Source organism: Psychrobacter sp. Arc9, assembly GCF_041431295.1.
Lineage (GTDB): Bacteria > Pseudomonadota > Gammaproteobacteria > Pseudomonadales > Moraxellaceae > Psychrobacter.
In genome coordinates, this window is the sequence record NZ_JASMRK010000021.1 from 1 (window position 1) to 50895 (window position 50895).

Here is a 50895-nt window from a genome sequence, read left to right on the forward strand (position 1 = left end):
ACTCTGCTAATTAGCCTGAAAAATGTCCATTAGAGATTAACCGCTAGTTTTTAGCCTGAATTTTGTCTATTACACCTCAAAACATGAATACGCTATATTGATAGAACCTCTAAGTCAGTGTTCACAATGCGTCCCCTACAAATTGATAATAATGAGATTTGCCAGGTGGCTCTGTGAAAATTGGGGTTTGATAAATTTAAAATACCCTGCATGCTAAGATAGTATGCAGGGCTTTGTGTGAAGTTAATTTTGTGGATTTCTTAACACTAGCTTTAAGCGAGATCAGCGAAACGACTGTATTCTCCCTCAAACTTAGCTTTAACAGTACCAATCGAGCCGTTACGCTGCTTGCCAATAATCAACTCAGCAATGCCTTTTTGAACTGACTTTTCGTTATAAACCTCGTCACGATAGACAAAGATGATATGATCAGCATCTTGCTCAATAGAGCCTGAATCTCGTAAATCGCTCATAATCGGACGTTTGTTATCTCGATTTTCTAAACTACGATTAAGCTGCGATAGCGCAAGCATTGGACAATCAAATTCTTTAGCGAATCCTTTTAAAGCTGACGATATGTCTCTAATCTGCCCTTCTCGATTGTCTTTTAGATTATTAGCCCGGATCAACTGAATGTAATCTACTAGGATTGCCGATATTCTGCCGTGTTTTTGGCGTATGCGGTTTAATGTGGCTCGCATCTGTCCTGTAGTGATGCCACTACGGTCATCAATAATCATCGGTAACGCCTCGATGCGCTTTTTGTTACTCATGATACCTTCCCAATCCTGTGTATTTAGATTTTGTCCGCTAAACACTTTGCTCATATGTATGTTAGCCATACTGCTTACTAAACGCTTAACAATACTAGCTTTTGGCATCTCAAGGCTGAAGAATACAACAACACCGTCTTCATTTTGAGAAATGTTTATAGCGATGGTCTGCCCTAAGGTGGTTTTACCCATTGAGGGACGAGCTGCAATAACAACCATCTCACCATTCATAATCATTGTTTTATTATCGAGCTCTACTAACCCTGTTTTAATGTTTGGTGCAACGCCTACAGTGGCATTGTGTTTTAGATCCTCTACAAAGTTTTCTATAAGTTGGTCAATGCTTGAGTAACCCTCACTGACTGTTCCCTGCATTACTGTATTAACATCTTCAGCCGTTAAGCTCCAAGAATCGATAGGCGCTAAATCAAAGTTAGCAATTTTAAGTTTTGCTCTCTCATAACATTCACTGATTTTTCTACGTTGCGATAAATCAATTAAGCGCTCTATGTAGCTTTCAATATTAAAAATTGATGATGCAGCTATTAGCAGTTCATTCATATATTCGATGACAGATTTGTTTCTCTTATCAGCTAATAATTTATCGATAATCATTACTGTGTCGTACGGCTTTCCAGATGCAACCAATGACTCGACAGACTCAAATATTAGTTGATGCGCTTCTGAATAAAAGTCGTTTGCTTTTATTTTGCCCGCAACTTTCTGATATGAATTATCAGTTGAGATAAGCGTAGAGATTATAGATTGCTCGAGACTATGGTTGTATAAATTACTCATTATTTCTTCTCAGTTTTCGCTTCAGCGGCAGTAATCATGGCGGCTATTCTTTCAGGGTCATGCTGTTTTTTGGCTGTTGCGATTGTTTCAATAGGTATATGGCTAGGGTGTAACTGAGCATCATCAAGGTCGGTTTTAAACTTTTTGATTCGCTCTTTACCCATTTTCTGAAATAAGCTGATTAGCTTAGCAATGCGCATCGAGTCACTAAGATTTTTTTCAAACCAGTATGAATGGAACTCGTAAAGAGTTGGCCTTAACTCTTGCTCATTGATGAATCCAGATATGGGTAATAGACCTGCCACCTGTAAATGGTATTTATATACTTCATATCGACTATCAAAATCATCAAAAGAGGCGACAACGCTTTCTTCTGTATTTTCTTTATTAGTCTCTTCTTTATTCTCTTTAACATCACGACAGTCTGTCGTCATGATGGATGATGCCAAGCTGACGTTATCCGCATCGTCAATCTGTCGCGATCCATCATGACAATCTGTCGTATTGGATTTAGACAATTTGTCGTTATGCTTATTTTCTGTACTTTCAAGCGGTTTTTTACCTAAGTCTGCGCTAATCCTATTCAATTCTTCATAATTAATCGTATAGAAATTAACTCGGTTTTGTTTGTTGTCCGCCAGTTTTTCTACTAATAATAAACCCATGTCAGTTAATTTTTTAAATATACGCTCAATTGTTCTTTTGCTCCAAAACTTAAAATCCTGCTCATACCATCGTTCAAATGTTTTATAAATCCACATTTTCCCATCATATTTTGTCTTGGCGTGAGCAAGCCAGTAATGTACTTGTTGCAAAACGATCGCTTCATTAAGCCCTATCTTATTGGCAAGTGAGGGCAATACTTGTAATGGCGGTTCGTTTATCAGTAGATTACTCATATTTCCACCCAGCCTGATCTAAAGATTTTAAATATAAGCTATTGAAAGTTATTGGATATTTTCTAAAACGTTCCATTTTTAACCTCTTAAACTTATATTTTTTATAAATCGATTGCATATCTAATAACTGCTTGTAGATGATTTTTCACAGTTATCAAGATACTCATCTAAATGTTTTTTACGATACAAAACATGCCGGCCTACCTTACTGTATATGATGGTGTTTGATTGGTGACAACGCATATGCTGCAGTGTGTGCAATGATTTGCCAATGTAAGCGGCTGCAAATTCAGGCGAAAAAGGGGTATTCTCATCAGCTTCACTAACTTTTTGCTTTAAAAGCTCTTTTTCATCATCTGTGTATTCAGCCCAAGTTTTTTTGCGATACATAAAGTTTATCCCGATAAATGTAGTTAGTTATTTCTAAATACTCATACTTATAGTTTACACAAGAAACTTTTAAATGCAACGAAAAGTTTCTCTGAAATTCATAAACTAGTATTAATTTAAGAAATATCTCTGAATAACGGGTTATGATAGTTATCAAAACTTATTTTATTCCCTCTAAAAGTTTCTTATGCTAAAATATACTTAGGAAACTTTTTATAATTTGGGAAGAATAACGTGAGTAATGATTTAAGCCAGATTGCTAATAGAATTAGAGAATCTATGAGAGAGAAGAAACTCAAGCAGGTTGATATTGTAAAAACTACAGGAGTTTCGAAAAGTAGCGTGTCGAAATGGTTAGCCGGTAAAGCTAAACCAAGTGGTGAATATCTGCTGCGTCTCTCTCAGGTTTTAGATGAGTCAGAGTATTGGTTACTAAATGGTGAGCATCCTTATAGTTCATATGCAGATATTGATGACGCCATGGACTATATTGATTCTATTCAAGAAGGCGAAAGAGACTATTACATTGCAAAGCTAGGTTTAGATCCTGAGCTCCCCTATAGTATTAGATTTTTACAGGAAGAGTTTGAGTCTAAAATGTTTAGTGAATACGAAAAAATTGAACAGCAATATCAGCTTTCTGCTGAACAAGAGCGTGAGATAGAAGAGTATGAAGATTGGCTGGAATGGGAGGAAAGAGCGGATGACTTTATTGAAAACAAGTTAGTTTTAGAATATATAGATGAATATCCTAACTTAATCAAATTTATAGAAGACTATAAATATGTAGAACAGTCATTAAAACCGCAGTCTGAAATTTCTGAACGGACGAATACCAACTTAGGTAAGACCCTATTCTATAATCAGGAAGATCGTAGCATGGAGCCAATAATTACCATTAGTGCACAATGTTCAATAGATTTAACTAAACGCACCATAAAAAACGGCAAGTTTTACCTAATAAGAAGGGATGGCTTTTACGGGGTAAGAGCACTATTTAGTCAGTCTGATGGTGGTTTGCTACTACAATGTAAGAACAAGGAATATCCAGATGAGAAAATTTCTAAATCCAAAATAAATAGCTTAGAGGTTCTCGGTTACGTTTATGCTTGGACTAATATGGATCCTTGGTAAAGGTGAACTTTCCTAGAGCTTGAAACGTCATGGGGTTGACCCTTATATCATGATAGACTTTATCCCATACATGAAGATAAAAGTATTCACAATATATGGATAAGTAAAACCGAACTTCACACAGTCATAGAGACCAATAACTTAAGCGAGATTGAACTTAGCGAATGTTTCCCTAGCAAATTTTTCTACGTGGAAAATTAAAACTCTGTATAAGGGCACGTTACGAAATGTCAATCGCAGCAGACAATAAAGCTTTGAAGAGAGGCGTCAGCACTAGACAAAGTGAGTATTCTAATAAATCTCTAATAGCTATCTATACCTGCGAGTAATATTTTTTGGTTGATTACTCCCTATCAACAACCTCCAGCTCCACCTCATGCGCCATCAAAGCCTCTTGAGTGACCGCCAAAAATCTAGCTTTCATATCATTCATATATGGCTGTAATACTGAGTCTTTGATAGTAGTAGCAGACTGTTTTTCACGCTCTGCTATTTTATTTAGCTTTAACAGTCTCTGATTGTGCATAGCGCCTTTGGGTAAGATATAGCCTGCGGCTTTGATACGTTCAGCAATAACTTCGGCCAATTGCAAGCCTGCTAAATCATAATCCGCAAAGATATATTTAGGACAGCTCAAGCGTGATATCTCTGTTGCGACACTATAGATGTTTTTATCATCGTGTCCTCTGTAGATAAGCAATACCATTCCATTGTTACTTACACCCTCTATTGAGCTTAAATGAGATTCAGTGAACTCAGTAAAAGATGCAAAGTTTTCAATCACTACAATTGTACCTATGTCCCAATTTGAAATATGGTTTATATGCACACCTAAATAAGACCGTAATGGTGTTGATTGACTAGCGAAGTGGTCTGTTGTCTGACTTAGCGTCTCTGCACTACCTAATAAACGACATAGAACAAACCCTTGCGTTGGCAATCTACTCAATATTTTCTCGTCAGCCATTATGGTGCTATTTTCTAATCGTCCCTTTTGGGATAAAACGTCAATATCATCTGAAATAAGGTTAACGCCCGTTACAGCTTTTACTAAATTAATAATGCTTTGCCAACCCATATCAGACAGGTATATTTTTTTGCCTGCTGAATATCCAATCGTCTTATCATGCTGACACAACATATAAAAAATATTGTCTTCATTACGATAAGCGAATACCTTCGTGCGTTTGAGCAAACCATCACGTAAGGTTTTCAATGTTCGTTTTTGAGCTAACTTATTAGCAAGTCTTGGCTCCATATCATCTCCATACCTTATCCAAACTAGGTTCGTTATCTACTACTTTATATCTTATATAGCGCGCATCGAAAATACGTATGGTATTACAAAGCTCTGATGGTGTCTTGGTCTTAAGGTACAGTTTCCATTGATAACCCTCTTTGGTGTGCACGATGGCATCGTCCCTAAAATTGCTTTTACAAATATGCATAACTAAGGCTAAAAACGATTTGAATTTGATAATACGATTGACTTCAAACTGCTCCCAAAATTGTCTGACAGACAGATTCTTATTTATATCATCCGTATTGTTGTATTTCATGAAGTCATACGCCCAGCGTTGTTCTTCACTCAGTAGTGGCTTACTCGTATTATCATTATCGACGTGTAATAAGGGATAATCATAATGATTACTCACACTATCTTTGAGTGCGCGTTTAGGTGGTGACATCTTATCAAGCAAGCCGAGCAGTAGGAACTTACCCTCCTCTACGTCAACATTGGTTAGCTGAGTATAAACTGCCATGCCACCGAAAGCTAAGTTATGAGATACCAAGTCATCAAAACTTAATACCACATCTTTAGGATTATATTGGCCGTTACGGATATGACGATGAAGTCGCCATAACATCTCGTTTTGACGTGTTTGTTCTTTCTTTAACTTATCAATAAGAATGACGGTTTTATCTAGACTAATCGTTAACTCTTTAATACATTGGTCGATAGTACCAAAAAGAAGGTTGTCTAGTATCATAGAAACTTTATAGTTACCGACATGGCATTTATGCAACTCTTCTCGGCTAAGGCTTTGCACCTTTTCTATTTGTGACTTTATTTTTTGTGTGAGTGTATCTAGTATGATGCGTTTTGATTTCAGGTTAAACGTGTTGTTTAATTCTGAATTAATCGTGAACTCTATACTCGCCATCTCTTGAATAAGCGCATCAGCCAATTCATAACTATAATCTTCGATAGTGTCTAAAAAACCTTGCTCATTACTCGCCTCATCCACCTCGTATGATGCATTTAGTGCAAGTTTACTATAATGCTCTATATTGCGTTTCCACTCCTCTATATCAGGCATTACATGCAAACGATGGGATTTTTTTGCCATGATATCGAAGATGCGTCTCATCTCTTTACTAATCGTTATGGTATCTAGACCTTCTTGGATGACACCGCAATCACGTAGCGTTCGATAATGCTTGGTTGATTGACTGTCCTCAATAGATAACTCAGACAGATAAGCTTGTAATAGCAAGTCGGCGCGGCTTTCGGTCGCTCGGCCTAAATCGCGAATTTTGTCCTCGGCTAATTGTCCACCACGGCTCATAGATCAAGTCCCTGTTGAGTGTGTGTTTCACTCTCCTTTTCTAAGTAGTTCTCATTGATAAACTCAATAATACGATTGATATACTCCATCTTTCCCGTTACTCGGTATACCTTTTTCTCAGGATTAACCAGGTAAAGAAGTTCATCTTTTTGTAGTTTGTTAAGTAATGCTCCCACTTGCTCATCGTTGGGTTTATTAACACTATTAGTAAACTCTGCCAATTTTTTTAAGCGTGTTGCAAACTCTTGGTTATCGTTAACGGTGATTACCAACTTATCCTGCTTTATTATTTTTCCCATATATAGGGTATCGCCATCTTCATCAGCACTAGCCAGCGCTGTCAATATATCGATGATAGGATAAATATTGTAATGAATATCTTCGAATTCTTTGACGACTCTTTTTTTATCCGTCTCATCTACGGCAACGTTGATACCAGCAAAGACGTCACCTTCGCTAAAGGTAGTTAACCTCATACCTAGTGGTTCTAAAATAGCTGTCATACGCTCAAAGTTATCAGGCGTTTTTAACCAGTGATAGCCCTCTTCATCCGTAATGAGACAAATAAATTTATTTTGTAAGAGTTTTCTAGCAATCGTCATCTCAATCATAAGTCAAAGACTCCGTGAGCTTCCATAATGGCTTCTTGAGTTAGGGAGGATAAGTCATCGGTTTGAGACAGTCTATAGGTATTACTTTTATCACGACTACAGGCAATGTTATTAGTGAATAAAGGGATAACCGCATCATCAACAACTTGAGGCGCGGCGCACATAGCAGAGACTCTCTGGCTCTTAAGCAGTTCTAATAGTTCTTGAGTATTTTGTGGATCAAGCACACCGATTTCATCAATAAATAGCTTGAGCTCAGTATTAGTAGCCGTTGAAATCATAGATAGTAAAGACAAGTAAATAATAAGTTGAGCTATACGCATGGTACCGTTAGATGACAACGCTTTAAATGAATTGGTTTTCGTTGCAGTTCTTGGCGATTGACCATGTTGCTTGACCATCAGATCCATTGAGAACTGCTGGGCAAATTTAACATTCAATTTATTCTGCCCAATAAAGTGCTGCACTTTATCTAGGCTGGCAAGTAAATACTCACTTGGGAGTTTCCTAAAAACTGTGTAACTGCTTATAATCCATTAACAGGAGAATAAGCAATGACTACTCAATCTGACATTAAAAAACTGGCCGAGCAAATGGCTGGTAGCATGAAAAGCTTTGATGACATCAAAGACTTCCAAAAGCAGCTCATGCAATCCTTTATCGATACTGCCTTAGAGGCTGAGATGGAAGACCATCTCGGCTACCCCAAGCATGAGAAAGCAGATAAACCAAACAAGCGCAACGGACACACTAAAAAGACCGTCCGCAGTGATACAGGCGATCTTGAAATCTCTACCCCAAGAGACCGTGATAGCAGCTTTGAGCCTGTACTCGTTAGTAAGCATCAAACCCGTATCTCAGGTCTCGATGATAAAATCATATTCCTTTACGCCAAGGGTCAAACCACCACTGAGATCGTAGAGAGCATTAAAGAGCTCTACGATGTCGACATCTCAAGCTCTCTTGTCTCAAGAGTCACCGATAACATATTAGAGGACATCACCGCTTGGCAGAACCGGCCGCTGAGCAGTGTTTATCCTATCGTCTATCTAGACTGCATCGTCGTGAAGATACGTCAAGACAAGCAGATCATCAACAAAGCCATTTACTTAGCCCTAGGCGTTAACCTTAACGGTAAAAAAGAGCTGCTTGGTATGTGGCTCTCAGAGAATGAAGGCGCTAAGTTCTGGCTAGGTGTTCTTACCGAGCTTCAAAACCGTGGCGTACAAGACATCTTAATCGCTTGTGTTGACGGTCTAAAGGGCTTCCCTGATGCCATTAACACCGTCTATCCAAAGGCACAGGTTCAGCTGTGTATCGTACACATGGTGCGCTATTCAATGAAGTTTGTGCCGTGGACGGATAAAAAGGCCGTAGCGGCTGATTTAAAGGCCATTTACGGCGCTGATACCCTTGAGATGGCAGAGGCCAATCTTGAGCACTTTGATGAGACTTGGGGCAAAGATTACCCGCACGTGGTCAAGTCTTGGCGCAATAACTGGGAGGGCTTAACGGTGTTCTTTGAGTATCCGAAAGACATCAGAAAAGTCATATACACTACCAATGCTATTGAGTCACTGAACAGTGTGATTCGGACAGCGGTGAATAAGCGTAAGGTGTTCCCATCTGATCACGCAGCTTTCAAGGTAGTCTATCTAGCAACCCAGCAGGCATCCAAAAAGTGGTCGATGCCAATCCGTAACTGGACGTCTGCTCTTAATCGCTTTATGATTATGTTTGATGATCGCATCAGCAGGCATTTAATCTAAATGGCAGTTACACAGAATTCGGGATGGGCTCACTCACTTGGCATAGGTTGATTAATGCGCTCAGAGCCCCGCCAATTATCATATGCTTCAGAAAAATCATCGAGCACTTTATACCACTCATTATCTTTTATGCTTGAACTGATACTCATCTTAAACTCTTCGATTGCTAAGGCATTTAAGTTGTCACAAATATCGGAGCAGTTTTTATTAATATTTCGAGTAAACTTATTTAAATTATTATCGGCGTTATCTAAGTCATATTTGAAATTATTTATTTTTTCAGCTTCTACTATATAATGCCCAACGATCATCTCTTTTTTACTTTCGTGTTCGTTGTTCATATAGTCCATAAAAAATCTGGACTGTAAAAACCAGTTGGTTTCTGTCGTTCTACCTGTGATGTCAGATTGAGACAATAATGCTTGAAACATCGACTCATTATTAAAGAAGGGTTTTTTGATGGTATCAACCAGCTTAACCCCCTGCTTTATCGTAGTGTCTGCCAACTCTATATTATTTTGTATACCGCGTAAGATGCGCTCTGTTTGCAAATGGACATCTTCTTCAAGTAAGCGACTTTCTGCTTCAGATGAATAAGTATTCACGTCGATTAAAGCAGAATTTAACGTTAACTCTAGCTTTTTAAGCTGCGAGGTTAGATTGGTTTTATCCGCCTCTAACACACTCAGTCTTTCGGCAGTCTTAGTTATTTTTGCTTGTAACTCACTTAGTAATTTCCCGGTCTCCGCAGCATATTTCTCATGAGCGTGTTGCTGTGTGATTAGGCTTTTCTCCAACTCATTTTTCTTGCTTTCAAGCCCTACTAGCTCGGCATATTCTTTTTCAATAAATACATGGTAATCATCAATGCGACGCTTTGCTCGTTCAGCAGTTAAAAGCTCCGAGTCTAAAAACTCAATATCAGCATTTATGCTATTTAGAACACTAGGGTCATAGCCTTCGTCTTCGACTGCTTGACTTTTACGTTCTGTCGCTTCAGCTAAGAGAATTTTATACTGTTCTTTAGCTTTATCTGATTGGGTTTTTAAATCCTCTAAACGTTCCTGCTTTTCTTGGTTTAATTTATCACTATCAATCGTATGAGTCTCATCTAATGCACTCAACTGATTTTGCTCTTCTAAGTCTAGAGCTTCCAGTTCTATATTGAGATGGGTTAGCTGATCAGCTAACATTTTTATTTGATTTTGCATCTCTGATATACGCTTTTGCCTCTCGTCTTCTGCTTGAATATGTAGATAACGTGCATGATCCTCTAAAACTTCAATTTCATTTTCTATTTTTTGTTCAGTAAGCTGTAATTGAGTTATCTCTTGACCATTTTGTTTTTTGCGTTTATTCAATTTATTGAGCGTATTCCCTAGTTCAGCCAAATCAGTATTGCTTGATTCTATCTGTTGCTCATGGCTCAGTATTTCTTGGGCAATGTCAGCATGAGTACGGATATCCGGGGTTGGTATAGCATTAGTATTAAGCCTTAGACCGTACAAACCCTCATGATCAGTATCAACTACGCTATACTCTTCACCATCTGCTAGCCAATCAGGGTTTAAATCCGCGCGGCTTAACAGCGTAGGATTAATTGTTTTACGTATTTGATTAACGGTATGATATAGCTTGTCGTTTGCTTCGCTTTGGATCAAAAAGCTAAATAAGGTATCACCTTGTACTAAAGATTCTAGGTGTAGCTTGTCATCTTGATGCTTGTTAATGGTGTCATTAATGAGACGTTGTTGATTTAACTGGTTATCTATCTCATTTTTTATATTGGCTTGATCTGCCTGTGCCTTTTTTAGCTGGAATTGGTCGCCTTTTAGCGTTTTACGCAAGCTGGCTATTTCGCTAATATTGTTATCAATAGCGTTTCGTGAGGACTGACTCAGTGCTAGATTGCCAGCCTTTGCTTGCTTAGTCGCTATCTCTATTTTAGTTTGGCTAATCTCGTTTTTTACGTTTTCGCTTTGTATCCGAAATTGCGACTGCACGCGTTGCTTCTCGTTAGACAATCTATTTTCTATATGTCGTTTTTTTTCACTAAACTCTAAATCAGTCGCACTCTTGGCTTTATCGATTCTATTGACTGCCTCATCGTACGTTTTTTCAAGGTTGCGAACTTCATCTTTAAATATGGCTTGAATTTTCTCTAAGTTTGTTTCTGCTTCTTTTAATTGCTGTTGATAGACTGTCAAGGTCTGTTGTTTGTTGCTCTTTTGCGATTGCAAACTATCTATTTGCGCAACACGCTCTTTTAACTTAAACATAGGCTCATATTTATACTTATCTTGAGTTCCTTTTTCAAACGCCTCTTTTTTATTTTCAAGATTCACTATCTCATTTGCCGCTAGCTTAATATTCGAGTCTAGTTTACCTTTAGCCGAATACCACATGGTTTCTTTATCACGGGCTTCTCTTTCCACATTACTATATTGATTATCAAGCGCTTTATTTTCTTCACTCTTATCAATGACTTCATTACCAATCTTGGATAATAAGATCGAAGCTTTATGTCTTATGTCAGCAAGCTGCTGTTGATGAGCAATATTGTCACTTAAAGATTGGATTAATGTCTCAAATTTTGGTTTAAGCGCTTCTATTTGTTGCCACGTTTCACGCTGACGCACCCATTTGGCGGTATCAATATTTACCGCATCTAACTTCAGCTCATCACTACTTAGCATGTCCTGCGTTTTCATAGCTTCTACTAAAAAAGCACATATATCATCAAATTCCAGCTGAGTTTGAAAAACATTATTAACAATAGGAGAAAAACCAAAAAATGTGGCGTGTGGATCTGACGTAAGCGCATAATCAGGACGATATTTCGCAATGGTTCTACGAGCTTGTGCAGATGTTATTTTTAAGCGCTTCATTGGGCAGTTGCTAATAATCGCTTCATACTCTAGCTGACTGATATTACTTGATACCTGTAGTCCTCGCGACTTAATAGCATGCATGACCTCTGAGCTTGTTTTAAAGTAAAGCTCATCATTTCTTTTACCGATAAACCAATCCTCTTTATAACTACTATTTATAAAGTTAAATATCTGCTTTTTATCCTGACTACTTAAGATGACACAACGTGATTGACCATCTCGTACGTATTCATAAACGATATAGCTATTATCATAAGGTAGATAAAACTCAATAAAGCTTTTGTTCACTTCAGACTTTCTGGCAATAGCACTCAAGGGTACGCCATAAAATGGAGCAATAGCTCCCATTAGAGTCGTTTTACCAGCGGAGTTATGCCCTGTTAAAATACAGTTGTTATCAACATTTAGTAGATGAGCTTGACCTTTTAGATAGCTATTAATCAATGCTACACGGAGTAATCGATTAGGTGATTGCCCTTGTGTACTTGACTGGGTAATAGGTAGATATTCATTAACTTGTGTATTATCTGAGAGTACGTTATGACTAGATGCTGATTGAGAAAAAGTGTTCAAAGGGAGATCCTCTATATCATTCACTTATTAAAGCTTCGATGTTATTTAATTTGTCTTTTTTAGATATAAAATTGGATAAATACTATGTACTTAATAATAGACTTATGACGATTGTTTTGCCATAGGCATAATAATGTTCTTTATAAGCTGGAGGCTAGTATATTTGAAATCTATCAAACTCAAAGTTCTAATACTTCTTACAGTCAATATCTCAAAGCAATAACAGGCTGGCTCGTTACTAAACCATTAAGGGTATAAAGCTGATAGGACTAATTAGTCGAGAATTGAAGAGGCACAATTATATCCTGCTGTCTTGCACTCGAGTAAAGAAGGACTTGGCTAATTCTAGCTTATGACAACCATTTAAAATATAACTTACCAGATGATAGAGCCTTTAATCTTATGGTGATAGGAATACCTATAATATCTATACATCTAATAAATCCACTTTACCTCGATAGGTCAAAAAAGCCCTAAATGCTAATATTTATATAGCATGTAGGGCTTAGGCATGAAGTTTAGTTTTCTTAGGTGATGTTTTTAATATCAGGGTTTGATTCAATCATTCACATATCAAAAATCTTACCTCGATTCATAATATTATTAGGATCAAATACTTTTTTGACTTGTTTCAAATAATCAATCTCAAGCGGACTACGGCTGTATTGTAGATAGGGCTTTTTGGTCATACCCACGCCATGCTCGGCAGATACTGAGCCACCATATTTCTGCACCGTCTCAAACACGTATTTATTAACGATCTGACATTCGCTAAAGAAGTCATCTTTACTCATGTTTTCAGGCTTTAAGATATTTAAATGCAAATTACCATCGCCAATATGACCAAACCAGCAGACTTCAAAGTCAGGGTAATTGCTGCTGACAATCTCATCAATCTCTTCGATAAAGTCAGGGACATAACTGATCAGCACTGAGACGTCGTTTTTATACGGAGTGAATACTGAGATGGTCTCAGAGATGTATTCACGCAGCTTCCAGAGTTCTGTCGCTTGCGTGAGGTTCTGGCTCATGACTCCATCAACCACCCAACCTTGCTGCATACACTCTTCAAAGATGGCCATGGCTTTGTCCATAATCGGCTCGTATGGCGCTTCAAACTCTAGCAAAGTATAGAACTTAGTGCGCGACTCAAATGGCTCTTGTACTTGACCATGAGCCATTAGCTTATCAATCGCCACATCATCAAAAAACTCAAACGCCGTGAGATCAATCTTGGCTTGAAAAGCAGATAGCACATTCATCACATCATTAAAGCTATCCATGCCAAGCACCATGACATTTAAGTCTTGTGGTAAGCGGTCTAGCTTAATCTGAGCGTGAGTGACTAACCCTAAAGTACCTTCACTGCCAATAAATAACTGCCTTAGATCATAACCGGTAGCATTTTTCACCATACCGCGGTTAAGATGCAAGATATCGCCTTTACCAGTAACCACGGTCAAGCCCATAATCCATTGACGGGTCATGCCATAGCGAATAACTTTGATACCACCTGCGTTAGTGCCGATATTGCCACCGATTTGGCTTGAACCTGCTGAGGCAAAATCAACCGGATAGTATAAGTCTTTCGATTCAGCGAACTGCTGTAGTTGTTCGGTGACGACGCCAGCTTCAATCTCAACCATACGATCAGCGGGATAGAAGGTGCCGATTTTATTCATCTTATCCATGCTAACGACAATCTCGCCATTAGCCGCTACGGCGCCAGCAGAGAGGCCGGTTCGCCCGCCACTTGGCGTTAATACTACGTTGTGCTCATTAGCTAACAGTACGATAGCTTGCACTTGCTCAGTAGTTTTTGGAAAGACAATAGCGGAGGCCGCAGGGGCGAAATGCTTGGTCCAGTCTTTACCCCAATGCTCTAAGCTCTCGCTATCGATTTTTATTTGGCTGGGGTCGAACTGATGACTGTCTATTAAAACTTTCAGAAGTTTATTCACTAAAAACACTTCCTAATACAATGAATTAGGTTTATGAAGCTATTACTAGATTAATGAAATTCATCTAGTAATAGTAAATTATATGTACCGAGTATTTAAATAGAAGATTTTAATCTACATAAGCATTCGTGAATGCTTTTAGCTTGTTGATCAGCATACAAAGCTAATTCATCATATACATGTACTCCAAGTGCTTTTTCAAATTCGTTTTGATTTGAATTACCTTCATAACTGCTTTGTTTATCATCGTGCAGATTAGACTGAAAAATTCCTGCAGCGCTTACTGGTAAAAAGTCCTCATAAACGATGGGCTCAAGACGAACAATACCCTGCTCAATCAATTGAGTCATGGTTTGCTTTGAGATAGAGTCATCCAAATAACTTTCTTCTAAAGAATTTAGATTTAACTCAGAGTCCGCATTACTTAGATATGGAGAGTCATTGACCGCTTGATAGTAAAAATAAGCTAATCCTTCATCATGTAGCGTTCGATAGTCATCAGGAAAAGCTTCAAATACACTTTCTAAGATTTGATAATACTCTACTGCATTGTTTTCATTAGGCGTCACGCCCAGTTGTTCACGAGCTTGATTGAGCAATTGGTCATATAGCGATCTACCCTTTGGTGTCAAAGCTACACCGCGCTGTTCAATTTCACCAAAGCGCGCAGTATGATGACCCTTTTCATAGTCACCTTCTGGGTTTTTGAAGCTAACCGTTTCTTCTAGCGCTTTAAAGCTTGTCTGTCTTAATAAAATTGGACAATTTCGCTTTGGCGGCCCTTCGATAATTGCTTTTGGCGGAATGCCTTTTGCCAGCATACCTTGCTGCACAGTATCTATATCTAATGTTCTAGGTGTTAAATGATTGATATGCGGACCTTTAAAACCGATGACATCAGCAATAAGTCCATGCTGCTCTAACAAGCGCTGATAGAGTTTCTTTGAAACAGGCGTTTTGTCATGCCAGCGAAAAGTTTCTAATGCTTCTTTGACAAACTGATTACCTTCTTCTAAGGTTAAACTACCTTGTTCTTCAAAGCTCTCGATAAGACTAATAACATTAGCGGTAAATATTTGACGATTAGCTAATGCATCTATAGCTTCTTTTTTTAATATCTCATCACCAATTAAATCTAGACGCAATAAAGAGGTGAAAACTCTAAATGGGCTTTGATTTAAGTCTTGCGAATCAATGGCCCGAAAAGCCGTAGAGTGAACTGGCACGCCAGCGGGTGCTAAATCATAATAGCCAACAGGATACATACCCATGACAGCAAAGAGACGACGCATCATATGGAGCTCAGCCGCCGTTCCCAATCTAATCGCTCCGTGACGCTCCATGCTAATTCTATCAATCTCTCCAGTATGCTCTAACTGCTCCTTAATCTCTGGATGTTGGCTCAACACCTCCGTATTTACTTCAGCGACTAAATCGAGCAAGTCACCATACAATGGAACTTCAGATTGATACATGGCTGACATGGCCATTGAGAACTCATGGCGAATAGCATTGCTACCCTTTAACTTATTGCTTTCCATAACATTTTTATTATTGTTCATAAGTATTTATCCTTTTTTAAATCTTAAATACAGATATAAACTGCGAAGGCAACAACCATTAGCAGTGCAGACTAGACAGCGGGGTTTTCATCAGGAATAGCGCCGAGTACCTTCTTTAAGATATCAAGGCCGGCTTTTAGCGTTTCAGGCTCTATAGTCAGTGGTGGTAACAGACGAATAACATGTCGATGCTTACCACTAGGCATGAGCAATAGGCCCTGCTCACGCGCTTGGTTTAAAACGCGCGCCATTATACTCGGATGAGTGCCGTATTCAGAATGACGAAGCTCAATACCGCGCATAGCACCAATACCAGTGAGACCATACAACCAAGGCGAAACGCCTTCTTCTTGCCACTGAGCAATGGTATTCTCAATCGTTTGTGTATATTGATTGGCAGATTCCCATATCTCATTCTCTTGCATGATATCTATAGTTGCATTCGCTGCTGCACAAGCAACCGGATTACCTGAATAAGTACCTCCCAAGCTACCTTTAGGTAAGCCATTCATCACACTAGCTTTACCTACTACAGCACCTAAAGGCAATCCTCCTGCGATACTTTTACCTAGTAGTATCATATCCGGTTCAATGCCTAAGTGCGGAAATGCAAATGGTGACCCTGTACGACCATAGCCTGATTGAATTTCATCCATAATCAGCAAAATACCGTGGTCATCACAGAAAGCACGTAGATATTTAGCGAATGATGGCGACATTAATTGGAAACCACCTTCACCTTGTACGGGCTCTGCGATAATGGCGCCAATATTGTTGACATCCGTTTCTACTTCAAATAAGCGGTTTAAGGCATCAATGGCCTGCTGATCACTAACTTCATTATCTGGGCTGGGAAAAGGAATATGGTAGACGCAGCTCGCCAAAGGCCCTAGCCCACGCTTATAGGGAGCAACCTTACCATTCAGATTAACAGCAGCAAGTGTACGTCCATGAAAGCCACCATCAAAAGCGATGACGCCGACACGATTGGTTTTGAGACGAGCAACTTTTATGGCATTCTCGGTAGCTTCTGCACCACAGTTAGTTAGCATACCTGCAAGCTCACCACTAATAGGTATGAGTTCACATAATCGCGGCATAAAAGTTTGATACGGTGTATGAGCGGCCGCATTATAGGCGTAATGAATGAGGGATTGGGTTTGGTTAATAATCGCACTAACAATATGAGGATGACAATGTCCAAAATTTAAGACCCCTATACCACCGACAAAATCGATATAGCACCGGTCATTGGTGTCCCAAACTTCTGCATTAACGCCTCTAGTCAATGTTACTGGGTGTACCATTGTAAAAGCATCAGTAACGCTATACATCTTATCCATGAGCTCTTTTCTCTTCCTTAAGTTAGATACTCATTTCAACAAAATATCAGCTACTCAACAAACGAATAATAGTTGTGCTTGCATTCCTTTTATTCATTGCAGCAATAATTTCATACTGCAGTATTATTAAAAATAGCAGACCCAATTAGCCAACTATATTGACTTTGAGAGATATAAATCAATCAAAACTGTGTTTTTACTAGAACTAAAAAGTAATTGTTTTTGATTTAAATAGATGTTTGATAAGGTATTAATTTAGGATCAACTCCATATACGCAATAATGGTTAGAAAGTTAATTTCTATTCGTTACTAGGCTCAGTATAACTTTCGATATAATTTGAAAGCCACTCCAAAACCGTCCTTACTTTGTAAGAGTTACCTAAGGATAGTGGATATGTAACATAGTATGAGCCTCGACCTTGCATTACATAATCAAATACCTTTACCAGGTTTTTAGACTGCAACTCAGACTTTATAAAATGAGATGGAACTAAAGCTATACCGTAGCCAGCTAAAGCTGCTGAAATACAAGCTTGAAAGGTATCAAAACGTGGCCCATCGATTGTTCCTTCAATATTAAGGTCCTGCTGCTTAAAGTATTCATACCATGCATTAGGCCTTGAGTTAAACTGTATGAAATTATAGTTATCTATGTTTTTGAAACACATATCTAAATTCTGGAAATATGTCGGATTACAGACAGCAATACTATATTCATCGAATAACTTAACAGTCTCCATTCCATCCCAAATTCCCGTACCGTATAAAAAGGCAATATCTACATTTTGATCTTCTGAAAAGAACGGTCCTACCTGCTCTATTATCTCTAAGTTAATTAAAGGGTGCTCTTCACTAAGTCCCTTCAAAGCAGGAATCAACCAACGGGAACATAAGGTAGGATGCGAGACGACTCTAAGTAGTTCGCTATCATCATTGTGTGACAGTAAATTAGTGGTCGCCACCTCAATAAGCTTTAAGATGTTCAACACTTCAACATAATAAACCTTGCCTGCAGGTGTTAAAGAAATCTGCCTTGATGTTCGATAAAACAAGGCCGTATTTAACATCTCTTCTAACTGAGTCACTTGTTTACTAACTGCACTTTGAGTCATGTGCATTTCTTGAGCAGCATAGGTAAAGCTAGAATGCCTAGCAGCAGTCTCAAAGCATTGTAAAGCTTTAGTTGAAGGATAAGCTCTAAAACCCAAAGAACTACTCGTATCAGTTTTCATAATTTATTCTTAATCCAAAACATTAGTTATAATTGTATATATCCATCAGTAAGAAAAAAAGGAATGCTTTCCATAATTTTATTCGCTTGTTCCAACAATTTATGATGTTTAATATCTTTAAATCATATATAGATTCTGCTCTTAGGTATGCAAACAATAATTGTGCAAGCCTATAGCTGAAAAATATGAGCTACACAGAAGTAGGCAATGGAATTGTCTACAGTCACAGTACTCTCCTAGCTACACTAAAATTAATTTACATCAAAAAGGAGTGGACAATGGAATGTCTACAATCACAATATTCTCTTGACCATCTCAATAACATCGCTTTTGCAATATGTATTAAGTATTGTAAATAATCGGAGATAGCAATGAGAAAAATTTGGCGTTGGTACATGAGTATGTCGTTCATGGTCAAAATGACCGGCGGCTTTTTAATCGGAATCTTGCTTGGAATTGTACTTGGTGAACATAGTAGCTTTCTAGCGCCACTTGGTACACTATTTTTAAACTTATTGAAAATGATCGTGATCCCACTTGTAATATTTTCTTTGATGGTAGCGGTTAATCACTCAAATCCTAAAGAATTAGGCCGTATAGGATTAAAAATATTTCCCTTCTACCTTTTTTCAACAGGTATTGCAGTAGTAATCGGCATCATCTTAGCTAAAGTCACAAACCCAGGGGCTGGTTTTTCTTTGCCTACAGAAGTTGTTATGGATGCTCCTGTTCGCCCCTCCTTTATAGATACAATACTGAATATGGTGCCGAGTAATATTTTTAATGCTCTTGCTCAAGGCAATATTCTAGCAGTAGTTTTTGTTTCCGTCATAGCTGGCTTAGCTATTTTGTTTATGCGCCATTCATTGGATAAAAAACAGCAAGAAATGGGAGAGTTCTTATTTAAACTCCTCGAAGCTTGTAACGAAGTAATATCTAAAATCCTTAATGGTATCTTGATATATGCGCCTATTGGAGTGTTAGGTATTACGGCTAATACATTTGGAACTCAAGGACTAGACACTGCTATCGCTCTTGGGAAATTTATCGGCACTTCCTACCTTGGAGTAATTATCCTGGTTGGAGTTGCGTTCCCAATAATGATGAAAGTGTTTGGTATTAAAGTTATCCAATTCTACAAGGATATTAAAGAAGCTGCTTTTACATCATTTGTCACCAGTAGTAGCATCGGTACTTTACCAGTTACTATTAAATGTGCAGAAAAGGCTGGTATTGGTGAACGAGTTGCAAAGCTCACATTGCCTATCGGCGCAACAATAAATATGAATGGTACAGCAATACGATTTGGTGTTGCAGTTATTTTTGCCGCAGAAATTATGGGTATGACGTTATCAACGCCAGAGTTAGCTACTATCGTTATAATAGGTACTATGGCAGCTGTTGGTACTGCTGGCGTGCCAGGAGCTGGATTAATTGGCATGTCTATTGTCTTTACACAAGCAGGCTTACCGATTGAAATCGTTGCACTTACAGCAGGTATTAATATTTTAGTAGATATGATTTTCACTTTTGGCAACGTTGTTGGTGATTTAGTTGGTGCCAAAATAGTTGATCAGACTGAGAAGTGGAAAGGAGATACTGTTGAGGAAAACCAAGTAATTGTCACTTCAGAAGCTGTAATGTAAGGAGCTAATTATAATTTATTAGATTTTGATAACTAAAATCAATTTGGGTTGATTGCTATTAAATATGACTCTCGGTGAAGGAAAAATATTTACTATCATATCAACCTATAAACCAACTTTGATTAGCTTACTTTAGTTATTGAGTTTAGTTGATAATAGAGCCAAAACAAAAAAACCCTTACAGCCAAAGGCTTGTGAACTGACCCCCATAAGTTGGACACAACTTTTGGGGGTCAGTTCACTTGTAAGGGTTTTTTATTCTCTAAACTTTATTAAAATATAACACTATAAAAATTATTTAATACTTTGTTATCTGAACAGCCCGACTCTATCGGAAGCTTCTTTGATGGTTGGATTAAGCTTTACATTTGCACTGAGACAGGAATGGCGTGGTCTATGTATTTTTAATATCATGATCGCAGGGTTTCAGGTGAGGTGCCCATCTTTGACACTATGGCTTGGATGACCATCCAAGTGAAAAACAGTCGTTTGCTACCTCAGTCAGCATGCAAACGGCGCGCTCTTTAATCTCGGAAGTTTAGACTTCGGTTTTCATTGTTCTATTCTTTCAGAATATTTAATCTCCAGCGGTTTAGTCCAATTTTATTATGCTAATTCTGGAAGATGTAGCTTGATTCTTATCGTTAAGATACTTGATTAAAACCTCCCAAATCTATTCCTACATATTTGACAGCATAGCTTAACGGTAATCATCCCAACCATAAGACACCTAATAAATAGAATTAAGCTGCGTGGTTTAGTTTCTGTATAGGCGTAAAGCCGCCGTTGCCCATGTTAGGACGTTCGTTATTGTAGTGGTACAACCAATTCTCTGCTTGCTGACGGACTTGATCTAGGTCAGTAAACAACTCTTGGTTCAACCAATCATACCTCATCGTTCTATTGTAACGTTCAACATAAGCATTTTGCTGTGGGTTGCCAGGTTCAATATAGCTTATCGTAATACCTTGTTCTTCCGCCCAGTCTTTAAGTGCATTGCTGATGTATTCAGGGCCGTTATCACATCTTACTTGAACCGGTTTACCTCGACATTCAATCAGCTGATTCAGACTGCGTATCACTCTTTGAGCCGGTAGTGAGAAGTCAATCTCGACCGTTAAAGCTTCTCGGTTGTAATCATCAATCACGTTAAACAGTCTAAAGGCTCGTCCATCGGTTAGGGCATCGTGCATAAAATCCATGCTCCAGCTTTGGTTTGGCGCTACAGGTACAGCAAGTGGCACTGGTTTGTTACGTTTGATACGCCGCTTAGGCTTGATCCTAAGGTTTAGTTCAAGCTCACAGTAGATGCGATACACACGCTTATGGTTGTACGGCAGTCCTAGCACGTTGCGTAAGGTTAAAAAGCATAAGCCAAAGCCCCAATTCTTGTTCTGGGTAGTCAGCTCTATAAGCAAATCTGCTATTTGGCTGTTCTCATCAGAGGCGACTGACTTATGGTAATAGCAGGTCACGCTGATGTTAAATGTACGGCAAGCCATGCGGATGCTTATGCCACGATCTTCAATGTAGTGACAAGCAAGCTCTTTGCGCCTTACTGGCGCTACCACTTTTTTGACATGGCATCCTGTAGTATGTCTGATTTAAGACACTCATCAGCATACATCTTCTTTAATCGGGCATTCTCAACTTCAAGCTCTTTGAGACGACTGATAAGCGCCGCATCCATGCCACCATATTTAGACCGCCAGTTATAGAACGTGCTTTGGCCGACATTGTGCTCACGGCACAGCTCAGTAATGGGCACACCCTGTTCTGCTTGTTTGAGGATGTTGACGATTTGGTTGTCGGTAAAGCGTGACTTTTTCATGAGTTTCTCCTGCTGGTAGTTTAGCAGTTAATCTCTACTTCTAAGTGTTCTTGTTTTTAGGGGGGGGATTACCACTAGACTTAAACCAAGCGGTGTGCTGTTTCATTCTGACCAAGGGTCGCACTACACCAGTGAGAAATTCGCTGACGCGATAGCTGATTATGAGGGTATGAAACAAAGTATGAGCCGTCGTGGTAATTGTTGGGACAACGCACCCACTGAGCGCTTCTTTAGAAGCTTTAAGACAGAATGGATGCCAAAGGGTGGCTACGAGGATATAGCTGAAGCATCAAGTGCTATTAGCGATTATATCTGGGGCTACTACCAAACGGTGAGACCGCACAGCTTCAATAATTATTTACCGCCGGCTGAAAAAGAAAGACGTTACTTTAATCAAAACCTCTTATCAGGTGTCCTAAATTAGTTGACCACTACAATGCAGACTATTGCTAAGACACGGGACACAAGAGTAGGAATAGATGACGAAGAGTTTATTCCTGGCATGGTTGCTTGTGCTGTACTCATTCCCAATGATGAAAACAAAACGTTTGCTACAGTATTTACCCATGGCCCAACGGTAAGAAAAACTTTGGATGAGCTTTTAGAATATGTACCTATTATGCGAGAAGCTGCTCTCGAGCTATCCGTTACTTTTAATCAGGACTATGATTAAGCTTCTAAAAGACTTAGTTTATTTCTGTTAGATAATTATAGGTGTAGAGATTTTAAACTAGTTTCTTGAATGCACTCTTAACGATTTAAGCAAGCATGATCAATAACAATTAAGTGTGCAGCTTTTTTTAATTAATAGTAAGTACAGTTAATAATAGACATGTTCTCAGTCCTATCTGATGTATTAGTATTTACAAAACATCTAAAAGCTTTTCCTACCCATCTTTAGAATTTTATATTCTTTATTTTTTGAGATTAGTAAGTGAAGTTATAGAACTCTGATGCTAGGCAGGAGGCAGTCCTAAATAAGCTTTAGTTAATAACTTTTCTAGCTCATCATAATTATATTCTCTAGGATTAGAGTAAGGACTATCACAAACAATTCTTGCTACTTCCGATGGACCTTCTTTAGGCAAACCAATATCTTTTAGCGCCAAATCAATACCTAAAGACTGATTTAGGCGGTAGATTACCAAGCCAACTTCTTCACAGCTACTGACACCAAAAGCTTCTGCCAGTCTATCCATGGCTTCAATATCAGCGTGACGGTTGTAATGTACTGAATATGCAAGCGTAATGGCATGAGCCTGTGCATGCGGTAAATTGAAAGTACCACCTAAGACATGACAGATTTTATGGTGAATGGCCATTCCAACTGAACCAAGACACACACCAGCAAGCCATGCACCATAGCTTGCTTTTTGACGGGCTGAGATATTGGTGAGATCTCCGACAATCACAGGCAAGGAAGACTGTAATGCTTTAATAGACTCAATCGCCATCAGGCTAATAATTGGGTTTTTGTCCTTAGCATATAACGCTTCTACAGCATGCGCCATGGCATTCATACCTGAGCAAGCTGAGATTTTAGCGGGTAATGTTAGATTCAAATTTGGATCATAAATCACTACTTTAGGTAGTACATGATTGTCTTTACCAGTGGTTTTTAGATTGTTTTCCGTAAAACCATAAATGGATGTCATTTCGCTACCAGCATAGGTAGTGGGTATAGCAACGATAGGCAAATGTGTCTTTAGAGCAATTATTTTGGCAAGACCAATCGTAGAGCCACCGCCCAAACCCAGACAGCAATCAATGTCATTATCTTTGGCAAACTCCACCGCCTTGCCTGCCACCTCTACTGGCACATGCATTACTGCATGCGGATACACGCCTGCACAGACTTCTTGCAGCTCTTTTGCCAATTGACGACCCGCCTCTTCTTGACCAGGTGTCGTAATCACCAAAACCTTCTGATAACCATGCTGAAGTAGGATATCTTTGACTTCATTTGACTTGCCCACGCCAAAATGAACATCAATTGGTAGAGCCTTGTAATGAAATTGTTGCATGAGTTCATCCTTGAGCAAGTCAATATTAGGGAGGAAGCTTAATGAGTAGTGAGTATTTTTTCAATATACTCAAACCTTAACTTTAAAAAATAAAAACAGTTTTTAATATGTAAAAACCCCATAAGTTAATAGCTTACGGGGTCCTATACTAGAACGATATTTTGTTCATTAAAATATCTATTTTAGTAATGCCACAATTAGAAACAATACAATGCAATTCCAGTTATTAACTCTTTATGAGAGCAAAGTAATCCCCACAAACACACCGCTAATAATTACTCCAGATATTGCAAACCAAATTAGACAGTAACCCATAATATCTCTAGCCGATAATCCCGCAATACCAAGTAAAGGAAGTGCCCAAAATGGTTGAATTTGGTTTGTCCATGCATCTCCCCAGGCAAATGCCATAATTGCTTGCGGAATATCAGCATCCATAGCGTATGCTGCTTGCATCATGACAGGCCCTTGAATTGCCCACTGTCCACCACCAGAAGGAATGAAGAAGTTTACAAAACCAGCTGCTAAGAAAGTCATTAGTGGAAAAGTTTCTGGAGTAGCAATATTGATAAAACCGGCTGCAACAATATCTACCAAACCTGAACTAGCCATCATACCGGCAACACCAGCGTAAATAGGAAACTGAATTATAATCCCTCTAGCAGCAACAACAGCATCTTTTACAGTATCTAGAAAAGCCATAGGACTTTTTTGAAAAACTAAAGCAAGTGTAAAAAATAAAATAATTACAGTATCAAGTGTTAGTGAGAAATCATTACTTATAATCGAACTACCTATGAATAACACAGGAACAATTGCTAGAACCCAATTAACCCAACGACTGTGCTCTAAACGTTCCGCAAAGCTAGTTGGCTCTTTAGACTCTAAGACATGCTCATGTTCAATATCATCAACAAACTCAATCACATCTTCTTTTTTAACTTTAATGAATGCATACAATGCGATTAAAGCGACAAGTATCAACCCAGAAATAGCAAGGTTCCAACTTGAAAACAAAGTTTGTGAAACTGGTATGATACCAATCTGCTCTTCCATAAAATGACCAGGTGTAGCAATCACTAAAGGTATTGATGAAGACGGACCACGAATGATCTCACCGCTGTAGGCAGCGGCTACTATCAACGGAAAGTGTACTCCTTTTATTCTTTTCCCCATTTCTCGTGCTAGTAAAGCACCGACAACTAACCCAAATGCCCAGTTGATATAGCATGATACAAAAGATACTAAAGCAACCAATAATATTGCCTGTCTAGGACTTTTTGGAATAGTTGTTACCTTTCCTAGCAAATCTTTTACTATGGGCGTCTGTGCTAAAGTAAAGCCCGTTATTAGCACTAATGCCATCTGCATACCAAATTTGAATAATGAAGTAAATCCTTCACCCCAGTGATTCGACATTTCAATTGGAGATTGTCCAGCGAATATAATACCGCTAAAGAAAATCATTACAGTTAGTAGGATTGCTAAGATATAAGCATCTGGTAGATATTTTTGAGTTAACTTTACTGAGAAGTTAATAATACTGTTCATGTTTCATTCCTTTGAAGTCGATCTATTATTGTGTTAGACACGTTCAATAATTATTGCTATTCCCTGTCCTACACCGATGCACATTGTACATAGCGCATAACGCCCATTAGTGCGAATAAGTTCATACATAGCAGTCATTACAAGACGAGCACCAGATGCCCCTAATGGATGACCGAGTGCAATAGCTCCACCATTAGGGTTAACTCGAGGGTCATCATCAGCTAAACCTAAGTCTCTCATTACAGCCAGCCCCTGAGAGGCAAAAGCTTCGTTGAGCTCAATTACATCTATCTGATCCAGAGTTAGTCCTGCTAGTGCAAGTACTTTCTTTGTAGCAGGTGCAGGAGCAAAACCCATAATGCGAGGTTCAACACCTGCAGTCGCCATAGCAACAATTTTTGCTTTTAATGTCAGGCCATGTTCTGCAGCAGCAGCTTTAGAGGCAATTAGCAGTGCACAAGCACCATCGTTGACACCTGAAGCATTACCAGCAGTAATAGTGCCTTCAGCTTTAACAAATGGCTTAAGTTGATTTAGAGCTTCTAGTGTCGTGCTAGGACGAGGGTGCTCATCAGTATTAATAGTTAAGCTATTACCTTTACGCTGGGAGATATTTACGGGAGTAATCTCAGTTTTAAAAAAACCTGACTTTATTGCTGCTGCTGCTCTTTGTTGACTAAGTAATGCAAACTTATCTTGATCATGACGATTAATTTTAAAGACGTTTGCAACATTTTCTGCCGTTTGAGGCATACTATCTACCCCATACATTTCCTTCATTTTAGGGTTAATAAAACGCCACCCTATCGTTGTATCTTCAATATTATTATCCCTACTAAAAGCTTTCGTTGCTTTTGGCATGACAAAAGGTGAACGTGACATACTCTCAACACCACCTGCGATAACCAGTTGTTGCTCACCTGCTTTAATTGCACGTGCAGCGATACCTATGGTATCCATTCCTGATCCGCATAATCTATTCACCGTGTTGCCTGTAACCTCAATCGGTAAGCCTGCTAGCAATGCTGACATACGAGCAACGTTCCTATTATCTTCTCCTGCTTGGTTAGCACAGCCATAGACAACATCGTCAACTTTTTGCCAATCAACTTTAGAGTTACGCTCAATCAGTGCTTTGATAGGTATTGCTCCAAGATCGTCAGCTCTAATACTAGATAGACTCCCTCCGTAACGACCAAAGGGTGTGCGTATAGCATCGCAAATATATGCATCTATAATTTCTGTGTTCGAATTTGACTGAGTCATAAAACATCCCTATTTATTAATATATAGCCGTAATAATATTTGTTCTTCTTATTAGTCACTTAAAGCTAAGATTAATGGCGCATCTGTAATAGCTTGAAGGTCTTCTAGTGTCATGCCTTCTACGATATCTATGACTTGAAGCCCTTCCTCAGTCACATCTATACTGGCATACTCTGTATATATACGATCAATGCAGCTAAGTCCTGTTACAGGAAAGCTTAAACTTTTCACAATTTTTGGATGACCATTTTTTGTCTGATGTGTCATCATCACATATACTTTTTTAGCTCCTACAGCTAAATCCATTGCACCGCCAACTGCAGGAATAGCACCTTCCTTTCCAGTACTCCAATTAGCCAAGTCGCCATTAGCGGCAACTTGGTAAGCACCTAATACACATAAATCAATATGTCCGCCACGCATCATGGCGAAGGAGTCTGCGTGATGAAAATAACTTCCTCCGCGCAAAAGACTGACATACTCTTTACCTGCATTAATAAGATCTTCGTCTTCTTCATTTTCAGCTGGAGCTGGTCCCATGCCTAGCAATCCGTTTTCACTATGCAGAAAATAGTCTTTATCTTCCGGTAAAAAGTTAGCTATCTGAGTAGGTAGACCGATACCTAAATTCACATACCAACCCTCTGGTATGTCACGTGCCACAGCCCGGGCCATCTCTTCTTGGTTCCTTGGAGTAAATCTCATTTAATAACTCCTTTAATAAGATAAATACTTATATGATTAAGCGAATAATATTAATAACGTAACTACTATAATTGTATATTCATACCACAAATCTATACTTGAACGACATGTTGAACAAATATGCCTGGGGTAATAATATGTTCTGGATCTAAGTCACCCAACAAGACTGTTTCTTGAACTTGCGCGATTGTAGTGTCAGCAGCCATTGCCATAATAGGTCCGAAATTCCGTCCCGTTTTACGATAAACCAAGTTACCCCAACGATCACCTTTATAGGCTTTTATTAATGCAACATCAGCTTTTAATGGGTGTTCAAGTACGTATTGTTTGCCATTAATCTCTCGAGTTTCTTTATCTTCGGCAAGCAGTGTTCCATAACCAGTAGGAGTGAATATGGCTCCAAGCCCAGAGCCAGCTGCTTGAATTCGGCAGGCTAAATTACCTTGAGGAACTAACTCAAGTTCAATCTTCCCAGCGAGATATAGTTCATCAAATACATATGAATCATGTTGACGAGGAAATGAGCAAATCATTTTATCAACCTGACCTGCTTTTAATAATGCCGCCAAACCATGAGAACCATTACCAGCATTATTACTAATAATTGTGAGATGCTTCGCTCCATGTTCAATAAGAGCATCTATCAACTCTGCAGGCTGACCAGCATTGCCAAAGCCACCTATCATCACGGTATCACCATCGCTTACCTTGTCGATGGCTTTCTCTATGCTTAAAGCTACCTTATCAATCATTACGTGATTTCCTGCCTATAATCAAAATTACAAAGTAAATCGCTAAATCGATTAGATTTTTGATTCTAAAAAAAATTAATCTAGAGAGTGTTTTGAAATTATTTTTTAATATTCAAAGAATGTATAAGACTATAGGTATTCTGATAAAATATGTCTAAGACTTAATTTGACAGGTTATAATACCTTTTAAGTATGGTGTTAAATTCGTAACCATATATCAGACAAGTATTAATAATTGGTGTATTTCAGCTTTGGATGAGAACGATGGATCTTAGACATTTACGTTATTTCGTTGCAGTAGCTGATTGTCAGAGTTTTAATAAAGCTGCTGATAAACTTCATATATCTCAGCCTCCTCTAAGTAGGCAGATAAAACAATTAGAAGAAGAGTTAGAAATACAATTAATTGATCGCAGTCAAAGACCTCTATCTTTGACTGAAGCGGGAGTTTTTTTCTATGAGCATGCTACTCGTATATTATCCGAAGCAGACTACCTTAAAAGCATGACTCAACGAATGGCTAGAACTCAAAAAACCTTATCGATAGGGTTCGTATCATCGATACTCTATGGAACTTTGCCCAAAGTAATAGGTGGCTTTAGAAAATTTCATCCAGATATAGAAGTGAGGCTTCATGAGTTGAATTCATGGCAACAAATTGAAGCTTTGAAAAGTGGAAAAATTGATGCAGGATTTGGAAGGATGCGTTTTGAAGACTCTTCAATTGATAGAACTGTATTAAGAGAAGAAAAGCTCGTCGCCGCACTTCCTATAAATCACTCTCTAGCCAAGAAAAACCATAAAAGCATTTCACTTTTAGATTTAGAACATGAACCATTACTTTTATTCCCTAAAGAGCCGCGACCTAGCTTTATTGATCAAGTCCTTGATATATTTGATGAACGTAAAATTCACCCAAGTAACTCTAGAGAAGTTCGAGAGCTACAAGTCGCATTAGGTTTAGTTGCTGCCGGAGAAGGATTAACAATCGTACCCCATACTGTAGCTCATGTTCGTAAAGATGAAATCTGTTATATTCCTCTTGATGACCTTCATATAACATCTCCAATCATAATCAGTATGCGACACTTTGAAAAATCTAAAGCTTTGAACACTCTCTTAAAAGTGGCTAAGGAAAATTACGGAAAATGACTAAGGCTATTGACTTGCTTTTGGGAAATACATGTATAAAAACAGAAGTACCTAGCTACTAACTCTTTTCATACATTGAATGAAAGATATATCCTTTATTGCCAATCATTTAAAAGTTTCATTTGTATACCCTTACTTTTAAAATATCTGCTGAAACTATCCGTTTTGATACTATTTTGATACTTCAAATTTATTGATAAGCATATCTACTTGTTGATAGGTATATTTATCTTTTAACCCAACCCTTTAATATAAAAGGCTTTAAGCCAATAATTGCAGCTACTTATCGCCATTCATTGTGTATTGTTGTTGTAAAAACAAGGACTCATAATCCTTTGGTCGTAGGTTCAAGTCCTACTGGGCCCACCATATTTAAGTTTTAATAAAAAAGGCCTTCAAGAGATTGGAGGTCTTTTTTATTGTCTGTTGTTTTTTTAGTAAATAACAACTATGTGTATAAGCATAGATATAGGCACTTTATTCAAGCCTCTTCGCTGACAACGGATAATTATTGATAATTTTGTAGTGCTGTGTTTTTCAGACCTTTTACGAACTGCTACAGCGTAATGTACTAGTTTTAGACCCGAAAAGCCTAACTATTAATATAGATAGGCTTTTCTTAGGTAAACAGGTTTTCTACATCCAAAAGTCAGTAACAGATCTATACACGTAATGACTATCTGTTCGTAGTAGACAGTTTGTATATAATCATTGAAGATGGCTGAATAAAATCCATGCACCGATGGCAATGAGCATCACACCACCAAATATTTCAGCTCTATGACCGATTAATGAACCTAACACCTTGCCTAACATCACCCCTAGCGTGACCATTACTGTAGTGGCCAAGCCAATAAGACCTGCCGCCAGTAAAATATTGACCTTTACAAATGCTAGGCTCACACCGACAGCCATGGCATCGATGCTGGTACCAAATGCAGTTATGGCAAGTTTAAGGAAAGAGTGTCTCGACGGTGCTTCTGCCATTTCATCACTTGGCTTCAGTCCCTCATATAGCATGTGCAGACCGAGAGCTGCAAGAATGACAAACGCGACCCAATGATCCCATGCCTCAATAAAAGACGCATCTATAAAGGATGTGGCAGAGTGACCAATTAACCAACCAATAATCGGCGTGATCGCTTCAATGGTGCCAAAAATAACACCCATTCTGAAAGCTTCGATAAAACGAGGGTTTTTGAGACTTGCGCCTTTACTGATTGCCACGGAAAAGGCATCCGTAGACATAGAAAGCGCAAGTAATAGAAGTGCGATAGGATTCATGTGATTTTCTCTGGTCGAGTATAGAGTCCACGACATAGCCACACCCCCGACCTGCAGTGTAGATATATCGATGGTCTCGCCAACCGAGAGGTGTTCGCACCATGGCATGTGGCCAAGTATGTTGATACGAACGCTTTCGCAGTACGAAAGCAGGCTACTCCCCAAAGAGTGCTTAGATTAGCATTGATACGCTATAAGTCAATCATAAAATACTAAAGAAGAATTTTACACCTGATAAAGCGTGAAGTTGGAAACGCTAGCAAATACTCTTGGAGCAGATGAATGATTTAGAGAGTTATGAACATTAAAAAACCCTTCACGCTAAATTTTCATAGCATGAAGGGTTTTTTAATGCGTGACGCTTTTTAGTAATCCACGGTATAGCTCAAGCCGTAAGTTGTCCCTGAAGCAGGTAAGCGGTTTAAATCGCCAAAGGTCGTTTGATGATACACGGTCTGATAGTCTTTGTTTAAGATATTATACACGCCGTAGCCCATACGTCCGACAGGTAATTTGACTTGCCCAAGCACATCAAAGGTCGCATAGCCTGTCAATGGCTGCGCACTCGCGTCTGGGTCGTTCTGTTGGTCTTTATAAGCCTTGTCGCTACCGCCGACTGCCAGCGCTTGCAAGCGAATGTTACTGCCTTCGCTAAAGTTATACTGCGCGTATGCCGTGCCTTTGAGTGGCGTCAGGCGTACTGCATCCAGCTCCAGCCAGTCGCCGTCTTTTTTGTATTGCCCGCGGGTATAAGCAACACTGCCGCCTACTTGCCAGTCTTTGTTTAAATCATGCGTGAGCGAGGCTTCAGCGCCGTAAATACGTTCGTCCGTATCGACGACTTCGACGGTATAGTCGTTGGTAAAGCGCACGGTTTTGTCTGAGTCGTTATAAAAACCGCTAACCTTTGCGCTGGTATCACCGCGCGTACCTGTCCAGCCCAGCTCGTAGTTATTGATAGAAATGGGCTGAATATTGTCTGAGTTGACCACAAATCCAGCGCGCACGTCACGTAAGGCGCGCTGCACGTCAGCCGTGGTAAAGCCTTGCGAGAAGTTAGCAAAGACTTGGTCGTCATCGGTCAACTGATAGCTGGTACCAAGGTTAAACAGCACTTTGTCGTGCTTACTGCTACCCGCCTCAACCGCGCCTGCTTCGTAATCAATACCGTAAGCGTCAGCAATATCACTGATGCCATTGGTCGCAAAATAATCCGCCAATAGCTGTTCATAAATGGGCACAAAACGGTCGGTATCCGATTTGATGTTTTGATAGCGCACGCCAGCGCTGGTGTGCCATTTGTCGGTCATATCCACATCGGCATTGACGAACGCGCCCCATTTATCGATAGTGGTTTTTGGTCCGCCGTTATAGCTCAGACCATTACTTGTTGAAGTCAAGCCATTACTTGCAAGGAAGGTAGTCAGGTCTTGGCCATAATAGGTCTGCTCACTCTCTTCACGTTCAAAGTCCGCGCCATAGCTGAACAAGGTATTTTTACCCATAACATCGGTTTCAGTCTGCATAGCGGCGCGCAATCCCATCACCTCAATGTCCGCTTCTGATTGAGTAACCACAGCCGATGCAGCCAATAATTTTCCTAAGGTTGTTTCATCCGTCAAGCCATTATTTACCCATACCTCTTGGGCTTGTTTGTTAAAAAGCTTTCCTGACGGATAAAAGCGCGCCTTTTCGTCACGGTAATAGCCTGTCAGACTTAAGTTAGAACCCAAAAAGTCGCTGTCATTGTAGTTTAGGTTGACCGAGCTTTTGGTATTGTAGGGCTGGTTTTCGATATTGGCGCCATCGATAGCACGTAGTGACGGTATAGTACCTTTTACTAGCAGTACAGACAGATCATTGCCGTAATCGACGCCATAATCGGTATCTTGCTCGCTGTCATAATAAGTCGCCGCAAGATTCATGGTTTTGGTATCGCTAATATCAAAGCCAAGGTTGGCGTTGACGCTGATAGTATCGGTGTCTTGGTTGTCGGTTTGGTTGGCATCAGGGCTGATGCGGTCGCCATGACTGTCAAACTTGCCACCTGTGGTCTCGTAGTCTACATCGACATTACCATACACGCGCTCGCCGCCGTAGCCGATGCTTTGTCCCACATGATAGCCGAGCGAGTCGGATTTAAATTCGCGGCTGCTGTTGATGCCAAGGCGCGTCTGTCTTGTCAAGCCATAGCCTGCCGTCGATTTGGTCACAATATTAATCAGACCGCCGGCTGCCCCCGCGCCATAGATGCTGGTCGCACCTGAGAGCACTTCGACGCGCTCAATTTGCTCAGGGTCGATGCTGTTTAGCTCGCGTGACAGACTGCGCGAGCCAGATAATGGCACGCCATTTAGCAAATACTGTACAGGACGCCCGTGCATGGTCGTGCCGTAGTTACTAACCGAGCCGCTGCTCACGCCAAGGCTGGGCACGAGCTGGGCTAAGATGTCCCCAACCGTGCGGTTACCTGTCGCCTGCGCCTGAATGTCCGCCTCATAAATCACTTGCGTGACAGCAGGCATTTCACTGATTTTCTGTGCCAGCGCTGTGCCTGTTTTGGCATTGGCACTAACTGTAATAGCATCTAAAGTCACACTAGGTACATCGCTTGATGATGCATTCGGGGTCGCCGCAGCGGTGGCCTGCACACCTGATGCACTTTGCACTGAATTGGTATTAGTTTGGGCGTATAACTGCTGGCTGATACAAAGGGTAAGAAGAGATAGAGCAACATGATGGTGGCTTTTCATAATTACTTCACTTAGGTTATTTCACTTAGTTGGATAGGTGGACAGTGATACGCGTTATATTTAGCAAATAATACTGTATGTACTAACTTTGTGAATGACATTCTAAATGATAATGATTTTTATTTCTATAAGTATTTACAAATAGGTTTTTATAAGTAGCGAGTGACCATGTTGACTGACTTACTGCAATTACCGTCCGTTTCTTTGGTAAATTTGGCGAAATGGTTAGACAGTGACATAAGCGGCTTGTCTCAAAGTTTGTTCAAATAAATAGATAAAAGGGATAAGCCTTCAAGCAGATCGTCATTGACACCGGTAATCTACATGCTGCCCAACTATGAAGTTGATCGTTATGGCGCGCGGGGTAATTTGCAGGCAGAAGGAAGTGTGAACAATAGCCTCAACGCGATTATCACCAGTATTTCTTGGATAGCGCTTGCTATGCCAACATCACTACCTGCGGCTAGTAGCTGCGCGCTTCGACTATGGATATAAAGGGTTGTCAACGTGATAACGATGGTAGAGATGATACGGCGACTGATATTATTGAGTGCAGCTCCCTCAGTGACCGAGTCTTTAGGTAAGCTACTAAAACCCACTGTGGTGGTTGGCAGATACGCCAAACCCACGCCGACACCGCGCACACTCATCGTCAATATGAGTAGCCAAAGTGTGGGCTGATACAAGCACCATGCCAGCATCAAGGTAGACAGCGCACTAATCGCAATTCCTACGATGCCAATCCCTCTGGCACCTTGCTTATCTACCATCTTGCCAGCGTAATGAGTGGTGATACTGGCCACGAGCGTCGCGACCATTAGGACAACGCCTGTCCATAAGGCACTCTCACCCATCACATCTTGTATCAACACGGGTAATAACAAGAGACACAGCATCAAACCGACTGTTTGGCTAATGCTAATGATATTACTGTGCAAATAGGTCTTATTATTGAACAAGCGCACGTTCAATAACGGATGACGCTGACGACGCTCATATGCCCACCAAGCCACGGCTGACAGCAAAAATAAAATAGACAATGCGCCTAATGCCACTATTTTTAACAAATCATCGCGCCTTGAGATACCGTGAGTAAAATCTATTTTGAGGGTGCTCAGCCAAATCATCATCGCCAGTAGCCAGATGATCAAACTGACAAACCCGATGATATCGAAAGGGGTTTCTTGATCATGTGAGCGCATGTCAGGTATTAGCCGCCATACCATCGCCATGACCGCCACACTAAGTGGCAACGTAATGGCAAACAGTGTCCACCACGCAAACTGCTCAACCAAGTAAGCACCGACCAAAGGGCCAAACGCTAGCGACATCATAATAACAATGCCCCATATCGCCATTACTCTGCCGTGCTGCTGCTGCGGATAAATCTGATACAGCATACCAATAGACAGTGGGATGATCAGACCGCCACTCAGTCCTTGTATGGCTCTGGCAATGATGACAAAGCTCATACTAGACGCCAGCATCCCAATGACTGAGCCCAGCATAAATCCAAAAATTGCCGCCAAATAAACATGCTTAAAAGGAAACTTTTTGTTTAAGTAGCCGCTTAGCATCAGCCCCACACTCATGGCCAATACATAAGCATTCAGCACCCAGCCGCCCATCACGATATCGACATCAAACACCGACATAAAAACAGGAATTGCTGGGTTAAGCGCACTATTACTAAAGCTGACGACCGTACCGCCGAGTAATAGTGTCAGTAATACCTGCTGTACTTGTTTGTCGGTAAAGCCATTACCACTACTATTCGAGGCTTCGTTTATAGGCGACTCAGTTGTAGATACCTTATCTATAGGTGCTTTATTTATAGGGGCGTTGCTCATTAAGCAGTGGCACTATAAAATTGAGTGATGGTCAGCATGACTTGCTCCTAGTTATTATTTTGCTAGCTTGCCGAGCACGTCATTCAATTTCGCTGAAACTTAGCATCGTTATTCTTATCAAATGGCTGCTCAAATAAGGTTAGATAAACCTCTGCTGAATGAAGACAAAATTGCCGGCTATTCAAATTCAATGCTTGCAGACATGAGCTATCTACTTGCTGAAGCTGGCACCTTACGAATGAGCCATAAGAAGTAGCCACCACCAATAATGGCCGCAATCGTGCCCGCTGGCAGCTCATAAGGGAAAATAACATAACGGCCAATCCAATCCGCTATCACCATCACCCCTGCCCCTAAGAGTGCAGCTAGTGGCAATTGCCGTTCAAGCTTCACAGCTCCCAGTGAAGTAGCCAAATGTGGCACCATCAAACCAATAAAGCTCAATGGGCCAACGGCAAGCGTACTGGCCGTGCTAAGCGCTGCTACTAATGCCAATAACGACAAAGTCACTGGTGTAACTGCCACACCTAGATTACGTGCCACACCTGTGCCTAAACCAAGGACACGCAAAGGCTTAATCAGCAGTAGACTGAGTGCAAATAAGATAGATGCAATACCAATGAGATACCATACTGTACTGGGCTGCGTGCTATAAGTTGTCCCTGACAGCCAGCTGAGCATCGCTTCTAGACGCGGATCTCCTGAAAGCTTGACCATATGCATCACCCCATCCATCATGGCGGCAATGCCTATACCTACTAACAATAAATAACCTGAGCTGACCCTGCGTGCCAGCCAAATAATCAATAGCAGCACGGCCATCGCTCCTGACAGTCCTGAAACCAGCAACGTCCCTGCTCCCGCATATAGCCCTAAACTTGGTAATAATAAAAACCCTAAAATAACCCCCAATGCAGCACCTGAACTGACACCTAGCACCTCAGGACTGGCCATAGGGTTACGCGTTAAGGTTTGCAGTAGCACACCGGCGACTGCCAACATCAAGCCTGTTGCTGCAGCACTCAAACTGCGAGGCAAGCGGTACTGCTGCGTGAGCGCCCAGTCCGTACTGAGCCCCCAACCATTGATATCTTGTACAAAAAGACAAGCCAGCATGATGATAGCGATCACACCAACGCCCCATCGCCAAAAGGCAATAGATGTATGCTTACCCGCAAGCATCGGCGTCACTGTCTCTATCCGCGCGCGGCGCTGACGCAAAATCAGCCAAATAATCAGCGGCGCACCCAAGATACCTGTCATGGCACCAGCTGGAATCTGCATATCGAGCATTGGCTCAAGCAGTAACGCGACATTACTGGTCAACAATAACAGCAGCGCCCCCAACCCAAAGGCAGTGGCCAAACGCTTACCAATCGCGGAGATGCCCAGCGCATTGACCAAACTTGCCGCACCAAGACCAATGAAACCAATTAAACCAACTTCACTAATCACTAAAGCGGTCACAACGGCGACTACCAATACAACCAGTGCCCGAATCCCATTAATAGGCACACCCAAACGTTTGGCCTGCGTGTCATCTAGACTCATTAGCGTTAATGGTTTCAATAGTGGCAGACATACAACCGCCATCAAAATAGCAGTGATGACTAGCGCGATACTGGTATGCCAGCTGTTTTGTGCCAAAAACCCAGCCGCCCATGACAGCATGCCATTACTACGCTCAGCAAAAAACAGTACTAGAACATTGGCTACTGCGGCCAGCAAAATATTGACGACCAAACCGGCCAATATCAAAATTAATGGATTAAATCGACTGGGTGCTGATAAGGCAAACACCAGACCCATACTAATGATAGCTCCTACAAAGGCTACATAAAGTCCGCCATAAATTGCCAAGCTTGGCAAAAACAACGTGACGATAAGCATGGCCAACTGTGCACCCACGCCCACACCTAGCGTTGTATCTGATGCTAATGGGTTTTTTACCAATTGCTGTAGTAAAATACTGACCACGCCTAATAGCCCGCCAGCCAACAACGCCACTACGCTGGTTGCCACTATATGTAGCTGTATCGCCATACTGGCAATATCTAATTGCGAGCTTGGTATAAGCAAGTCACTCAGTGGGCGCGTCCATTGCTGATCTAGCAACGCCCAGCTACTCCATAATGACAAAGCCGCTAATCCGATGAGCATGACCCATAGTCGCCAAGACATACTGGCAAATAAAGAAGTTTGGGGACTGGGTTGATTCGGTGGCTGATTCAATGATGATGAATGTTTCGATGACGTTGATGAGGGTTTTGAAACCGTTGCTGCTTGAGAGGCTAATGTTATCGTGTGAGCACTGTCGTTATGAGAACTGTCGGCGTGGTTATTGATATTATTGTTTTTGTTGTGAGTGTCTGCATTGGTGCTCATAGTACGTCCCCGCCTTTTAGTGAAACTTCTGACAAGTTATCTGCTAAGCTGACCAATGATGACATCCCGCCATAAATCCATACTGGTGGTAGCTCTCCCACACAGCGGGTCTTGCCATAACCTAGGCGCTGCCAAATCAAGCTATCATCAATTTCAGCTCGAGTGATTGGGCTTAGTGGATCGATAATTAATAAACAAGTCTCATCATCTAATTGCGCCAAATCTCCCATTCGTATCGGCACAAACCCCCACTGATTACCCTTGCCCAATACCACAAGCTCTCTATCCATCTGCTCTAACGCAGGCTGAAATAAACTATTTGCCACATACATACGCATGTTATTGGCATCTGCAAACTGTACCACTGCGAATTTCTTGGCTTTTGGATAGCGCTGCTTGAATTGCTGACTGGCCAGCTGTATGTCTTTCTGACTTTGTACAATATAGTCCTCAGCCATCTTCGGGTTGTCGATCAGCATGCCAAGCTCCCGCGTCGGCTCGGTATAGTCAGCCCAAGTTGCTGTCTCTCCTTTTGCCGCAGACATCACAGATTCTGCAGGGACATCGCCGTATAAGTTACGTGCATGCTCATAAAAATAATTATCTATGACCATATCGACAGGCAGTTGGGCGATTAGCTCAGCATTGGGCTGATAACGGATTCCTAAGTCCGTGATCGATGTTGGCAGTTTGGGACTACCCACCCATCTATCCCAAACCCTGACATCACCTGTCGCAATTGGTGCATGCCCCATCGCCGTCAAAGTCGCTGCATTACCCCAGTCAGGAGAAACGATATTCATTCTATCGCTGTGACTGTTTTCTGCTTCTGAGGTAGCAGTTGTTTGCGTGGATGTCTGACTATTACAGGCCGTCAATACCAAGCACAATGCGAGGGCGAACCATTTCAATGTTGTCATTACTGATACTGACGTAACTATTGGAAGTTTCGATAATTTATCTATATAAAAAACGGGAGGCATAGAAGCGTATCTTTGTAGGCGAATTAAAAAGAAAGAAGGAGCAGAAACCAAACGTTAAGCGACTGCGACAGGCTGTCCAGTAATAGGATGACTGAGCAACTGCATATCGACATTAAAGATATCGTGTAGCACGGTAGGTTGCATGGTACTGGCGATATCGCCATTGTGACATATTTGGCCATTTTTCAGCGCGATGACTCGATCGGCATATTGCGCTGCCAAATTAATATCATGGATAATAATTACCACGCTCAAGCCTTGCTCATCCACCAAACGACGAATTAGCTGAATGACCTCGATTTGATAATGCATATCAAGCGCAGCAAGTGGCTCATCGAGCAATAGGTAACGGGTATCTTGTGCCAGACACATCGCAAGCCACGCACGAGCGCGCTCACCACCTGATAGTGTGGCAGTAATTCGATCAGCAAACGCTTCGGTTTGAGTCACTTTTAATGCTTGCGCGACTTTGTCTTTATCTATTTGAGTTGGCTTTTGCAGCCATTTTTGATGGGGATAGCGCCCTAGCATGACTAGCTCACGCACCGTGAATCCAGCAGCTTCTGGCAATTGCTGCGGCAAATATGCCATTTGCCGCGCTAACTCCTTACTGCCGTAGTCATTGATACTGTGCTCATCTAAAGTGACATTGCCGCTACTACTTGCCATCTCACCCGCTAGCGCCTTGATCAAAGTCGACTTGCCAGACCCATTATGCCCAACCAAAGCCACCAGTTGATTGGTATCAATCTCACAAGTCACGTTGTCTAATAGAGTATTTCCTTGACGGCTGATAGTCAGCTGGTTTGCACGTAGCATATAAGCACTCATTGTTGATAAAAATAATATGTCATAAAAATGATGGTTCATCGGCCATCGGTTGTAGACCAATTTTTGACGATCAAACCACAATAAAAATTGATTTTACTCGTAAATGATAACAAAAACAATTATCATTAACTATAAACTCATTCACTTTAATTTCAACGCTCTGTTGATTGCGAGTATTTATATGACCAACCTTCTTTTAGCTACTACAGAAAACACTGATAACCAAAACAGCCAATACACTTCTCTAAACGATCCTGAAATAGCAAGTGTGGTCGCTCATATTAATGAAGAGCACCTCGACGAACTGCTTGGATTTTTGAGTGCATTTACCTCATTATCTACCGCCGAATCGGATCTGGTCGATGCCCAAATAACTGATATTTATGCTGAAGGTATTGCCATACAGACTTGTCCAAAAGGCGTAGAGAATCAATCAACTGACGCTCAAAATAACTCGCTTCATAACCAGACTTTCTTTATCGCTTTTGCTGCACCTATCTCCCAGCTTGATGATTTGCAAGCCCAATATATCTTGCTAAAACAAAGAGCAGATAAAAAGCTAGGCAAAAAAACAATCAAACTGACCAAGCAAGTATTTGATGTGCAAAGTAGTTATAGAGTCAGCAAAAATATGCTGCGCCTTGAATTGAGCATGCCGTCATTAAATAGTGATACGCCATTAAATAATACCGCTCAGTTAAGTAATGCTAAGGGCGTCACAAGCTCGACGTCAGTACCTACCAACGAAGCGGGTTACGCTTACTTGTTTGATTTAGAGCACAATGCAATGACCGATGCATTGATGACTGACAGCACTGATGGCAATAAAGCTAGTGACTATAAAACTAATGATAGCAATAAGGAAAACGTACGCCCTGCTCGTCCTCACTGCTATTACACTTTGAGAAAAGCATGGCAAGCTGATAATGGAATACGAGCATGGGTCGATGTTTTTTTGCATGGAGATACACCAGGTGGCAACTGGGCAGCAGCACTACAAGCGGGCGAGACCGTCGTTACAAAACGAGAGTTTCCAGAAAAGGTAGAGCACTTACGAAACGGTCAAGCGGTACTGATTGTCGATGAGACCTCGATGCCAACGGCAGCACGACTGCTGGAGCTATGGAACAACCCTACGCCACCATTGGTCGTTTGTGTGACGCAAGATGCAGGCGATCAAAGCTATTTTGATACTGTAAAAATGCGCAGTGGCATTGATTGCGATACTGAAAACAATGGTAACGACCACTTTACCATATTGCCTATAGTGACCAATCAGGTTAACTCAGGGGCAGATTTAGCCACGCTAATCGACAGAGAGTTAGGCGACTATTTGACTAATAACCCTCTACAAATTGATAAAATTTGGGGAGCACTAGAAGCAAATACTGCCAAAGCATTGCGCCCATTACTGAAAGACCTACTTGGACTAAGTCGTACCGATGTCGTGGTAAAGGTCTACTGGCGTCACGATTAGTTTAGCCTTATAAAATGAAACTCAAAACCTACCCTTATCAAAACTTATCCTATATATAGTGGATGCTACTGACGCATCCACTATTAATGTTTGCAGCAACGAATGCATGTAGGGTATAGTTTTCATTTTGAACGTTTAATCAATATAAACTATAGGCAGATAGCCTTATCGCTAGGATTACCAGTGATAGTCGAGTAGCACTAAGAGACCCACCTTTAATAGATTGTCTAACACCAGTGCCAGAATGCACTGTTATTTTTCTAAACCAAGGATGATATATGAAAAAACTCAGGACGCCTGATTCGTATTTTGCTAACTTGCAAGATTACGATTTTGAACCGAATTATTTGATGGTCGATGATACAGAGGGTGGCGAGCTGCGCGTACACTACCTTGATGAAGGCCCAAGCGATGCCGACCCTATCTTGTTATTACATGGCGAACCTTCTTGGGCGTATCTGTATCGTAAAGTCATTCCAATACTAACAGCAGCAGGACACCGCGTTATCGCGCCAGACCTTCCTGGTTTTGGACGTTCAGACAAACCTGCATCGCGTACTGATTACACTTATCAGCGCCATGTCGATTGGATGCAATCGGTACTTGATCAATTAGATTTAAAAAATATCACACTGTTTTGTCAAGATTGGGGCGGTTTAATCGGCCTACGCTTAGTAGCAGCGCATCCTGATAAATTCGATCGCGTCGCAGCAGGCAACACGATGCTACCGACTGGAGATCATGATCCTGGCGAAGGTTTTCGCAAGTGGCAGAAGTTCTCTCAGGAGACGCCGCAGTTCAATGTAGCAGGCACCATCAAAAGCGGCACCACAACGACATTGTCTCAAGCCGTACTGGATGCTTACGATGCACCCTTCCCTGATGAGTCCTATAAAGAAGGTGCTAGACAGTTTCCTATCCTAGTGCCCACGACACCAGATGATCCTGCTTCAGAAAACAACCGTGCAGCTTGGGTCGTGCTAAGCAAATGGAGCAAGCCATTTATTACACTGTTTAGTGATTCCGACCCTGTAACTGGGGGCGGCGATCGCATCATGCAAAAGCTAATTCCTGGTACCAAAGGCCAAAATCATACGACTATCACTAACGGTGGTCATTTCCTACAAGAAGACCAAGGTGAAACGTTGGCTGAGCTTCTACTGAAATTCATCAATGACAATCCGAAAGCACAGTAATAGATAACAAAAACCCTGATTGCTAATGTACTAGCAATCAGGGTTTTTAGTAATACTATGATGATTGGTCAACGACAAAATATACGAGCTGTCATAATCAGATTATACAACTTTGCTATACGATATTTTTAAAAATATCATCGATATATTTTTCTACTGCATCATTGTCGTTAGTGACTTGCGCATAAGTCCTGAGACCTATAATTTGAATTTGGAAATAACGCGCCAGCTCAACGGGATCTTTTTCTGCGCTAATCTCACCGCTATCAATGGCTTGTCCAAAGAGCACAGCAAACGATGCCTCTATACCTTCTAAGATATTCGTTGCATGTGCGAGCAAATCTGGACTATCATTTTGAGTAAGCTCAGCGACTGTCTTGACGATCATGCACATACCGCTAGGCGCAGTAGCACTATTACAGACAATCACCGTATGGATAAAATGTTTTAAGCCATCTAGCACTGTGTCTTTTTGCTCAATACAGTCGGCCAATCTCTTGGCACCATCTGCAGCATAGCGATTCAGTGACTCTGTAAATAGTTTATCTTTACTACCGAAAGCTGCATAAATACTACCTGGATGCATATTCACCACATCTTGCAAATTGCGCATTGATGTCGCGTGATAGCCTTTTTCCCAATAGAGGTTTTTTGCTTTTTCGATCACATCCTCACGATTGAACTTTATCGGAGCACTCATAATTTTCACCTTAATAACTTTGCCATGAACTATCCACTACCTTGCTTATAGGTAGAGGTTTCTTAGGTAACGCTCTTACTTAATACGCTATTCTGTATCAGCGGTTAAGCGAATTTACTAAGCTAACCCTATCGCACCGACAGTTTTTGATTGTTTAACCAATATCAATCCTTGATTTAAGATATTGATGCTGGCATTGATGTCTCGATCATGGGTCTGTAGACACCTTGGGCAGTCCCATAATCTATCGCTGAGTTTAAGGTCATCTTTGCCAAGGACATAATCACAGCCTGAGCATGTTTTAGATGACGGATACCATTGGTCTATTCTCACAAGCGCTTTGTCATACCATTCTGCTTTATAAGCAAGCATAATTGTAAAGACTGACCATGAACTATCGTTAATAGCTTTGGCAAGCTTTCTGTTTTTAACCATCCCTTTAATGTTCAAGTCCTCTATAGCAATGACATCGTGGTTTTTGATGATATTGAATGAGAGTTTATGTAGAAAATCAAGACGCTGGTTGGTTATTTTTTCGTAAATCTTCGCGACTTTAACTTTTTGCTTTTGATAATTACGACTGTCTGACAGCTTACGCTGCTGAGCTTTAGCAACCTCTCTACGTTTGGCTAAAATCTTTTGCTCACGCGCAAGCTTGTCTTTCAGCTTCGATAGAAACCTAGGATTAGCAACTTTAGTACTGTCTGATAAGACAATAAAGTTGGTCAATCCTAAATCAATGCCTATATTAGAATAAGTCTTTGGTAGCGGCTCCACTACTGTTTCAACCAATAGGCTGACAAAGTACTTACCAGATGGAGTTGCGCTGATAGTGGCACTTTTAATAAGCCCATTAATGCGGCGATGTATTTTTGCTTTGATATGACCAATTTTAGGGAGTTTGACACTGTTATATGTGAGTGCAACCGTCCCTTTTTGGTTGTTAGTGGTGTAGCTGTCTTTGATACCTTTTTTCTTGAATTTAGGGAAGCCTGTGCCTTGTTCGAAAAACTTTTTATAGGCGCTGCGAAGGTTCTGCTGCACGTTAGCTAACGCTAAGCTATCTACTTCTTTGAGCCATTCAAACTCTTTTTTATACTGAGCAGGGGTGTTGTTTAGAATCGTTTTATTTGCTTTATAATGATTAACCTTATCAGACAACATCTTATTCCAAATAAAGCGGGTACATCCAAATGATTTAGCAAAGAATACTTGCTGTTCGTCATTTGGATATAATCTCACTTTATAAGCTTTTAAGATTTGTTTGGGCATAAGGTATGATAACATCTTAAGCTATACTAAAAAATAATGATATACTCATCCCTCTACTTTAAAGGTAGAGGAATTCTGCACATAGTCATTAAAATCTATTTTAAGGCAAAGTTTGTAGAATCAACCTTAGTTACTGGTTTTAATCACTTTTTATATTATAAGACTTATTGAGTCTCTTTGCTTCGATTAACTATTTTTATCAAAGTTTTGCGGATAAAGCGCGCGTGCAGCAACGTCGTCAAACTCAGTTTTGAAATCAATACCTTTAGGAATGTCACGGGCTTTTTGTACCGCTGGACGAGCATTAATGCTATCAAACCAGCGCTTTAGATTCGGATAATTATCCAAGCCGCCTTCGCTTAGTACAACTGTCGCCTTATCAATCCAGCCCCAAGTAGAAATATCAGCGATTGAGTAGCTATCACCAACCATATATTCACGGCCTTCTAGGTGCGTATCTAGCACTTCATAATGACGCTCAGCCTCACGAAGGTAGCGATTAATGGCATATGGGATTTTTTCTGGCGCTTTATGTCTAAAGTGAACAGATTGACCAGAAAAAGGGCCCAATCCAGATGCTACAAACATTAGCCACGATAGCATCTCGCTACGATCTTCTGGCTGTCCTGCCAGCTTGCCTGTTTTTTCAGAAAGATACATCAAGATAGCCGTAGAATCAAACACGCGTTTGCCATCATCTTCTAGGGCAGGTGTTTTGCCGTTTGGGTTGATAGCACGGTACTCAGGTGTATGCTGCTCACCTTTTAGCGTATCTACTGCAACAAGTTCATAAGGCAGCCCAGTTTCTTCAAGAAACAATGCTACTTTCATTGGGTTTGGCGTTTGATGAAAATAAAATTTAAGCATAACTTTATCCTATTATATGAAGACAGTCGTTTGATGACTATCAAATCTAGTGACTATACTAATGACTATAAGAGCTGTAATGAGAGAACAAAAATAGACGTCGAAGTTTGAAGCACATTTTTATTGTCTGATATACACTATAACCACAAATGAACGGTCGTTCAAGTAATGTTATATATTGATATAATAAACACAGTGTCGATATAACTCTGTTCGCATATAGACTCTTTTGCCAACAGCCATCCTCACAACTTGTCTAACCATCCCACCAACTCAAAGGATTAGAAATGACTACATTAACCGTCATCGCCCATATAACAGCAAAGGACGATAGCATCGCTCTCGTAAAAGCTGAGCTCGAAAAACTCATACCAGCTACTCGCAGCGAAGAAGGCTGTATTCGTTATGATTTGTTCCAAGATAATGAGAAACCCACTCACTTTATGTTTCATGAAAGCTGGGCTACGCGCGAGCTATGGCAAATCCATATGGAAAACCAACACTTAAAAGACTTCTCTGCCTCAACAGAAGGCGCAGTTGAATCATTCGTGCTACATGAGATGACAGAAGTTCATTAATCTCGATTCACTCAATCATTTCAATAAGCTTTGTCGTAATACTAGAGAAAATAATGTTATTAACACTAACAATCGCTTTATTACTATTATTTCTGCCTCACTACTTACACAGTGTTGCCTTCTTAAGCTACTGATATTAATAGAATAATATGAATTACGCAGAGGAATGTAATTGATCCATTACAATTTACTTGAACGATTACTCAAATAATTATTGAGCGACTGCTCAATATCATTTATAGTAGTCTCTATTGACTCGCTTGCTAAACAAAGTTGCTAATTTTGAGTAATTACTCAAGCCAATAATTAAATGTAAATCAGCGACTGCTTTGAAGCGGGCATGAAAACTCTAAAACACACTAAATCTTAAACCTATTATCAGGAATTATATTATGACCGAATTTACTCTACACGATAAAGACACAGCCCCAGCAGAAAGCAAAGACTTACTTGATTCTTCTATCAAAGCATTTGGTATGGTACCTAACCTACACGCCGTGATGGCTGAAGCACCTGGCTTGCTCGAAGGCTACCAACAGCTACATCAACTGTTTTTAGACAGTAGCTTTGATGACGAAGAAACCACTGTGGTATGGCAAACTATCAACGTTGAGCATGCTTGCCATTACTGTGTGCCTGCGCATACTGGTATTGCTAAGAGCATGAAAGTAGATGACGCTATCACTGATGCATTACGTGATGAAACGCCACTACCAACTGAAAAATTGGAAGCATTGCGTACCTTCACACTATCTGTAGTCCGTAATCGTGGTAACGTTGATGACAGCGCGGTTCAAGCGTTTTTAGATGCAGGCTACACCAAGCGTCAAATTCTTGAAGTTATTCTTGGTGCTGCTCAAAAGGTCATGAGCAACTATACGAACCACCTAGCTAACACACCAGTCGACAAACCATTTCAGAAATTTGAATGGCATAAAGCTGACTAATACGTTTTTCGGCTAACGCTGACACAGTCCATTTGATGTTTTCATACTGTTGTTCGAAACATCTTCGGGCAGCAGTTTTTCATTTTAATTTATCGCTAATGAGAGATCCTATGGAACAGGCAAAAAAACCCTTACAAATAGACATCGTGTCAGACGTTGTATGCCCTTGGTGCGCTATCGGTTATAGCCAATTGGCCGAGGCATTAAAACAAACCAACACGCCGCACGAGATTCATTGGCATCCATTTGAACTAAATCCTAATACGCCGCACGGAGGACGAAACTATCGTGAGCATATTATGGAGAAGTACGGTACAACTGCTGAAGACGTTAAAGAGAGCCGAGCTAGAATGACAGCAGCAGGTGCAGAAGCTGGATTTAATTTTCAGTTTACCGATGATTTCCGTACCTACAATACTTTTAATGCGCATCAGTTGCTGCATTGGGCTGATCAGCAAGGACGTATGCACGACCTAAAACAAGCATTATTCGTTGCACACTTCGTTGATAATAAAAACGTGGCTGACAGTACCGTACTGGCAGATGTCGCAGCAGATATTGGACTAGATCGTAATGAAGCACTCGCCGTTATCGCAGATCAACGCTTTGCCAATGTGATACGTGAAGCCGTACAGCATTCAAAGCAGCAAGGTGTTCAAAGCGTACCATCCGTTATCTTCAACGGTCGGCATCTGGTGAGCGGCGCGCAAGGTGTAGACAACTACAAAAACATCTTAAAGCAACTAGCAGACATGCCAGAATAAAAACAATAAACTGGATCTGATTTACCAATTACACCCTACTGAGCACAGTATATAAAAAGGTATCATCATTATGTCAAACTCTAATCATTACGAGCCACCCAGCGTCTGGACATGGGATGCAGAAAGCGGCGGTAAGTGGGCAAGTGTCAACCGCCCTATCGCTGGCCCAACGCATGAAGCAGAACTACCTCGCGGCAAACATCCGTTGCAGATTTACTCAATGGGTACCCCTAACGGTCAAAAAGTCACCATTATGGTCGAAGAGTTATTGGCGTTGGGTGTGACAGAAGCTGAGTACGACGCGCACCTGATTCAAATTGGTGAAGGCGGACAGTTCTCATCAGGTTTCGTTGCGCTAAATCCAAACTCAAAAATTCCTGTACTTTTGGATACAGAAACTGGTAGCCGTGTGTTTGAGAGTGGCGCTATTTTGTTTTATCTTGCCGAAAAATTCGGAAAACTACTGCCTAAAGATGCAGCAGCACGCACTGAAGTCATGAATTGGCTCTTCTGGTTACAAGGCTCTGCTCCTTACTTGGGCGGCGGTTTTGGACATTTCTACTTTTATGCACCAGAAAAATTTGAGTACCCTATCAATCGATTTACGATGGAAGTAAAACGCCAATTAGATGTACTAGAACGAGAGCTTGCAGAAAATCGCTATCTAGGCGGCGATGAGTATACGATTGCAGATATCGCCACTTGGCCTTGGTATGGCAATCTAATACTAGGTGAAGCATACAATGCAGGAGAGTTCCTACAAGTTGAGAGCTATCCAAATGTACGCCGCTGGGCAACTGAGATTTTAGAGCGTCCTGCTGTGCAACGTGGTCGAAAGGTAAACCGCACTTGGGGTGAACCTGCTGAGCAATTACACGAACGTCATGACGCCTCAGATTTTGAGCTAAAAACTCAAGATAAATTAGACGCTCAGACAACTGAAGAAGCGAAAAAGTAGACGCTTTGTCTATGACTTACTAGGGCGTGTCATCATTTAGATTGTGAGGCTCAAAATGAGAAAAATTGCAGTCAAACAAGGAAGAACTCGCCGCAAATATGAACATATTGACAAGATTTCTGACGATGTTTGACAAAATTTAGCCATTTTAAGACCACTAAATGTTTCAATGTGCTAATTGATGATATGCCCTAGCCTACTTAAGTAGTCTTATTGAGCAATTTTAAAGGTAATGTTAACTTTTCCTATTACTACTTGGAACTACTGTAAACATCCAATACTTTTGCACTTAAGACTGCTACTGTAAGGCTGTTAAATACCAACTAACCACAAAAATACTATCAAAAAGGATAAAAACTATGTCAACAGATTATGCTCAAAAAATTCAGGCCGGTACTACGTTTCCTGAAATGGAAGTACAAGTATTAAATGGTGAAATGACTTCATTAGGCAAACCTGAAAACGGTCATGATTGGAAACTGGTCGTTGTATACCGCGGTAAGCATTGCCCAATTTGCACAAAATATCTAAATACCTTAGAGACAGTAAAACAGTCTTTCTATGACGTTGGTGTCGATATCATCGCAGTATCTGCAGACAGCAAAGAGCAGTTAGAAGGTCATCTAGATCAAATAGATGTTAGCTTCCCTATGGCTTATGGTCTGACTATCGAACAGATGAATACGCTAGGTCTATATATCTCTGACCCACGTTCAGAAAAAGAAACTGATCATCCTTTCGCTGAACCTGCTGTATTCGTTATCAATGCTGAAGGAAAAGTACATATCGTTGATATCTCGAACGCACCGTTCTCTAGACCAGATCTTGAAGCCTTGGCAAATGGTTTGGCTTTTGTTAGAAACCCAGAAAACAACTACCCTATCCGTGGTATGCACGGCTAATTGATATAGTAAATATAGAGTGTTGATTCACTCGATTATTTGGCTGATTAATATCTAACCAGTTAAATTGCAAAGGGCGTATTGAGATAATTCTTGATACGCCCTTTTTTTATTTATTGATAACCTATCTGCTATCAAACGTAGTCGCTTCATATCTAACTTCCTTAGTATTTGCTCAGTACTAATGTGCGAGTAGCACTGTGAATCTATAAAAAGAGGTTCTGTACAAAATTCATAGACTAGCCAGCATATAAGGGCTATATTTGAACTCAAAATATCATCTACAAACATTTTACCTTTGAGCAAGCTATATTTCTTTTTTCATCGGTTAGTTTTTATAAATAAAACAGACTGTGTTTATGGTCTGGTTCGTATTTCGCTTTGGCAAAATCTTGATATAATTGTACGTTCTAATTCACCAATGCTGTTTATTATTTGTTGTTAACACTCGTACACTGAGATTAATTTCTGCTAAAATCATGCAGCAACATTATCAATATCTCATCATAGGTATGAGTAAAAGGATTCGATATGCGATTGAAATCAATCGTTCAAAAATTACATGAACGCGCTCCAAAATTGGGCAAAGCTGCCTCACTGACGACAGCAACCAGCGTTATCACTTTTAATAGTATGTTAGCTGGTTTACCTGTCTGGGTAATGGGTGCTACCAAGGCTATCACCGGTGCTGCCATCGCTGACAAAGCCGTTATCGACGTGACGAACTATTGGATCAATAGCAATAACGCATTGATCGACAACGTATTACCACGCAAAGATTGGCGCATTAACTTACCTGATGATGTGCATACCAACGGTAAGTATCTACTGGTTAGCAATCATCAGTCTTGGGTTGATACCAGTATCGTGCAATATATCAGCGAAAAACGCTTGCCATTGACGCGCTTTTTTACCAAGTTTGAGCTCATATATATTCCTGTCATTGGTCAAGCTTTCTACTTTCTCGACTTTCCTATGATGCGTCGACACTCTAAAGAAGCCATCGCCAAAAACCCTGCTCTAAAGGGTAAGGATATCGAAGAAGCGAAACGAGCATGTGCATTGCTCAAGGACAAGCCTTTTACACTATTGAACTATCTAGAAGGGACTCGCTTCACTCCTAGCAAACATGATAAACAAAAATCCCCATATACGCATTTACTTAAGCCACGCGCTGGCGGGTTATCACTGGCTATGAGTGCATTAGGGGAAGAGATTGATGGGATTTTGGACATGACGATTGTCTACCCTGACGGTGTTCCCACTTATAGTGATCTATGGAAAGGCAATATCAAGCGTTTAGGTGTCGATGTACGACATATTGAGATACCCAAAGACCTGTTTACGGCGATCAAAAACGGTGGCTATGAAACAGATGAAGCGATAAAAGCACAGATGTTTGATTGGGTAGAACAGATATGGCATCAAAAAGATCAACTAATCACAGAAATGTTGGCTGACTTTGAGAGCAAAGATGCTATCAAAACAAGTGATCTTTGATATTTTTACCTAAAGATACTCATATATAGATAAGAGTTTTTCATAGTGTAGTAAGTTCTAATACAGATAATTTGGTACGTCATGATTAAGAACTAGAAGTACCAAATTATTTTTATATTTTGTCTATATAATTAATAGAGCCTTTCCTAAAAAGTGTGTAACTGCTTATAATCCACTAACAGGAGAATAAGCAATGACTACTCAATCTGACATT

Annotated in this window: 40 protein-coding genes, 1 pseudogene and 1 riboswitch; of the genes and pseudogenes, 14 read left to right on the plus strand and 27 right to left on the minus strand. The window is 40.5% G+C overall.

What is annotated here, in order from left to right; translation table 11 throughout:
• Window positions 1-272: 272 nt before the first annotated feature.
• From dnaB to QO187_RS10565, 3 genes are all read right to left on the minus strand, one after another.
• Complete coding sequence (gene dnaB / locus QO187_RS10555; RefSeq protein WP_371548290.1) at window positions 273-1571, minus strand: replicative DNA helicase; 1299 nt, start codon at window positions 1569-1571, stop codon at window positions 273-275.
• Window positions 1571-2470 carry a hypothetical protein gene (locus tag QO187_RS10560; RefSeq protein ID WP_371548292.1) on the minus strand — a complete coding sequence of 300 codons (900 nt, stop codon included), beginning with the start codon at window positions 2468-2470 and terminating at the stop codon, window positions 1571-1573. Before QO187_RS10560 ends, dnaB begins: the two co-directional genes overlap by 1 nt.
• A 120-nt stretch (window positions 2471-2590) precedes the next feature.
• The gene (locus QO187_RS10565; protein ID WP_371548294.1) at window positions 2591-2860 is read right to left on the minus strand and encodes a helix-turn-helix domain-containing protein; all 270 of its coding nucleotides are present in this window, start codon (window positions 2858-2860) and stop codon (window positions 2591-2593) included.
• Between the two features lie 234 nt (window positions 2861-3094).
• On the opposite strand from QO187_RS10565, the gene QO187_RS10570 reads away from it, so the two are divergent.
• Window positions 3095-3994: an XRE family transcriptional regulator gene (locus QO187_RS10570; protein WP_371548296.1), complete on the plus strand. Its 900-nt coding sequence runs from the start codon at window positions 3095-3097 to the stop codon at window positions 3992-3994.
• 343 nt (window positions 3995-4337) lie between these two features.
• Here QO187_RS10570 and QO187_RS10575 read toward each other — a convergent pair whose 3' ends face one another.
• The 4 genes from QO187_RS10575 to QO187_RS10590 are packed head-to-tail and all read right to left on the minus strand — an operon-like array spanning window position 4338 to window position 7708.
• Window positions 4338-5252, minus strand: a complete 915-nt coding sequence (locus QO187_RS10575) for a hypothetical protein (RefSeq protein ID WP_371548298.1) — start codon at window positions 5250-5252, stop codon at window positions 4338-4340.
• A 1-nt stretch (window position 5253) separates the two neighbouring features.
• Entirely contained in the window at window positions 5254-6564 is a 1311-nt protein-coding gene (locus tag QO187_RS10580; RefSeq protein WP_371548300.1) for a hypothetical protein, read from the minus strand.
• Window positions 6561-7175, minus strand: coding sequence for a hypothetical protein (locus tag QO187_RS10585; RefSeq protein ID WP_371548301.1), 615 nt, complete (start codon window positions 7173-7175; stop codon window positions 6561-6563). The genes QO187_RS10580 and QO187_RS10585 overlap by 4 nt, the downstream gene beginning before the upstream one ends.
• Entirely contained in the window at window positions 7172-7708 is a 537-nt protein-coding gene (locus QO187_RS10590; protein WP_371548333.1) for an ATP-binding protein, read from the minus strand. The genes QO187_RS10585 and QO187_RS10590 overlap by 4 nt, the downstream gene beginning before the upstream one ends.
• Before the next feature lie 21 nt (window positions 7709-7729).
• Between QO187_RS10590 and QO187_RS10595 the strand changes: the two genes are divergently transcribed.
• Window positions 7730-8944, plus strand: a complete 1215-nt coding sequence (locus QO187_RS10595) for an IS256 family transposase (RefSeq protein ID WP_201510430.1) — start codon at window positions 7730-7732, stop codon at window positions 8942-8944.
• 29 nt (window positions 8945-8973) lie between these two features.
• On the opposite strand, the gene QO187_RS10600 is transcribed toward QO187_RS10595, so the two are convergent.
• From QO187_RS10600 to QO187_RS10620, 5 genes are all read right to left on the minus strand, one after another.
• On the minus strand, window positions 8974-12432 hold the full coding sequence (locus QO187_RS10600) for an ATP-binding protein (protein ID WP_371548303.1): 3459 nt from the start codon (window positions 12430-12432) through the stop codon (window positions 8974-8976).
• A 542-nt stretch (window positions 12433-12974) separates the two neighbouring features.
• On the minus strand, window positions 12975-14369 hold the full coding sequence (locus QO187_RS10605) for an FAD-binding oxidoreductase (protein WP_371548305.1): 1395 nt from the start codon (window positions 14367-14369) through the stop codon (window positions 12975-12977).
• Window positions 14370-14464: 95 nt separating this feature from the next.
• On the minus strand, window positions 14465-15931 hold the full coding sequence (locus QO187_RS10610) for a VOC family protein (RefSeq protein WP_371548307.1): 1467 nt from the start codon (window positions 15929-15931) through the stop codon (window positions 14465-14467).
• 71 nt (window positions 15932-16002) lie between these two features.
• Window positions 16003-17274, minus strand: coding sequence for an aspartate aminotransferase family protein (locus tag QO187_RS10615; protein ID WP_371548309.1), 1272 nt, complete (start codon window positions 17272-17274; stop codon window positions 16003-16005).
• A gap of 300 nt (window positions 17275-17574) precedes the next feature.
• Window positions 17575-18507 carry a LysR substrate-binding domain-containing protein gene (locus QO187_RS10620; RefSeq protein ID WP_371548311.1) on the minus strand — a complete coding sequence of 311 codons (933 nt, stop codon included), beginning with the start codon at window positions 18505-18507 and terminating at the stop codon, window positions 17575-17577.
• A gap of 395 nt (window positions 18508-18902) precedes the next feature.
• Here QO187_RS10620 and QO187_RS10625 point away from each other — a divergent pair, with 395 nt between their 5' ends.
• A complete protein-coding gene (locus QO187_RS10625; RefSeq protein ID WP_371548313.1) occupies window positions 18903-20153 on the plus strand; it encodes a dicarboxylate/amino acid:cation symporter in 1251 nt (416 codons plus the stop codon).
• A gap of 743 nt (window positions 20154-20896) precedes the next feature.
• Here the strand turns inward: QO187_RS10625 and QO187_RS10630 are convergent.
• Window positions 20897-21984, minus strand: a protein-coding gene (locus QO187_RS10630) for an IS3 family transposase (RefSeq protein ID WP_371548315.1) whose coding sequence is annotated in 2 segments (ribosomal slippage) — window positions 20897-21732 and window positions 21732-21984 — 1089 coding nt in all. Because the reading frame shifts where the segments join, the coding sequence is not laid out codon by codon here.
• Between the two features lie 73 nt (window positions 21985-22057).
• On the opposite strand from QO187_RS10630, the pseudogene QO187_RS10635 reads away from it, so the two are divergent.
• Window positions 22058-22408 (plus strand): annotated as a pseudogene (locus QO187_RS10635) (integrase core domain-containing protein); the annotation flags it as partial.
• On the plus strand, window positions 22409-22657 hold the full coding sequence (locus QO187_RS10640; RefSeq protein WP_371548317.1) for an IclR family transcriptional regulator C-terminal domain-containing protein: 249 nt from the start codon (window positions 22409-22411) through the stop codon (window positions 22655-22657).
• Window positions 22658-22940: 283 nt separating this feature from the next.
• Here QO187_RS10640 and QO187_RS10645 read toward each other — a convergent pair whose 3' ends face one another.
• The 5 genes from QO187_RS10645 to QO187_RS10665 form a co-directional block, all read right to left on the minus strand.
• Window positions 22941-24008 carry a maleylacetate reductase gene (locus tag QO187_RS10645; RefSeq protein ID WP_371548319.1) on the minus strand — a complete coding sequence of 356 codons (1068 nt, stop codon included), beginning with the start codon at window positions 24006-24008 and terminating at the stop codon, window positions 22941-22943.
• Window positions 24009-24242: 234 nt separating this feature from the next.
• Window positions 24243-25559 (minus strand): short-chain fatty acid transporter, encoded by a 1317-nt coding sequence (locus QO187_RS10650; RefSeq protein WP_371548321.1) that lies wholly within the window; start codon window positions 25557-25559, stop codon window positions 24243-24245.
• Window positions 25560-25592: 33 nt separating this feature from the next.
• Window positions 25593-26798, minus strand: a complete 1206-nt coding sequence (gene pcaF, locus QO187_RS10655; RefSeq protein WP_371548334.1) for a 3-oxoadipyl-CoA thiolase — start codon at window positions 26796-26798, stop codon at window positions 25593-25595.
• 78 nt (window positions 26799-26876) lie between these two features.
• The gene (locus QO187_RS10660; RefSeq protein ID WP_371548323.1) at window positions 26877-27530 is read right to left on the minus strand and encodes a 3-oxoacid CoA-transferase subunit B; all 654 of its coding nucleotides are present in this window, start codon (window positions 27528-27530) and stop codon (window positions 26877-26879) included.
• 92 nt (window positions 27531-27622) lie between these two features.
• Complete coding sequence (locus tag QO187_RS10665; protein WP_371548325.1) at window positions 27623-28282, minus strand: 3-oxoacid CoA-transferase subunit A; 660 nt, start codon at window positions 28280-28282, stop codon at window positions 27623-27625.
• 264 nt (window positions 28283-28546) lie between these two features.
• Between QO187_RS10665 and QO187_RS10670 the strand changes: the two genes are divergently transcribed.
• Window positions 28547-29434 carry a LysR substrate-binding domain-containing protein gene (locus tag QO187_RS10670; RefSeq protein ID WP_371548327.1) on the plus strand — a complete coding sequence of 296 codons (888 nt, stop codon included), beginning with the start codon at window positions 28547-28549 and terminating at the stop codon, window positions 29432-29434.
• 708 nt (window positions 29435-30142) lie between these two features.
• On the opposite strand, the gene QO187_RS10675 is transcribed toward QO187_RS10670, so the two are convergent.
• The 6 genes from QO187_RS10675 to QO187_RS10700 form a co-directional block, all read right to left on the minus strand.
• Complete coding sequence (locus tag QO187_RS10675; RefSeq protein ID WP_228153227.1) at window positions 30143-30754, minus strand: manganese efflux pump MntP family protein; 612 nt, start codon at window positions 30752-30754, stop codon at window positions 30143-30145.
• A riboswitch (yybP-ykoY riboswitch) is annotated at window positions 30726-30893 on the minus strand. (Overlaps the previous gene by 29 nt.)
• Before the next feature lie 190 nt (window positions 30894-31083).
• The gene (locus QO187_RS10680; RefSeq protein ID WP_102091428.1) at window positions 31084-33471 is read right to left on the minus strand and encodes a TonB-dependent receptor; all 2388 of its coding nucleotides are present in this window, start codon (window positions 33469-33471) and stop codon (window positions 31084-31086) included.
• A gap of 350 nt (window positions 33472-33821) precedes the next feature.
• Entirely contained in the window at window positions 33822-35321 is a 1500-nt protein-coding gene (locus QO187_RS10685) for a DHA2 family efflux MFS transporter permease subunit (protein ID WP_102094453.1), read from the minus strand.
• A gap of 207 nt (window positions 35322-35528) precedes the next feature.
• Window positions 35529-37706 carry a Fe(3+)-hydroxamate ABC transporter permease FhuB gene (fhuB, locus tag QO187_RS10690; RefSeq protein ID WP_102094452.1) on the minus strand — a complete coding sequence of 726 codons (2178 nt, stop codon included), beginning with the start codon at window positions 37704-37706 and terminating at the stop codon, window positions 35529-35531.
• Window positions 37703-38626, minus strand: a complete 924-nt coding sequence (locus QO187_RS10695; protein ID WP_227673300.1) for an ABC transporter substrate-binding protein — start codon at window positions 38624-38626, stop codon at window positions 37703-37705. The genes fhuB and QO187_RS10695 overlap by 4 nt, the downstream gene beginning before the upstream one ends.
• A 117-nt stretch (window positions 38627-38743) precedes the next feature.
• A complete protein-coding gene (locus QO187_RS10700; protein WP_101205244.1) occupies window positions 38744-39508 on the minus strand; it encodes an ABC transporter ATP-binding protein in 765 nt (254 codons plus the stop codon).
• Between the two features lie 193 nt (window positions 39509-39701).
• Between QO187_RS10700 and QO187_RS10705 the strand changes: the two genes are divergently transcribed.
• A complete protein-coding gene (locus QO187_RS10705; RefSeq protein ID WP_185156650.1) occupies window positions 39702-40997 on the plus strand; it encodes a siderophore-interacting protein in 1296 nt (431 codons plus the stop codon).
• Window positions 40998-41275: 278 nt separating this feature from the next.
• Window positions 41276-42193: a haloalkane dehalogenase gene (locus QO187_RS10710; protein WP_102094449.1), complete on the plus strand. Its 918-nt coding sequence runs from the start codon at window positions 41276-41278 to the stop codon at window positions 42191-42193.
• Window positions 42194-42308: 115 nt separating this feature from the next.
• Here QO187_RS10710 and QO187_RS10715 read toward each other — a convergent pair whose 3' ends face one another.
• The 3 genes from QO187_RS10715 to QO187_RS10725 form a co-directional block, all read right to left on the minus strand.
• Window positions 42309-42893 carry a TetR/AcrR family transcriptional regulator gene (locus QO187_RS10715; protein ID WP_101205246.1) on the minus strand — a complete coding sequence of 195 codons (585 nt, stop codon included), beginning with the start codon at window positions 42891-42893 and terminating at the stop codon, window positions 42309-42311.
• Window positions 42894-43010: 117 nt separating this feature from the next.
• Window positions 43011-44165: an IS200/IS605 family element RNA-guided endonuclease TnpB gene (tnpB, locus tag QO187_RS10720; protein ID WP_102094448.1), complete on the minus strand. Its 1155-nt coding sequence runs from the start codon at window positions 44163-44165 to the stop codon at window positions 43011-43013.
• A 186-nt stretch (window positions 44166-44351) separates the two neighbouring features.
• Window positions 44352-45032 carry a glutathione S-transferase family protein gene (locus QO187_RS10725; protein ID WP_101205248.1) on the minus strand — a complete coding sequence of 227 codons (681 nt, stop codon included), beginning with the start codon at window positions 45030-45032 and terminating at the stop codon, window positions 44352-44354.
• A gap of 287 nt (window positions 45033-45319) precedes the next feature.
• On the opposite strand from QO187_RS10725, the gene QO187_RS10730 reads away from it, so the two are divergent.
• From QO187_RS10730 to QO187_RS10755, 6 genes are all read left to right on the plus strand, one after another.
• A complete protein-coding gene (locus tag QO187_RS10730; protein WP_102094447.1) occupies window positions 45320-45610 on the plus strand; it encodes a putative quinol monooxygenase in 291 nt (96 codons plus the stop codon).
• A 392-nt stretch (window positions 45611-46002) separates the two neighbouring features.
• A complete protein-coding gene (locus QO187_RS10735; protein ID WP_101205249.1) occupies window positions 46003-46557 on the plus strand; it encodes a carboxymuconolactone decarboxylase family protein in 555 nt (184 codons plus the stop codon).
• 110 nt (window positions 46558-46667) lie between these two features.
• Window positions 46668-47321, plus strand: coding sequence for a DsbA family protein (locus QO187_RS10740; RefSeq protein ID WP_102094446.1), 654 nt, complete (start codon window positions 46668-46670; stop codon window positions 47319-47321).
• A 70-nt stretch (window positions 47322-47391) separates the two neighbouring features.
• On the plus strand, window positions 47392-48279 hold the full coding sequence (yghU, locus tag QO187_RS10745; RefSeq protein ID WP_102094445.1) for a glutathione-dependent disulfide-bond oxidoreductase: 888 nt from the start codon (window positions 47392-47394) through the stop codon (window positions 48277-48279).
• Between the two features lie 359 nt (window positions 48280-48638).
• Entirely contained in the window at window positions 48639-49181 is a 543-nt protein-coding gene (locus QO187_RS10750; protein WP_101205252.1) for a peroxiredoxin-like family protein, read from the plus strand.
• Window positions 49182-49712: 531 nt separating this feature from the next.
• Window positions 49713-50681 carry an acyltransferase gene (locus tag QO187_RS10755; RefSeq protein WP_102094444.1) on the plus strand — a complete coding sequence of 323 codons (969 nt, stop codon included), beginning with the start codon at window positions 49713-49715 and terminating at the stop codon, window positions 50679-50681.
• Window positions 50682-50895 lie beyond the last annotated feature (214 nt).

Bases quoted from the DNA above. Each gene is read 5' to 3' on its own strand.
- dnaB (WP_371548290.1), bottom strand. From the start codon at position 1,571: ATGAGTAATTTATACAACCATAGTCTCGAGCAATCTATAATCTCTACG.
- QO187_RS10560 (WP_371548292.1), bottom strand. From the start codon at position 2,470: ATGAGTAATCTACTGATAAACGAACCGCCATTACAAGTATTGCCCTCA.
- QO187_RS10565 (WP_371548294.1), bottom strand. From the start codon at position 2,860: ATGTATCGCAAAAAAACTTGGGCTGAATACACAGATGATGAAAAAGAG.
- QO187_RS10575 (WP_371548298.1), bottom strand. From the start codon at position 5,252: ATGGAGCCAAGACTTGCTAATAAGTTAGCTCAAAAACGAACATTGAAA.
- QO187_RS10580 (WP_371548300.1), bottom strand. From the start codon at position 6,564: ATGAGCCGTGGTGGACAATTAGCCGAGGACAAAATTCGCGATTTAGGC.
- QO187_RS10585 (WP_371548301.1), bottom strand. From the start codon at position 7,175: ATGATTGAGATGACGATTGCTAGAAAACTCTTACAAAATAAATTTATT.
- QO187_RS10595 (WP_201510430.1), top strand. From the start codon at position 7,730: ATGACTACTCAATCTGACATTAAAAAACTGGCCGAGCAAATGGCTGGT.
- QO187_RS10610 (WP_371548307.1), bottom strand. From the start codon at position 15,931: ATGAACAATAATAAAAATGTTATGGAAAGCAATAAGTTAAAGGGTAGC.
- QO187_RS10615 (WP_371548309.1), bottom strand. From the start codon at position 17,274: ATGGATAAGATGTATAGCGTTACTGATGCTTTTACAATGGTACACCCA.
- QO187_RS10620 (WP_371548311.1), bottom strand. From the start codon at position 18,507: ATGAAAACTGATACGAGTAGTTCTTTGGGTTTTAGAGCTTATCCTTCA.
- QO187_RS10625 (WP_371548313.1), top strand. From the start codon at position 18,903: ATGAGTATGTCGTTCATGGTCAAAATGACCGGCGGCTTTTTAATCGGA.
- QO187_RS10645 (WP_371548319.1), bottom strand. From the start codon at position 24,008: ATGCAACAATTTCATTACAAGGCTCTACCAATTGATGTTCATTTTGGC.
- QO187_RS10650 (WP_371548321.1), bottom strand. From the start codon at position 25,559: ATGAACAGTATTATTAACTTCTCAGTAAAGTTAACTCAAAAATATCTA.
- QO187_RS10660 (WP_371548323.1), bottom strand. From the start codon at position 27,530: ATGAGATTTACTCCAAGGAACCAAGAAGAGATGGCCCGGGCTGTGGCA.
- QO187_RS10665 (WP_371548325.1), bottom strand. From the start codon at position 28,282: ATGATTGATAAGGTAGCTTTAAGCATAGAGAAAGCCATCGACAAGGTA.
- QO187_RS10670 (WP_371548327.1), top strand. From the start codon at position 28,547: ATGGATCTTAGACATTTACGTTATTTCGTTGCAGTAGCTGATTGTCAG.
- QO187_RS10675 (WP_228153227.1), bottom strand. From the start codon at position 30,754: ATGTCGTGGACTCTATACTCGACCAGAGAAAATCACATGAATCCTATC.
- QO187_RS10680 (WP_102091428.1), bottom strand. From the start codon at position 33,471: ATGAAAAGCCACCATCATGTTGCTCTATCTCTTCTTACCCTTTGTATC.
- QO187_RS10685 (WP_102094453.1), bottom strand. From the start codon at position 35,321: ATGAGCAACGCCCCTATAAATAAAGCACCTATAGATAAGGTATCTACA.
- fhuB (WP_102094452.1), bottom strand. From the start codon at position 37,706: ATGAGCACCAATGCAGACACTCACAACAAAAACAATAATATCAATAAC.
- QO187_RS10695 (WP_227673300.1), bottom strand. From the start codon at position 38,626: ATGACAACATTGAAATGGTTCGCCCTCGCATTGTGCTTGGTATTGACG.
- QO187_RS10700 (WP_101205244.1), bottom strand. From the start codon at position 39,508: ATGCTACGTGCAAACCAGCTGACTATCAGCCGTCAAGGAAATACTCTA.
- QO187_RS10705 (WP_185156650.1), top strand. From the start codon at position 39,702: ATGACCAACCTTCTTTTAGCTACTACAGAAAACACTGATAACCAAAAC.
- QO187_RS10710 (WP_102094449.1), top strand. From the start codon at position 41,276: ATGAAAAAACTCAGGACGCCTGATTCGTATTTTGCTAACTTGCAAGAT.
- QO187_RS10715 (WP_101205246.1), bottom strand. From the start codon at position 42,893: ATGAGTGCTCCGATAAAGTTCAATCGTGAGGATGTGATCGAAAAAGCA.
- tnpB (WP_102094448.1), bottom strand. From the start codon at position 44,165: ATGCCCAAACAAATCTTAAAAGCTTATAAAGTGAGATTATATCCAAAT.
- QO187_RS10725 (WP_101205248.1), bottom strand. From the start codon at position 45,032: ATGCTTAAATTTTATTTTCATCAAACGCCAAACCCAATGAAAGTAGCA.
- QO187_RS10730 (WP_102094447.1), top strand. From the start codon at position 45,320: ATGACTACATTAACCGTCATCGCCCATATAACAGCAAAGGACGATAGC.
- QO187_RS10735 (WP_101205249.1), top strand. From the start codon at position 46,003: ATGACCGAATTTACTCTACACGATAAAGACACAGCCCCAGCAGAAAGC.
- QO187_RS10740 (WP_102094446.1), top strand. From the start codon at position 46,668: ATGGAACAGGCAAAAAAACCCTTACAAATAGACATCGTGTCAGACGTT.
- yghU (WP_102094445.1), top strand. From the start codon at position 47,392: ATGTCAAACTCTAATCATTACGAGCCACCCAGCGTCTGGACATGGGAT.
- QO187_RS10750 (WP_101205252.1), top strand. From the start codon at position 48,639: ATGTCAACAGATTATGCTCAAAAAATTCAGGCCGGTACTACGTTTCCT.
- QO187_RS10755 (WP_102094444.1), top strand. From the start codon at position 49,713: ATGCGATTGAAATCAATCGTTCAAAAATTACATGAACGCGCTCCAAAA.